At 68.5% G+C, this 57134-nt stretch carries 53 protein-coding genes and 4 tRNA genes (1 of these 57 running past the window's edge); 34 read left to right on the top strand and 23 right to left on the bottom strand.

Annotated features, from left to right (window positions below; genetic code table 11):
• Positions 1–63 carry the final stretch of a sensor histidine kinase gene (locus B7R22_RS15260; protein ID WP_116412555.1) on the top strand. The gene continues 1224 nt to the left of window position 1, outside the view, so only the last 63 of its 1287 coding nucleotides appear in the window; its start codon lies off the left edge, out of view; it ends in the stop codon at positions 61–63.
• A complete protein-coding gene (locus B7R22_RS15255) occupies positions 60–758 on the top strand; it encodes a response regulator (RefSeq protein WP_116412554.1) in 699 nt (232 codons plus the stop codon). Before B7R22_RS15260 ends, B7R22_RS15255 begins: the two co-directional genes overlap by 4 nt.
• Here B7R22_RS15255 and B7R22_RS15250 read toward each other — a convergent pair.
• A complete protein-coding gene (locus B7R22_RS15250; protein WP_116412553.1) occupies positions 731–1315 on the bottom strand; it encodes a hypothetical protein in 585 nt (194 codons plus the stop codon). The genes B7R22_RS15255 and B7R22_RS15250 overlap by 28 nt on opposite strands.
• A gap of 403 nt (positions 1316–1718) precedes the next feature.
• Here B7R22_RS15250 and B7R22_RS15245 point away from each other — a divergent pair, with 403 nt between their 5' ends.
• Complete coding sequence (locus tag B7R22_RS15245) at positions 1719–1991, top strand: DUF2277 domain-containing protein (RefSeq protein ID WP_116412663.1); 273 nt, start codon at positions 1719–1721, stop codon at positions 1989–1991.
• Between the two features lie 155 nt (positions 1992–2146).
• Here the strand turns inward: B7R22_RS15245 and B7R22_RS15240 are convergent.
• The 3 genes from B7R22_RS15240 to B7R22_RS15230 form a co-directional block, all read right to left on the bottom strand.
• Positions 2147–2219, bottom strand: a tRNA-Phe gene (locus tag B7R22_RS15240).
• A 63-nt stretch (positions 2220–2282) separates the two neighbouring features.
• Positions 2283–2356, bottom strand: a tRNA-Asp gene (locus B7R22_RS15235).
• Positions 2357–2465: 109 nt separating this feature from the next.
• Positions 2466–2538 (bottom strand) — tRNA-Glu (locus B7R22_RS15230).
• 238 nt (positions 2539–2776) lie between these two features.
• Between B7R22_RS15230 and B7R22_RS15225 the strand changes: the two genes are divergently transcribed.
• Positions 2777–4144, top strand: coding sequence for a peptidoglycan DD-metalloendopeptidase family protein (locus B7R22_RS15225; protein WP_147305414.1), 1368 nt, complete (start codon positions 2777–2779; stop codon positions 4142–4144).
• Positions 4145–4199: 55 nt separating this feature from the next.
• Here the strand turns inward: B7R22_RS15225 and B7R22_RS15220 are convergent, their stop codons facing one another.
• On the bottom strand, positions 4200–4688 hold the full coding sequence (locus B7R22_RS15220; protein ID WP_116412551.1) for a septum formation family protein: 489 nt from the start codon (positions 4686–4688) through the stop codon (positions 4200–4202).
• 136 nt (positions 4689–4824) lie between these two features.
• Positions 4825–5319, bottom strand: a complete 495-nt coding sequence (locus B7R22_RS15215) for an inorganic diphosphatase (protein ID WP_116412550.1) — start codon at positions 5317–5319, stop codon at positions 4825–4827.
• A 70-nt stretch (positions 5320–5389) separates the two neighbouring features.
• Here B7R22_RS15215 and tilS point away from each other — a divergent pair, with 70 nt between their 5' ends.
• Together tilS and hpt are read left to right on the top strand one after the other, a co-directional pair.
• On the top strand, positions 5390–6427 hold the full coding sequence (gene tilS / locus B7R22_RS15210; RefSeq protein ID WP_116412549.1) for a tRNA lysidine(34) synthetase TilS: 1038 nt from the start codon (positions 5390–5392) through the stop codon (positions 6425–6427).
• 209 nt (positions 6428–6636) lie between these two features.
• A complete protein-coding gene (hpt, locus tag B7R22_RS15205; protein WP_116412548.1) occupies positions 6637–7188 on the top strand; it encodes a hypoxanthine phosphoribosyltransferase in 552 nt (183 codons plus the stop codon).
• 177 nt (positions 7189–7365) lie between these two features.
• On the opposite strand, the gene B7R22_RS15200 is transcribed toward hpt, so the two are convergent.
• Positions 7366–8904: an MFS transporter gene (locus B7R22_RS15200; protein WP_116412547.1), complete on the bottom strand. Its 1539-nt coding sequence runs from the start codon at positions 8902–8904 to the stop codon at positions 7366–7368.
• 75 nt (positions 8905–8979) lie between these two features.
• Between B7R22_RS15200 and B7R22_RS15195 the strand changes: the two genes are divergently transcribed.
• From B7R22_RS15195 to B7R22_RS15155, 9 genes are all read left to right on the top strand, one after another.
• Entirely contained in the window at positions 8980–9657 is a 678-nt protein-coding gene (locus B7R22_RS15195; RefSeq protein ID WP_437184154.1) for a TetR/AcrR family transcriptional regulator, read from the top strand.
• Between the two features lie 105 nt (positions 9658–9762).
• The gene (gene ftsH, locus B7R22_RS15190; RefSeq protein ID WP_116412545.1) at positions 9763–11775 is read left to right on the top strand and encodes an ATP-dependent zinc metalloprotease FtsH; all 2013 of its coding nucleotides are present in this window, start codon (positions 9763–9765) and stop codon (positions 11773–11775) included.
• 15 nt (positions 11776–11790) lie between these two features.
• On the top strand, positions 11791–12504 hold the full coding sequence (folE, locus tag B7R22_RS15185) for a GTP cyclohydrolase I (RefSeq protein ID WP_116412544.1): 714 nt from the start codon (positions 11791–11793) through the stop codon (positions 12502–12504).
• A gap of 101 nt (positions 12505–12605) precedes the next feature.
• The gene (gene folP, locus B7R22_RS15180; protein ID WP_116412662.1) at positions 12606–13394 is read left to right on the top strand and encodes a dihydropteroate synthase; all 789 of its coding nucleotides are present in this window, start codon (positions 12606–12608) and stop codon (positions 13392–13394) included.
• Between the two features lie 35 nt (positions 13395–13429).
• The gene (folB, locus tag B7R22_RS15175; RefSeq protein WP_116412543.1) at positions 13430–13801 is read left to right on the top strand and encodes a dihydroneopterin aldolase; all 372 of its coding nucleotides are present in this window, start codon (positions 13430–13432) and stop codon (positions 13799–13801) included.
• Complete coding sequence (gene folK / locus B7R22_RS15170; protein ID WP_116412542.1) at positions 13798–14322, top strand: 2-amino-4-hydroxy-6-hydroxymethyldihydropteridine diphosphokinase; 525 nt, start codon at positions 13798–13800, stop codon at positions 14320–14322. Before folB ends, folK begins: the two co-directional genes overlap by 4 nt.
• On the top strand, positions 14319–14804 hold the full coding sequence (locus B7R22_RS15165; RefSeq protein WP_172582458.1) for a DUF3180 domain-containing protein: 486 nt from the start codon (positions 14319–14321) through the stop codon (positions 14802–14804). Before folK ends, B7R22_RS15165 begins: the two co-directional genes overlap by 4 nt.
• Complete coding sequence (locus B7R22_RS15160) at positions 14758–15363, top strand: PH domain-containing protein (protein ID WP_253259110.1); 606 nt, start codon at positions 14758–14760, stop codon at positions 15361–15363. Before B7R22_RS15165 ends, B7R22_RS15160 begins: the two co-directional genes overlap by 47 nt.
• A 30-nt stretch (positions 15364–15393) precedes the next feature.
• A complete protein-coding gene (locus tag B7R22_RS15155; RefSeq protein WP_116412540.1) occupies positions 15394–17115 on the top strand; it encodes a PH domain-containing protein in 1722 nt (573 codons plus the stop codon).
• A 362-nt stretch (positions 17116–17477) separates the two neighbouring features.
• On the opposite strand, the gene B7R22_RS15145 is transcribed toward B7R22_RS15155, so the two are convergent.
• Both B7R22_RS15145 and B7R22_RS15140 read right to left on the bottom strand, forming a co-directional pair.
• Positions 17478–18842: an MFS transporter gene (locus B7R22_RS15145; protein ID WP_116412538.1), complete on the bottom strand. Its 1365-nt coding sequence runs from the start codon at positions 18840–18842 to the stop codon at positions 17478–17480.
• A gap of 3 nt (positions 18843–18845) precedes the next feature.
• Entirely contained in the window at positions 18846–21809 is a 2964-nt protein-coding gene (locus B7R22_RS15140) for an alpha-mannosidase (RefSeq protein ID WP_116412537.1), read from the bottom strand.
• Positions 21810–21943: 134 nt separating this feature from the next.
• Between B7R22_RS15140 and B7R22_RS15135 the strand changes: the two genes are divergently transcribed.
• The 7 genes from B7R22_RS15135 (at position 21944) to B7R22_RS15115 (ending at position 29519) form a co-directional block, all read left to right on the top strand.
• Positions 21944–22672: a Rossmann-like and DUF2520 domain-containing protein gene (locus tag B7R22_RS15135; protein WP_116412536.1), complete on the top strand. Its 729-nt coding sequence runs from the start codon at positions 21944–21946 to the stop codon at positions 22670–22672.
• Between the two features lie 241 nt (positions 22673–22913).
• On the top strand, positions 22914–23795 hold the full coding sequence (gene panC / locus B7R22_RS15130) for a pantoate--beta-alanine ligase (protein ID WP_172582456.1): 882 nt from the start codon (positions 22914–22916) through the stop codon (positions 23793–23795).
• A gap of 316 nt (positions 23796–24111) precedes the next feature.
• Positions 24112–25749, top strand: coding sequence for a lysine--tRNA ligase (gene lysS, locus B7R22_RS15125; protein WP_172582454.1), 1638 nt, complete (start codon positions 24112–24114; stop codon positions 25747–25749).
• Positions 25750–25923, top strand: a complete 174-nt coding sequence (locus B7R22_RS19305) for a hypothetical protein (protein ID WP_172582452.1) — start codon at positions 25750–25752, stop codon at positions 25921–25923. It begins immediately after the preceding gene.
• A 45-nt stretch (positions 25924–25968) separates the two neighbouring features.
• Positions 25969–26127, top strand: a complete 159-nt coding sequence (locus B7R22_RS19300) for a hypothetical protein (RefSeq protein ID WP_172582450.1) — start codon at positions 25969–25971, stop codon at positions 26125–26127.
• Positions 26128–26236: 109 nt separating this feature from the next.
• Positions 26237–27694 carry a cardiolipin synthase gene (gene cls, locus B7R22_RS15120; protein ID WP_116412535.1) on the top strand — a complete coding sequence of 486 codons (1458 nt, stop codon included), beginning with the start codon at positions 26237–26239 and terminating at the stop codon, positions 27692–27694.
• A gap of 262 nt (positions 27695–27956) precedes the next feature.
• Positions 27957–29519 carry an Ig domain-containing protein gene (locus B7R22_RS15115; protein ID WP_147305413.1) on the top strand — a complete coding sequence of 521 codons (1563 nt, stop codon included), beginning with the start codon at positions 27957–27959 and terminating at the stop codon, positions 29517–29519.
• Positions 29520–29713: 194 nt separating this feature from the next.
• Here B7R22_RS15115 and B7R22_RS15110 read toward each other — a convergent pair whose 3' ends face one another.
• Positions 29714–30004: a nucleoside hydrolase gene (locus B7R22_RS15110; protein WP_116412533.1), complete on the bottom strand. Its 291-nt coding sequence runs from the start codon at positions 30002–30004 to the stop codon at positions 29714–29716.
• Between the two features lie 155 nt (positions 30005–30159).
• On the opposite strand from B7R22_RS15110, the gene B7R22_RS19295 reads away from it, so the two are divergent.
• Positions 30160–30540, top strand: coding sequence for a hypothetical protein (locus B7R22_RS19295; RefSeq protein WP_172582448.1), 381 nt, complete (start codon positions 30160–30162; stop codon positions 30538–30540).
• A 140-nt stretch (positions 30541–30680) separates the two neighbouring features.
• Here the strand turns inward: B7R22_RS19295 and B7R22_RS15100 are convergent, their stop codons facing one another.
• Positions 30681–31742: a pirin family protein gene (locus B7R22_RS15100; RefSeq protein ID WP_116412531.1), complete on the bottom strand. Its 1062-nt coding sequence runs from the start codon at positions 31740–31742 to the stop codon at positions 30681–30683.
• 121 nt (positions 31743–31863) lie between these two features.
• Here B7R22_RS15100 and B7R22_RS19290 point away from each other — a divergent pair, with 121 nt between their 5' ends.
• From B7R22_RS19290 to B7R22_RS15080, 5 genes are all read left to right on the top strand, one after another.
• Complete coding sequence (locus B7R22_RS19290) at positions 31864–32019, top strand: hypothetical protein (protein ID WP_172582446.1); 156 nt, start codon at positions 31864–31866, stop codon at positions 32017–32019.
• A gap of 85 nt (positions 32020–32104) precedes the next feature.
• Entirely contained in the window at positions 32105–33658 is a 1554-nt protein-coding gene (locus tag B7R22_RS15095) for a DUF4214 domain-containing protein (RefSeq protein WP_116412530.1), read from the top strand.
• Positions 33659–33947: 289 nt separating this feature from the next.
• Positions 33948–36437, top strand: coding sequence for an ATP-dependent Clp protease ATP-binding subunit (locus B7R22_RS15090; RefSeq protein ID WP_116412529.1), 2490 nt, complete (start codon positions 33948–33950; stop codon positions 36435–36437).
• A gap of 206 nt (positions 36438–36643) precedes the next feature.
• Positions 36644–37210, top strand: coding sequence for an amino-acid N-acetyltransferase (locus B7R22_RS15085; RefSeq protein ID WP_116412528.1), 567 nt, complete (start codon positions 36644–36646; stop codon positions 37208–37210).
• Between the two features lie 2 nt (positions 37211–37212).
• On the top strand, positions 37213–37737 hold the full coding sequence (locus B7R22_RS15080) for an 8-oxo-dGTP diphosphatase (protein WP_253259109.1): 525 nt from the start codon (positions 37213–37215) through the stop codon (positions 37735–37737).
• Positions 37738–37986: 249 nt separating this feature from the next.
• Here B7R22_RS15080 and B7R22_RS15075 read toward each other — a convergent pair whose 3' ends face one another.
• The 6 genes from B7R22_RS15075 to B7R22_RS15050 form a co-directional block, all read right to left on the bottom strand.
• Positions 37987–39042, bottom strand: coding sequence for an alpha/beta hydrolase (locus tag B7R22_RS15075; protein ID WP_116412527.1), 1056 nt, complete (start codon positions 39040–39042; stop codon positions 37987–37989).
• On the bottom strand, positions 39039–40364 hold the full coding sequence (locus B7R22_RS15070; RefSeq protein ID WP_116412526.1) for a hypothetical protein: 1326 nt from the start codon (positions 40362–40364) through the stop codon (positions 39039–39041). Before B7R22_RS15070 ends, B7R22_RS15075 begins: the two co-directional genes overlap by 4 nt.
• Positions 40361–41533: a hypothetical protein gene (locus B7R22_RS15065; protein ID WP_216363491.1), complete on the bottom strand. Its 1173-nt coding sequence runs from the start codon at positions 41531–41533 to the stop codon at positions 40361–40363. The genes B7R22_RS15070 and B7R22_RS15065 overlap by 4 nt, the downstream gene beginning before the upstream one ends.
• On the bottom strand, positions 41530–42639 hold the full coding sequence (locus B7R22_RS15060; protein ID WP_116412525.1) for a hypothetical protein: 1110 nt from the start codon (positions 42637–42639) through the stop codon (positions 41530–41532). The genes B7R22_RS15065 and B7R22_RS15060 overlap by 4 nt, the downstream gene beginning before the upstream one ends.
• Complete coding sequence (locus B7R22_RS15055; protein WP_253259108.1) at positions 42636–44393, bottom strand: phenylacetate--CoA ligase family protein; 1758 nt, start codon at positions 44391–44393, stop codon at positions 42636–42638. Before B7R22_RS15055 ends, B7R22_RS15060 begins: the two co-directional genes overlap by 4 nt.
• 111 nt (positions 44394–44504) lie before the next feature.
• A complete protein-coding gene (locus tag B7R22_RS15050) occupies positions 44505–44912 on the bottom strand; it encodes an ester cyclase (RefSeq protein ID WP_116412524.1) in 408 nt (135 codons plus the stop codon).
• Between the two features lie 194 nt (positions 44913–45106).
• Here B7R22_RS15050 and B7R22_RS15045 point away from each other — a divergent pair, with 194 nt between their 5' ends.
• Together B7R22_RS15045 and B7R22_RS15040 are read left to right on the top strand one after the other, a co-directional pair.
• On the top strand, positions 45107–46879 hold the full coding sequence (locus tag B7R22_RS15045; RefSeq protein WP_116412523.1) for a phosphoenolpyruvate--protein phosphotransferase: 1773 nt from the start codon (positions 45107–45109) through the stop codon (positions 46877–46879).
• Between the two features lie 65 nt (positions 46880–46944).
• Positions 46945–47637, top strand: a complete 693-nt coding sequence (locus B7R22_RS15040) for a hypothetical protein (RefSeq protein ID WP_116412522.1) — start codon at positions 46945–46947, stop codon at positions 47635–47637.
• A 29-nt stretch (positions 47638–47666) separates the two neighbouring features.
• Here the strand turns inward: B7R22_RS15040 and B7R22_RS15035 are convergent, their stop codons facing one another.
• Both B7R22_RS15035 and B7R22_RS18870 read right to left on the bottom strand, forming a co-directional pair.
• Entirely contained in the window at positions 47667–48041 is a 375-nt protein-coding gene (locus tag B7R22_RS15035; RefSeq protein WP_116412521.1) for a hypothetical protein, read from the bottom strand.
• Positions 48038–48232, bottom strand: coding sequence for a hypothetical protein (locus tag B7R22_RS18870; protein WP_147305412.1), 195 nt, complete (start codon positions 48230–48232; stop codon positions 48038–48040). The genes B7R22_RS15035 and B7R22_RS18870 overlap by 4 nt, the downstream gene beginning before the upstream one ends.
• Positions 48233–48460: 228 nt before the next feature.
• On the opposite strand from B7R22_RS18870, the gene B7R22_RS15030 reads away from it, so the two are divergent.
• The gene (locus B7R22_RS15030) at positions 48461–50320 is read left to right on the top strand and encodes a carboxylesterase/lipase family protein (protein ID WP_116412520.1); all 1860 of its coding nucleotides are present in this window, start codon (positions 48461–48463) and stop codon (positions 50318–50320) included.
• Positions 50321–50689: 369 nt separating this feature from the next.
• On the opposite strand, the gene radA is transcribed toward B7R22_RS15030, so the two are convergent.
• The 4 genes from radA to B7R22_RS15010 all read right to left on the bottom strand — a co-directional run bounded on the left by radA (position 50690) and on the right by B7R22_RS15010 (position 55228).
• Positions 50690–52018 (bottom strand): DNA repair protein RadA, encoded by a 1329-nt coding sequence (radA, locus tag B7R22_RS15025; protein WP_116412519.1) that lies wholly within the window; start codon positions 52016–52018, stop codon positions 50690–50692.
• Positions 52019–52140: 122 nt separating this feature from the next.
• Positions 52141–52917 carry a hypothetical protein gene (locus B7R22_RS15020; protein WP_116412657.1) on the bottom strand — a complete coding sequence of 259 codons (777 nt, stop codon included), beginning with the start codon at positions 52915–52917 and terminating at the stop codon, positions 52141–52143.
• Between the two features lie 94 nt (positions 52918–53011).
• Positions 53012–53905: a PIG-L family deacetylase gene (locus tag B7R22_RS15015; RefSeq protein WP_116412518.1), complete on the bottom strand. Its 894-nt coding sequence runs from the start codon at positions 53903–53905 to the stop codon at positions 53012–53014.
• Between the two features lie 138 nt (positions 53906–54043).
• A complete protein-coding gene (locus tag B7R22_RS15010) occupies positions 54044–55228 on the bottom strand; it encodes an RtcB family protein (protein ID WP_116412517.1) in 1185 nt (394 codons plus the stop codon).
• 455 nt (positions 55229–55683) lie between these two features.
• On the opposite strand from B7R22_RS15010, the gene B7R22_RS15005 reads away from it, so the two are divergent.
• The 3 genes from B7R22_RS15005 (at position 55684) to B7R22_RS20305 (ending at position 56980) form a co-directional block, all read left to right on the top strand.
• A complete protein-coding gene (locus B7R22_RS15005; RefSeq protein ID WP_116412516.1) occupies positions 55684–55884 on the top strand; it encodes a hypothetical protein in 201 nt (66 codons plus the stop codon).
• A 52-nt stretch (positions 55885–55936) separates the two neighbouring features.
• Positions 55937–56026, top strand: a tRNA-Ser gene (locus tag B7R22_RS15000).
• 447 nt (positions 56027–56473) lie between these two features.
• Positions 56474–56980: a DUF6789 family protein gene (locus tag B7R22_RS20305; RefSeq protein ID WP_367379199.1), complete on the top strand. Its 507-nt coding sequence runs from the start codon at positions 56474–56476 to the stop codon at positions 56978–56980.
• Positions 56981–57134: the final 154 nt, after the last annotated feature.

Raw genomic sequence — 57134 nt, 5'->3', positions numbered from 1 at the left:
GTGACCGCTTACATCCCCGCCGCGTCACAGGCGTCGCAGGCGCCGGGGGAGGAGGCCGCGTGAGCCCGATCCGCGTCCTGGTCGTCGACGACCAGCGACTGTTCGTCTACGGCATCCGGATGCTCATCGAATCCCAGCCCGACCTCGAACTCGTCGGCTCGGCCGGCGACGGTGCGGAAGCCGTGCGGCTGGTCGAGGAGTTCCGTCCCGATGTGGTGCTGATGGACATCCGGATGCCCGTGATGGGCGGCATCGAGGCGACCCACCGCATCACGCAGGGGCCGGGCGGCGCTTCGGATGGGGTCGCACCTCGCGTCATCGTGTTGACCACGTTCCAGCGGGAGGAGGCGGTATTCGAGGCGATGAAGCACGGGGCGAGCGCATTCCTCACCAAGGATGCGTCGCCGGAGTCGGTGCTGGAGACCATCCGCACCGTCCATGCGGGGAATGCCGTGGCCTCGCCCGCCGCGACGCTCGCGCTCGTGCGGGAGTTCGGGGCTGCGCCGCCGTCCGGGCCGGGCCGCCAACACGCGCCCGGCCCCGCCCCGTCGGACGCCCTGGCACCCCTCACACCGCGCGAACAGGAGATCTTCCTGCTCGCCGCCACCGGCCTCAGCAACGGTGACATCGCGGCGTCGGCGTTCATCAGCGAGACGACGGCCAAGACGCACATCCGCAGTATCCTGTCGAAGCTCGCCCTGCAGAGCCGCGTGCAGATCGTCGTCTTCGCCTACGAGAACGGGTTGCTGAGGCTCTGAGCCGGGCGGGGTGGGCCGGATGCCGGGTCAGAACCCCCGGGTGCGGCAGTGCGGCGGCGACCGGCCGTGAACGCGGCGACGGCGAAGGCGATCCCCGCGAGCAGGAGGCCCGCTGCACCCGGGTAGCCGATTCCGGGCGGTGAGTCGTAGGAGGAGTCGATCGGCTCCAGCAACACGTATTCGGCAAGCTCGTCGCCGCCGAGCGTCGCCAGCAGCAGCACGCTCCAGACGATGCGAGCACGCACTCCCGCCGACACGGCGATGAGCAGTGCTGACGCCGTGATCGGCAGCACAGTTGCGACGAACCAGACCGCGAGGCCCACCGTCGGGCCGACGACCCCGAGGACGCTTCCGCTCGCGGCAGCGATCAGCTGGCTTCCGCCCACGAGAGCGATGGCGGCCGCGGCCCCGACGCAGAAGATCCGGGCCACGGATGCGCTCCGGCTCCCCGGCACGGGAAGCGACCGCGCTGCGACGAGCCAGAAGACCACCAGGAGCAGCGACGAGATTCCGGCCAGCGGAACGGCGACGGGGATCGCCTCGAACGGTTGGCTCACGATCTTGTAGTCGAATGTGTGGTTCTGGATCTGCGCGCAGTCGAGAGTGCCGAGATCCCGGATGCACGGTGCCCACCTGATCGTCGCGGCGACCGCCTGCAGCGCCCCCGCGGCCCAGCAGCAGAACGGACAGTGTCGCGAGCGGCCTCCGTGCGAGCATCCGTGCAGCGGGGCTCGTCCGCACGCTGCCTCCGCCTCGCGCTTCGGCGCTGCTCCCGTCTCCGGTTCCGCCTGGCTGTGCCGATGCTGGTCGCCCCATGCCCCGATCCTCGTGCCGGAAGCCCGGGCGCCGCAACCGCGCCCTGGTGAACAGCACGGGGTCGGCGGCGCCCTTGATCAGGCCGAAAGCGATGTGTACGCTGTTCACAACCTGATCGCGATCATCCGACTCCCGGAGGTTCACATGTGCCGCAACATCCACACTCTCCACAACTTCGAGCCGGCCGCGACCGGCGACGAAGTGCATGCCGCAGCGCTGCAGTACGTGCGGAAGATCAGCGGAACAACGAAGCCCTCGAAGGCCAACGCGGAGGCGTTCGACCGCGCCGTCGCAGAGATCGCGCACATCACCGGGCACCTGCTCGAAGACCTGGTGAGCGTGGCCCCGCCGAAGGACCGCGACGTCGAGGCGGCCAAGGCGAAGGAGCGCTCGGCGCGCCGCTTCGCGCCCGCCTGAACGTTTTCGCCCGCTTGACCCGATCCGCCCGCCTAGCCCGATCGCCCGCTTGACCCGATCCGCCCGCCTGGCCCGATCGCCCGGCCGCAGCATGGAACGGCTGCCGGGGGCAAAGAAAAAGCCTCACCCTGCGTAGAAGCCGCAAGGCGAGGCAGTGGCTCCGACCGGCATCGATCCGGTGACCTTTCGATTTTCAGTCGAACGCTCTACCAACTGAGCTACAGAGCCGAAGAGGTGAACCCCTCCAGAGGCCGAAAAACCCTTCCCGAGGGAAGGGCATTCGAACCTTTGCGACCCTGACCGGACTTGAACCGGCGACCTCCGCCGTGACAGGGCGGCGCGCTAACCAACTGCGCTACAGGGCCAAACGTGTGAAATTGTGAACCGCCCCAACTATACCTGAATTGTGGCGTTCCGATTTCCTGCTGCTGGCTGACCCGATTTGCCGAAGCAAATCACATCGTTAGCTAGCAGTGACCCCAACGGGATTCGAACCCGTGCTACTGCCGTGAAAGGGCAGCGTCCTAGGCCGCTAAACGATGGGGCCGTTTTGACAACTCAACGAGTATGCCACACGCGAGGCCCTCCTCGCCAATCGTTTGCCGGGCGAGGCCGGCAGGGCAGGGTGGCTGGGCGAATGTCCGCGCGTGCCGGGCTGGGCGTGATCTGTGCATGTGGGGACGCTCGGCGTGGGGGTGGAGGCTCCCAGCAGGCCAGATTATTGTGGCCGAAAGCCCCGGTGGTCGACGGAAGCCCGCCGCCACCTCACCCGACAGGACGAGCTCGTGACCGATCATCCCGCCTCTTCGCTTACGAAAAGTCGCGCCGAAACACGCCCGCGCCGTCCGTTCCGCGCGCTCGTGCAGGCGGCCGCTGTCGCTTTTGCGTTGGTTCTCGGTGACGGGCTCGCGTCGGAGTCCGCCCGCGCCGTGGACTACCCGAGCTGGGAGGACGTTCTCGCAGCCCGCTCGAACGAGGCGTCGAAGCAGGGTGAGATCACACGCATCCGGGGCCTGATCGCCGGGCTCGAGGCCGAGACGGTCGCGGCGCAGGCTCTCTCTGAGCAGCGCGGGGCCGAGTATGAGACCGCTCAGATCGCGTTCGACGAGGGTATGCGGCGGAGTGACGAGCTCGAGGGCAAGGCAGGGGAGGCAACGGCGGAGGCGCAGGCATCCAGTCAGCGAGCGGGGGCCCTGGCGGCACAATTGGCGCGCTCCGGCGGGTCAGACCTGTCGGTTGCCCTGCTCGGGAGCTCCGGCGGCGGCGATGTGGATGCTCTGCTCTACCAGCTCGGAGCCCTCAGCAAACTCACCGAGCAGACCTCGCAGATCTACGAACTCGCGGCGCAGAGCCGCAACAGTGCAGCGGCTCTCGCCAGCCAGGCGGCTATGGCGAAATCCGCGCTCGACGTGCTCAGGGTGGCTGCCGAGCAGGCGCTCGCCGAGGCTGCGGCTGCGCAGGCGGCCGTCGAGACGATGCTCGCCGAAGAGCAGAGCCGCCGGGTGGAATTGGCGGTGCAGCTCGACGTGCTGGTGTCCAACAGGGCAGCGACAGAGGCTGACTACCAGGCCGGTGTGGTCGAGCGGGCCCGCATCGCGGAGGAGCAGGCCAGGGCAGAGCGCGAGGCGAGGGCCGCGGCTGAGCGTGAACGGGCGGCGCGGGGTGGCAGTGGGGGCAGCGGCGGCGGGGGCGGAAGCCCGGGCGGATCTCCCGCCCCCATCGTGAGCGGCCCCGGCGGGCAGGGCTGGAGCAACCCGCTCCCGAACGCGAGAGTGTCGAGCGAGTTCGGCAACCGTTTCCACCCGATCGATGCGGTCTGGCGACTGCACGCCGGCATCGACCTCGTGAGCCCTGGCGGCACCTGCGGCGCGAACGTCTATGCGGCCTCGGCCGGAACTGTGACGTTCGCGGGGTCGAACGGCGGGCTCGGAAACGCGGTCACGATCAACCACGGTGGCGGTCGCACCACGGTCTACGGCCACAACACGCCGCTCGTGGTGCGCTCGGGCTGGGCCGTCGCCGAGGGCCAGCTCATCGCGAAGGCGGGTACGACGGGTGCGTCCACCGGATGCCACGTGCACTTCGAGACCCGCCTGAACGGCACGGCGGAGAACCCCCGCCAGGTGCTGGCGCAGTACGGCACCGGCTTCTAGCCGCTCTCGGGCGCGCCCGCTGCTCCCGGTCGCGCCCGCCGCTCCCGCGGGCACCTCAGCGCATCGCGCCCTTGAGCGTTCCGACCGTCTTCACGCCACCGTCTTCGCCGACCGTGCACGTGATCAGTCGGTCACCGATCGCCCAGGACTTCTCGGTCGGCTTGTAGCTGATCTCGATGAGTGACGAATCGTCATAGGCGACCCCGATGAAGTCGGCGAACCGCGAGGTGCACTCGTCGTCGGCCTTCTGCCCGATGGCGGCCTCGTCGTAGGTGCTGTCGGCGAGGGTGTATTCGGCGAAGACCTCGAATTCGTGCGGGGCTGAGCAGTCGACCGTGGGAACCTCGCCGACAGTGTCGCTGGCTGCCTTGTTGAGGCAGTCTCCGACCTCGAGGCTGAACACATCGGACTGGTGCGCATCTGCCGAGGTGCCGGATGTCGGCGACGTCGTCGAGGAGGCAGCGCCGGAACCGGCAGAGGAGCAGCCACTGAGAAGGACCGCCGACACGGCAGCGACCAGAACGAGTCGAGAGTTAATGAGCATGTGTCGATTTTAAGCGATCTGTCCGGAAATCACAACCGAATTTATCTCAGAAATGGGACGGGAAGTCCCTCCTGCTGGAGACGCAGAAGGGGGGCGGCGAGCATCCGATGCCCGCCGCCCCCTCGTCGCAGAGAACCTAGTGTGCGCCCTCTTCGGCGAGCTTCGTGAGGCCGTTCTGGATGATCTGCTCGGCGTCTTCCGCCGAACCCCAGCCCTCGGTCTTGACCCATTTGCCGGGCTCGAGGTCTTTGTAGTGCTCGAAGAAGTGCTCGATCTCGCTGCGCAGCTGGGCGGGGATCGAGTCGACGTCGGTGATGTGGGCCCAGCGTGGATCCTTCGCGGGAACGGCGATCACCTTCGAGTCGATACCGGCCTCGTCGGACATGTTGAAGACCCCGACCGGGCGCACCTTGACGCCCACACCCGGGTAGACCGGGTACTCGAGCAGCACCAGCACGTCGACCGGGTCGCCGTCGAGCCCGAGGGTGTTCTCGAAGAACCCGTAGTCGGTCGGGTAGACGAAACTTGTAAAGAGCACGCGGTCGAGGTAGACGCGGCCGGTCACGTGGTCGACCTCGTACTTGTTGCGGCTCCCCTTGGGGATCTCGATGACGGCATCGTAACTTGCCATGGCGGCTGCTCCTTCTCTCGCCCCATGAGGAGGCGCGTGCGTGGTGGCGAAACTGCAATAACGTTACTGGATGCACCCTGCCGCTCGTCGCCCGCGCCTCACCCCGGCGATGGCCGATGTGCGAAGGGCGGTGCGCGAGACGCTCACGGCGCTGCCCGAGGCGATTGCGCCACTGCCGGCTCCGGATGCCGACTCGACCGCGCCGCTCGTACTCGTCGCCCTCAGCGGCGGCCCGGACTCCGTCGCCCTCGCCATCGCGATCGCGTTCCAGGCGCCGCGCGCTGGGTTCCGCGCTGGCGCCGTCGTTGTCGACCATGACCTGCAAGACGGGTCTGCTGCCGTCGCGGAGTCCGCCGCCGCGCAGGCGCGCTCGCTCGGCCTCGACCCCGTGACCGTGATCCGCGTGCGGGTCGACTCCGAGAGTCCTGACGGTCCGGAAGCCGCCGCCCGTGCCGCGCGCTACTCGGCTCTCGAGGAGGCGCGCGCCGCGACCGGCGCGAGCCGCATCCTCCTCGGCCACACCCTCGACGACCAGGCGGAGACCGTGCTGCTCGGCCTCGCGCGCGGCTCCGGCCCGTCGAGCTTGTCGGGCATGGCCGCTGTGAACGGCGTCTTCGTGCGGCCGCTGCTGGGCATCCGGAGGCAGACGGTGCACCAATCGGTGACGGATGCCGGACTCACGCCCTGGCACGACCCCCAGAACCTCGACCTGGCGTACAGCAGGGTGCGGGTGCGGCAGAGCGTGCTTCCGTTGCTCGAGAGCGAGCTCGGACCGGGCATCAGCGAGGCTCTCGCGCGCACGGCCGAGCAGTTGCGGGAAGACGATGAGGCTCTGGATGCCCTGGCCGCCGAATGGGCGGCTGAGATCGTCGAGCACGCCGAGGCCGGCATCGCGGTCGATGTGCACGGGCTCGCCTCGAACCCGCCCGCGCTGGCGCAGCGCATCGTTCGGTTCGTCGTCGCGAGCGAGTTCGGGGTGAGCCTCAGCCGCACCCAGACGCTCGGCGCCCTGCGGCTCGTGACCGACTGGCACGGGCAACACGGGGTTGATCTTCCGGGCATCCATGTCACCCGCGCCGGCCCGCAGCTCGTCTTCGCCCGCCGCTGACCCACCACCCACCACCCCCACCCCGCACACGTAAGGAGCCGTCCGTCGTCTCTTGCTGACCCGTCACCCCCACCCGGGAGGACCCCAGCCCAACCGACGCGGTATGGAGCCTGGATCGACTGAGCTCCTCCCGGTTGGGGGCGGGGAGGTCCGCTTTCGCGGCAGAGCCGGCCCAGCGCCCGCCCCGCCACCTTCGGTAGGCTCATCGCATGGATTCCAGCGACGTCTCAGGCGACCTCACCTCTGTTCTCATCACCGAAGCCGAGATCCGAGCGAAGATCGCCGAGCTCGCGCGCCGCATCGAGGCCGACTACGCCGGGCAGGACGTTTTGCTCGTGGGCGTGCTCAAGGGCGCGGTCATGGTGATGGCCGATCTCGCCCGCGAACTCCGCCTGCCCATCACGATGGACTGGATGGCCGTCAGCTCCTACGGCACCAGCACCCAGTCGAGCGGGGTGGTGCGCATCCTGAAGGATCTCGACAGCGAACTCGAGGGCCGCACCGTGCTGATCGTCGAGGACATCATCGACTCAGGCCTCACGCTCTCCTGGCTGCTCGGCAACCTGCGCTCGCGCGGGCCGGCATCCGTCGAGGTGTGCGCGCTGCTCCGAAAGCCCGATGCCGTGCGCATCGAGCTCGACGTGAAGTACGTGGGCTTCGACATCCCGAACGACTTCGTCATCGGCTACGGCCTCGACTACGCCGAGAAGTACCGGAACCTCAAGGACATCGCCGTCCTCGCCCCCCACGTCTACAGCTAGCAGAACGGGGAGTCGAAAACGGCCCCAAAACCGAGGTTTTGGGGCCGAAATCGACTCCCGACGGGCGAAAGCGCGGGAGTGGGACCGGGAGTGGGCAGTTTGGGCCCCAAAACCGGAGTCTTGGGGCCCAAACTGCCCACTCGATGGAGAAGCGCAGGGGTCGGGAGGCGCACCGGGTCAGTGGGCTACGACGGGCTCCGGGAGGTCGTCCGACGCCGAGGCCTTGGTTCCGGATACCGCCGGGGCGGCGGCCTCGGGGGCGCCGGGCGCGGCAGCGACCGGCTTCCGGCGGAACAGCAGCACCGCGAGGATGCCGCCGAACGCGAAGAACCCGGCACCCCACCAGTACGCCGTCGCATAACTCGCCACCGCGGCATCCGCAGCCACAGAAGCCGACGCCGGCAGGTGCGACGCCACGTATCCGGTCGCAGCCGACGCCGCGAGAGTGTTCAGTAGCGCCGTGCCGATCGAGCCACCGACCTGCTGGCTCGTGTTCACCATCGCCGAGGCGACTCCGGCGAACCGGCGGTCGACGCCGAGCGTCGCGGTCTGGATCGACGCGGGCATGATCGTGCCCATACCGAACCCGAGGATCATCAGCGGCGGCAGGATGTCGGCCGCATACGTGCTCGTCAGGTTGAGGTGCGTGAGGTAGACCATGCCGGTCGCCCCGAGGAGCATGCCGATGGGCACGAGAACTTTCGGGCCGAACCGCGGCAGGAAGATGTTGTTGCCGAGCTGCGCGGCGAGCACGAGCATCAGGATCATCGGCAGGAACGACAGCCCGGTCTGGATGGGGGAGTAGCCGAGCGACGCCTGCAGGTAGTAGGTCACGAACAGGAAGATGCCGAACATGCCGGCACCCGCGATCAGCACAGACGAGTAGGCGGCACCGCGGTTGCGGTCCAGGATGATCGTCAGGGGCAGCAGCGGATGCGCAGCGCGACGCTGCCAGAGCACGAACGCGACCAGAAGCACGGCGGCCGCAGCGAGGAAGCCCCACGTGAGCGGGGAGTCCCAGCCATCCGTCTCGGCGTTGGAGAAGCCGTAGACGAGGCTGAACAGCGCGCCGGAGACGAGGATCGTGCCGGGCACGTCGAGCTTCGGGCGCGGGCCCTCGCGCTTGGCGTTCACCACGAAGATGACGGCGCCGACGACGGCGATGACGGCGATGAAGACGTTGATGTAGAGGTTCCAGCGCCAGTCGAACTTCTCGGTCAGGAATCCGCCGAGCAGCAGGCCGATCGCGCCGCCGGCACCGGCGATCGCACCGAAGATCCCGAAGGCACGCGAGCGTTCCTTCGGGATGGTGAAGGTCGTGGTGAGCACGGCGAGGGCCGTGGGGGCGAGGAGGGCGCCGAAAGCACCCTGCAGCGCGCGGGCGAAGACGAGCATCCCGAAGCTGTCAGCAGCGCCGCCGAGCGCGGAGGCTGCTGCGAAGCCGATCAGGCCGATGATGAAGGTGCGCTTTCGGCCGATGAGGTCGGAGACGCGGCCGCCGAGCAGCAGGAGGCTGCCGAAGGCGAGGGAGTAGGCGGTGACGATCCACTGGCGGTCGCCGTTGGAGAACTGCAGGTCGGCCTGCGCGGCGGGGAGGGCGATGTTGACGACGGTCGAGTCGAGCACCACCATGAGCTGGGCGAGCGCGACGACAGTCAGCGTCCACCAGCGGCGGGAGGAGACCGCGACCGGCGCGGCTTGAGAAGTCTGGGACATGTTCTGAACTCTATACGGTACTGTCGAGTATCGGAACCAATCAGTTCCTGAATTAACACTCACGTAACCTAGACGATGCCCGAATCACAGAAAGGAGCTGCAATGACGCTGCTCAAACCTGAAACCGATCAGGTGCAGGCAAGATTCCCCCCGAAGCTCGGTCGCAAGCGAGACCACACGCGAGACCCCAAGATTCTGGATGCTGCGCTCGAGGTGCTCGCAGAGACCGGCTACGACGGTATGACCATCGACATGGTCGCTTCCCGGGCGAAAGCCGGCAAGGCAACGCTCTACCGCCGCTGGCCGTCGAAGGCCGAACTCGTGATAGACGCGGTCGCGTGCATGAAGAAGAACATGCACGGTGATGAACCGTTGCCTGACACCGGCACTTTGCGTGGTGACCTCGTCGCGATGATCAAGCCTCACTCGATTGAAGACAGCGAGCGCAAGATGCAGATCATGGCGGGGCTGATGTCGATGATCTCCCAGGCGCCCGAGCTGGCCGACGCGGCGAATGCGGCAATCATGGAACCGCGAGCGGCCCTGAACCGACAACTCATGTATCGGGCAGTGGAGCGGGGGGAGATCTCCAGCGCCTGCGACATCGAGAGCATCGCGATGATCAGCCCCTGCATGGTGACCTATCGCACGCTCATGCTGAGAAAGCCGGTCGACCGCGAATTCCTGGTCTCGCTCATCGACGGCGTCATCCTGCCGTCGCTCGGGCTCAGCGCCAAGCCCTCCGCAAGTTAAGCCCACGGGGAACACGCAGGCGCCGTCCAGCCCGGCACAGGTAGCCTTGCCGAGTACTTGGTGACCAGAAAGGTGCCGGCTTTGCCGCAAGAACCTAAAAAAGACATGAGCGTCAGACGCATTTTCCGGTCTCCGATTCCCTACATCATTCTCGGAGCGATCGCCCTCTGGATCGGCTTCGGGCTGATCACCGGGTCGGGGTTCCAGCAGGTCAGCACCCAGCAGGGCCTGCAGTTCCTGAAAGACGGCAAGGTCTCCGAGGCGCTGATCATCGATGGCGAGCAGCGCGTCGACCTGACGCTCGCGACCGCCGACTCGAAGTACGGCGGCAAGGTGCAGTTCTACTACGTGGCCCCGCGCGGCTCCGAAGTGGTCAACGCGGTGACCGCAGCCGCCCCCGCCGACGGGTTCAACGACCAGGTGCCGCAGACCAACTGGTTCCTGTCGCTTCTGGGCATCCTGCTGCCCGTACTGCTCATCGGTGCCTTCTTCTGGCTCATGCTGTCTGGCATGCAGGGCGGCGGCAACAAGGTCATGCAGTTCGGCAAGTCGAAGGCGAAGCTCGTCTCGAAGGACACCCCGAAGGTCACCTTCGCGGATGTCGCGGGCAACGATGAGGCGATCGAAGAGCTCGAAGAGATCAAGGACTTCCTGAAGGACCCGTCGAAGTTCCTCGCGGTCGGTGCGCGCATCCCCAAGGGTGTGCTGCTCTACGGCGCTCCCGGTACAGGCAAGACGCTGCTGGCCCGCGCTGTCGCGGGTGAGGCGGGCGTTCCGTTCTACTCGATCTCCGGATCCGACTTCGTGGAGATGTTCGTGGGTGTCGGCGCGAGCCGGGTGCGCGACCTCTTCGAGCAAGCCAAGCAAAACTCTCCGGCCATCATCTTCATCGACGAGATCGATGCGGTGGGCCGCCACCGCGGTGCCGGCATGGGCGGCGGGCACGACGAGCGCGAGCAGACCCTCAACCAGTTGCTGGTCGAGATGGACGGCTTCGACGTCAAGACGAACGTCATCCTCATTGCGGCGACGAACCGCCCCGACATCCTCGACCCCGCGCTCCTTCGCCCGGGCCGCTTCGACCGCCAGATCGGTGTCGATGCGCCCGACCTGAACGGTCGCAAGCAGATCCTCGAGGTGCACGGCCGCGGTAAGCCCCTGGCTGCCGGTGTCGATCTCGAGGTGCTCGCTCGCAAGACGCCCGGTTTCACGGGCGCCGACCTGGCGAATGTGCTCAACGAGGCAGCGCTCCTGACCGCCCGCTCGAACGCGCAGCTGATCGACAACCGCGCGCTCGACGAGGCCGTCGACCGTGTGATGGCTGGCCCGCAGCGCCGTACACGCATCATGCGCGACAAAGAGAAGCTGATCACCGCTTACCACGAAGGTGGTCACGCCCTCGTTGCGACGGCGATGAACAACACCGACCCCGTGACCAAAATCACGATTCTGCCCCGGGGCCGTGCGCTCGGCTACACGATGGTGCTCCCGCTTGAAGACCGCTACTCGGTCTCCCGCAACGAGCTCCTCGACCAACTGGCCTATGCCATGGGCGGGCGCGTCGCCGAGGAGGTCGTGTTCCACGATCCGACCACGGGCGCCTCGAACGACATCGAGAAGGCGACCGACACCGCTCGCAAGATGGTGACCGACTACGGCATGTCTGCCAACGTCGGCGCGGTCAAGCTCGGCAGTGCATCGGGTGAGATGTTCCTCGGCCGAAACATGGGGCACGAGCGCGACTACTCCGACCAGCTCGCCCAGCAGGTCGACGCAGAGGTGCGGCAGCTCATCGAGGCCGCGCACGACGAGGCGTGGAGCGTGCTGAACGACAACCGCGACATCCTCGACCGCCTGGCGACCGAACTCCTCGAGCACGAGACTCTCGACCAGCACCAGCTCGCCGAGATCTTCAAAGACGTCCGGCACCTCCCGCCCCGCCCGCAGTGGCTCTCCAGCCAGAAGCGTCCCGTGTCGACGATCCCCCCGATCGATTTCAGGGCGGCGAAGGCCCCGATCGATCTCGGCAAGACGGACGGCGCGATCACGAGTGAGCCGGAGCCCGAGCTCAAGCCCAAGCGCGCCCCGCAGGCTCCGCCCCGTCCGGCGACCGCCTAGTCCGGCCAGGGCCCGGTGGCGGTTGACAGGCGACGCGTCGAGGCTGCGGTGTACGAACTGATCGCAGCCATCGGCGAGGACCCGTCGCGGACCGAACTAGAGAGTACGCCCCGGCGGGTCGCCGAGGCGTACTCCGAGTTCTTCTCCGGGGTGGGTGTGGATGCCCGCGACCAGCTCGGTGAGACGTACCCGTTCGACGGCGGATCGGAGGGATCAGACGGCTCGGGCGCCGCTTCCGGCGCCTCGCCTGAGCCGGTGCTGATGAAGGGCCTGGCGTTCCGCTCCGTGTGCGAGCACCATCTGTTGCCGTTCCGCGGCACGGCTCACGTCGCCTACGTTCCACGGGACCGACTGGTTGGCCTCGGCCGCATCCCGGCGGTCATCGAGGTTCTCGCGAACCGGCCGCAACTGCAGGAGCGGCTCGGCGAGCAGATCGCCAGCACGCTCTTCGAGGGTCTGGATGCCCGGGGGGTGCTCGTGGTGCTCGAGGCCACGCACGGCTGTGTCACCATGCGCGGCCCGCAGCAGGTCGCCAGCACGACGGTCACGGTGGCTTCGCGGGGCTCGCTCTCGGAGCCCGCGGCCCGCGCGGAGCTGATGGGGCTGATCGGCGCGGCGCCCGGGTTCGCGGCCACGCCGGGACCGGCGGCCACGCCCGACCCTGCAGCCACAGCCGAACCCACGCCCGAACCCACGCCCCATCCGACACCCCACGAGGTGGCCCTGTGAGCGAGGTCGGCGCAGCGTTCTCCAGGCGGCGCCGCTCTGAGCGGAGCGAACCCGTCGTGCCCGCGACCTTCGCCGGATTGCCGACGGGCCGCACCCTGGTCATGGGCGTGGTCAACGTGACGAGCGACTCCTTCAGCGACGGCGGCCGGTGGCTCCGCACGGAGGCCGCCGTCGCCCACGGGCTCGAGCTGGCGGCTGCCGGTGCCGACATCGTCGACATCGGGGGAGAGTCGACCAGGCCCGGAGCGCACCGCGTCGCCCCGGCGGAGGAGCAGGCGCGGGTGCTGCCGGTCATCCGGAGCCTCGCCGAACAGGGCGTGGCGGTGAGCGCCGACACCATGAACGCCTCGACCGCCCGGCTGGCTGTGGAGGCGGGTGCCATCATCGTCAACGACGTGTCGGGTGCCTTGGCCGACCCGGACATGATCTCGACGATGATCGCGCTCGGTGTGCCTCTCCTGGTCTCGCACTGGCGTGGGCACAGCGACGTCATGAGCTCCCATGCGACCTACGACGACGTCGTGTCGGAGGTGGCCCACGAACTCGAGTACCGGGTCGCCGAGCTGATCGTGCGCGGTGTGGCCCCCTCGAACATCCTCGTCGACCCGGGCCTCGGTTTTGCGAAGAACTCCGAGCACAACTGGAAGGTGCTGGGGCACCTCGAACGTCTGGTCGCCTTCGGGCTGCCCGTCGTGGTGGGTGCATCGCGCAAGCGCTTCGTCGGCGAGCTCATCGAGAAGGGTGCGCCGATGGATGCCCGGGACTTCCCCTCCGCGGTGATCGCCGCCCTCGTCGCCCAGCACGGCGCCTGGGCCGTGCGGGTGCACGACGTCGCTCTCACGAAGTCCGCCCTTGTCGTGGCGGAAGCGTGGAAACGCGGTGCCGAGTGACGGCTGAGCCCGGGGCATCCAGTAACCTCGCCAGAGTGCCCGACGAACTCGACTCCCTCACCGTGACCGGTCTGACGGTGCAGGCGAACCACGGCGTCTACGAGCACGAGCGCCGTGACGGCCAGCCGTTCGTGATCGACCTGACGGTGTGGCTCGACACGACCTCGGCTGCGGCATCCGACGACCTCGACCAGACGCTCAACTACGGGGTGCTCGCGAAGCAGGTGCACGATGCCGTGGCGGCAGACCCTGTCGACCTGATCGAGACCCTCGCCGAGCGGGTGGCCGGCATCGCCCTCGCCTCGCCTGTGGCGAACCGGGTGCGGGTGACCGTGCACAAACCCGAGGCCCCCATCACCGTGCCATTCGCCGATGTGTCGATCACGATCACGAGGAGTCGCGCGTGAGACGCGAGAAGCTGCGCGTGACGCTGCCGGCCGTCATCGCGCTGGGCAGCAATCTCGGCGACCGCGACACGACGCTCCGCGAGGCGATCGCCGAGATCGGGCGGCTCGACGGGGTGTGGGTCGATGAGGTGTCGAGTTTCTACGAGACCGACGCGCTGAAGCCCGATGGCGTCGATCTGGATGCGCCAGCCTACATCAACGCCGTCATCCTGGTGCGGTCTGCCCTCACGCCGCACGAGCTCCTCATCGCCCTGCAGGCCATCGAGCAGGCCCACGACCGCGTGCGTCTCGAGCGGTGGGGGGATCGCACCCTCGACCTCGACATCGTGACCTTCGCGAGCCTGGTGCAGCAGGACGACACCCTGACGCTGCCGCATCCGCGTGCGTTCGAGCGGGCTTTCGTGCTCGCCCCGTGGTACGAGATCGAACCGGGTGCCGAGATCCCGGGCCGCGGGCCGATCGCAGCCCTCCTCGCAGCGACCTACGAGAGCCCGCGACTGCACGCTCGGTGGTCGTCGTGAGGCGCACCCGTCCGGTCACCCTGGTGCTGCTGGCTGTGGTCGGCGGATTCGCGGGGTTCATCGTCGAACTCGGGCTCGCCTCCTCGGGTCGGCCCATCATCGCGCTTCCCCTGACGCTGTCGATCACGCTCATCGCAGCGGGCGCCATCGTCGTCTCGCTGGCCGTGCCCATCGCCCGGGCGATCCGGGGAACCAACCAGAACCCGATCAACCCGTTCCGGGCGATGCGCGTCGCCGTGCTCGCGAAGGCATCGAGCATGGTCGGCTCGCTCATCGTCGGTGTCGGTGTCGGTGTCGTCGTCTACCTGCTGTCGCGAGCCGTGATCCCGACCGTCTCCACGCTCTGGCTGAGCATCCTGGCTGCTGTCGCGGGCGTGGTCTTCCTGGCCTGTGGGCTCGTCGCCGAGAAGCTCTGCACGCTGCCGCCGGACGACCGTGACCCCGACCATCCGGAAGCCGTCGCCGACCGCCGGCGGAGCTGAGCGGATGACCGACCACCGGCCCGACGCCGGGCAGCCCGTGACAGCCGTCGGTGAGGTGCGGGCAGGCGGATCGCCCGACGGGGGCCGGCTCGACTACGGCGGCCCGTGGCGGCGGGTCAGCCGCAAGTACGTGGGTGTCGTGGTGGCTGAATCGATCGTCACGGGCGTTGTTCTGGCGGGCATCAGCCTCTTCTTCGCGCTCGTCATCGGGGCCTGGTTCGGCTGGTGGATGCTCGGAGCCTCCGTTCTCGTCACCGTCGTGCTGCTCGTGGTGGCACCCCGGCGGGCGCGGGCGATCGGGTTCCAGCTGCGCGATGACGACCTGCTGTTCCGGCAGGGGATCATGTTCTTCCGCATCGTCGCGGTTCCCTACGGCCGGATGCAGCTCATCGACATCAATCGAGGACCGCTGGCACGTGTGCTCGGCCTCAGCGACCTGAAGTTCGTGACCGCCGCTGCTTCGACCGGGGTGTCGATTCCGGGCCTCCCGGCGGCTGAGGCCGACAAGCTGCGGGACCGCCTGGTGGCCCTCGCGGAGTCGCGCCGGTCGGGGCTGTGAGCGGGGCAGTGCAGTGAGCGAGGCGGTGCTGTGAGCGAGGCCGGGGGCGGCGGAGCGCAACGTCCTGTCGCCCCGGCGGCCGTGCGGCGGGCCGTCGAGCAGCTCACCGACGGGAAGTGGCACCGGCTGCACTGGGCGTCGCCGCTGCTGAAGGGGGGAATCGCGTTCATCGCGATCCTCGCTTTCGTGCTCGCGAACCTGAGGGAACGCCTCGTCGAACTCGTGATCGGCCAGACCGGCGGGCCGGCCGGTCCGGGCGGGGGAGGGCGGGGCGGCGGTGGCGGCGGGGACGCTGGCCGCACCTTCAACGGCGACCCGATCAGCGCCATCTACGAGACCGGCTTCACGGGTGTCGCGATCCTCATCGTGATCGGGGTGCTGCTGCTCGCGGTGGCGCTGTTCGCTGTGGCGTGGCGGATGCACTCCTTCCGTATCGGCGCAGATGCCGTCGAGGTGCGGAGCGGTGTGGTCTTCCGCCACAACCGCCAGGCCCGGCTCGACCGCATCCAGGGCATCCACATCACCCGGCCCCTCTTCGCGCGGCTGTTCGGCGCGGCCCGGATCGAGCTCAACGTGGCGGGACAGGACGCGAAGGTGGAGCTCTCCTACCTCGGCTCCCGGCAGGTCGACGAGCTCCGCCGCGAGCTGCTGCGCCGGGCGTCGGGCGTGCAGCGCGCCGAGGCGGCTGCGGCGGTCGTGGCTGCCACCACGAGGTCCAGCGCGCCTCTATCGGCCGCTGGCACGTCGGCGGGTGTCGTCGGCGCAGCTCCAGCCGCCACGACGTCGTCACCCGCCGAACAGAGCCGCGAGGCCGGCATCCTGAACCGGCGTGTGCAGGAACTTCTGGGTCCGGAGCTCGACCTCGACGCAGCTCCGCCCGAGTCGGTGGTGAAGATCAGCCCGCTCCGGCTCATCGGTTCGCTGGTGGTCAGCGAGTTCACCCTCGTGCTGCTGCTCGTCGTCGCGGCGCTCTTCTTCTCGACCTTCGTGCTGCACCGTTACTTCATCCTGTTCCTGCTGCTGCCCAGCGTTCTCGGCTCGCTCGGCTACTACGTGAGGCGATTCTCGAAGGCGGCCCGCTATTCGATCGCCGCGACATCCGATGGCGTGCGGGTGGGTTTCGGGTTGCTGAGCACGAGCAACGACACGTTGCCGCCGGGGCGGATCCACGCGATCGAGGTCACCCAGCCCATCCTGTGGCGGCCGATGGGGTGGTGGATGATCCGGATCAACCGTGCCGGGCACGCCTCCGGTCGCGGGGGTTCGTCGGCGCCGCACACGCTTCTGCTGCCCGTCGGGCGCCTCGCCGACGTCGAGAAGGTTCTCGCTCTGCTGCTGCCCGGGCTGGCCGGTGCCGACACCCAGGGCCTCGTGATGGAGGGCCTGGTCGCGCGGGGGCGTGCGGCTTCGGGATTCTCGCGTGCTCCGCGGCGCGCGCAGTGGCTCCGTCCGTTCTCGTGGGGTCGCACGGGTCTCGCCCGCACCGACGACGCCGTTCTGCTGCGGACGGGATTCTTCTGGCGGAGACTCACCGTGCTGCCGCTCGCGCGCCTGCAGAGTGTGCGCGTGTCGCAGGGTCCGGTGCGGCGGATGCTCGACATCGCCGAACTCCACTTCAACACGATCGCGGGGCCGGTGCGGGCCGAACTCGGGGTGATCGACCGCCGCGCGGCCGTGGCGGTGTTCACCGAGGTGTCGGCGGCGGCGGTCGAAGCGCTGCGCGCCGACGGCTCGCACCGCTGGGCGTCCTGACCCCCCCCTTGCCCCGCCCTTCCAGTCCCGCCCCCCGCCCCCACAGGTACTCCGCAGGCCGCGCCAAGGCACCCATATCGCTCCATCCCCGAGCGGTAGGAGCACTATGGGTCCCTTCGCCGTGGGCTGCCCCGGCGCGGAGTCCCCGAAGGGACCCATATCGCGGCACGACAAGCGCTTTGGGACGATATGCGTCCCTTCGCGCGTGGGGCGCCGCGTGCGGGGTGCGTGCTCAGGCCGCGGAGACTGCTCAGGCCGCGGAGACTGCTCAGGCCGCGGAGACTGCTCAGGCCGCGGAGACTGCTCAGGCCGCGGAGACTGCTCAGGCCGCGGAGACTGCTCAGGCCGTGCGCGGGCCGCGGTCAGGCCGCCGGCGCGCCGCGGAGGCGGTAGAACAGGAACGGCACCGCCGAGAGCAGGCAGCTGACCGCCGGCACGATCGTGATCGACAGGAAGATCGTGTTCTGCATGCCGGGCGTCACCGTCACCCCGGATTCGTAGCCGGCGATCACGACGAACATCCCGAACACCAGCACGGCCAGCGCGTTCATGATCTTCGACACGAATGTCAGGGATGCGAACGAGATCCCGTCGTTCCGAACGCCCGTGCGCACTTCGGCGTCATCGACCGCATCGGCGATCATCGTCGCCTGCACCACACCGAAGACTCCGAGGGTGAGCCCGGTGAGGAAGATGAAGACGGCCAGCGCGATGATGCTCTGGAATCCGACGAGGTACATGGCCAGATAGAACACGGCCCCGGCGACCGAACTCGCTACCATGAGGCGCCGGGCCGACATCCGGCGCAGCAGCATCGGTGTGAAGAACGAGGCCAGAACGAGTCCCAGGATGATCGCCGCCCCGATGAATGTGAAGAGCCCCGCGTTGCCGTACGCGATCACGACGAAGACCGCGCCGCCGGCCTGCACGACGAATCGTCCGAAACCGAGAACGGATCCGATCAGCACCATCAGCAGCGGTGTGTTGTGGAAGAGCTCTCCGAACAGTTGCCGGAACCGCAGCCGGGGCGCGCTGACCGCCTGCGGGCGCTCCCGCCCGAACACGAACGCGAACAGGTACAGCCCCATGCCGACCATCGCGACGAGGAACACCGCCCGCGACCATCCTGCACCCGTCGTCTGCTCAGCAGCAGACGCCGACGCAGGGGCGAAACTCAGCAGCTGGGCCAGCCACGGCATGCCGAGGGTCGCGAGTCCGAGCGAGATCGCCCCGAAGGCCCGCACCCGGGAGATGACCCGGTTGCGGGAGACGGGATCCGCGAAGGCCGAGCCGATGAGCCCCCAGAGCGGAACATCGCACACCGTGTACGCGAAACCCCAGAGCACGTACACGATGCCGAAGTAGACGAGCTGGGCGGGCTCGTCGATCGTGGGAACGCTGAAGAGCAGGCCGGTCAGCACCGCGACGGGCGCCGCCGAGAACAGGATGAACGGGCGCATCTTGCCCCAGCGGGTGCGGGTCATGTCGATGATGCTGCCCATCACCGGGTCGCTGACCGCATCGAGGATCTTCGCCACCGCGATGATCGTCGTGACCACCGCGATGCCCGCCGTCGTGATGTGCGCATACTGCAGCAGGTACACCAGCAGGAACGTCGTGACCGTCGTGAGGATGGCGTTCTGCCCGAACCCGGCCGTGACGATCGCGATGCCCTGCGTTCGGATGGACGGTGTTCGAGCAGCAGACGGCACTGTCTGCGTGGTCATGTCTCAGCCCTCCAGGAGGATCGTCTTGATCTCGAACGGTGTGAACTCGAGCCTGCCGAGGTCGGCGTCGCCGATGGTCCGCTCGATCAGGTCGGTCTCGCTCGCTCGCAAATGCTCGAGGGTTGTTCGGAGCGCAGCCGTCGTCGGTTCGCCCAGGCTCTCATAGAGGCGCACGATCACCCCGCGGCCCTCCTCAGCCGGCTTGATCGTCTCGATGACGATTCCTGGATGATCGACCGACGCCACGCTGTCGAACGCGGCACCCGGGGCGATCAGCAGCGGGTTGTTGAGCCGGTATCCGTCGCGGATCACCTCGGTGAGCGCATCCGGAGCGAACGGACGGAACGCGTACGTGAACGTGTGCGACCCGCGGTCGGCCGTCTTGTCGGGAAAGGTGGGGGAGCGCAGCAGGTTCAGGCTGATCAGCCCGGCTTTCGCCCGGTGCCCGTACTTGCCGTCGTTGAGCAGCGCGAAGCCGCCGTCGGCGTCGGATGTCGCCAGCCACTTGTGCGCGCACACCTCGAACTGGGCCGTCGATGGGGCGTCGAGCTCCGTGGTCGCCCGCTCGATGTGCCCGAACTGGATCTCGCACTTCGCCACGTCGCCGTAGTGCGTCGGCCAGAAGTCGGCGCGGAGCATCCGGTGCGTCTCGTGCCAGTCGACTCGCGTCTCAAAGCGCACCAGCTCGCTGCCGGACTCGAGCACGATGCGCTGTTCGACCCTGCCGCGCTTCCAGGTGTAGGTCTGGCTCCGGATGATCCGGGGGCCGTCGATCGTCGTGCTGACGCTCGACGGGCGGAGCGTCTGGGGCGTTCGCGCGGTGTACTTCTGGCCGATGTCCCAGGCGTCGAACGGCCACTGGTAGGGGTCGCGGTGAAGTGTCAGGCGGTTCAGGCCGCCGGCGGAGTGCTCGGCGCCCTGTGCGTCGAGGCAGGAGTCGATCGATCCGTCGGCGGCGAAGTGCAGGGTGAGGATGCCGTTGGCCATCGTGTCGGAGGTGTGGTGGAGTTCGGGGAAGGGTGTTGCGCTCGCGTCGAGACGCACGAGTGGTGCAGCCGCGTAGGGTGCAATGTCGGCCTGGTGCCAGAGCCTGTTGACCTTGACGAACTCACGGCGCGGAAACGAGGTGAGGTTGATTGCAGCGTCGGGGGTCGCGACATCCTGAGCGCCCGGCAGGCGCGCGATCAGCTCGGCGCTGTACGCGTCGGCAGCCGCCTCGATGCGCTCGTACGCCTCGACGGCCTCACGGTTGACGCGCTCGATCGACGAGCCGGGCAGGATGTCGTGGAAGTTGTTGAGCAGCAGCGCCCGCCAGTGCGGCTCGAGAACGACGGTGCTGTCGTCGCCCACCATCGCGGCCAGTGCCTCGGCCTCGTGGAGCTTGCGCCCGGCGAGGCGGTCATGCGTCTTGATGAGGGCCTGCGTCGTGTACGTGCCTTGGTGGGTCTCGAGGTAGAGCTCGCCGCTGTGGGTGTGCGGGAGGTCATCCACCTTCCGTTCGAGCCCCCTGAAAAAGTCACCCGCCGAGCGGTATTCGACCCGCGGCAGCCCGCGGAGGTCGTGCTCCCGCCCGGTAATTTCGAGGTGCACCTCGTTAGGTCCGCCGCCGCCGTCGCCCGAGCCGAAGACGAGGAGGGCGGTGTTGATCGCGCGCTCGGGGTACTGCTTGAGCCCGGTCAGGAGGCCGTCGGCGGCGCCCCGGCTGTTGTAGTCGCCCTCCGGGGGCATGTGCACGAGCACGCTCGACCCGTCGATGCCCTTCCAGACGAAGCTGCGATGGGGGAAGACGGTGACCTTGTTCCAGGCGAGTTTGATGGTCTGGAACCAGTCCATCCCGCTCTTCGAGATGATCTGCGGGAGATTTCCGCTGTAGCCGAACGTGTCGGGCAGCCAGCAGAGTCGCAGGTCGTCGTCGCCGAGGCCGAACTCCTGCTTCAGGAACCGGCGGCCGACCAGGGACTGGCGGATGAGCGCCTCGCCGCCCGCGAGGTTCGTGTCGGTCTCGACCCAGAACGAACCCTGGAGCTCGATCCGCTTGGCTTCGACGGCCTGCTTCACCCGGTCGTAGAGCGCGGGCTGTTCCTGCTTCATCCAGAGCAGCTGCTGCGGCTGGCTGGTGCCGTAGAGGTAGCCGTCGTGCTCCTCGATCGTGTTGACGGCGCGGATGTAGGTGCGGGCGGCCTTCCGGTGCGTCTCCCGCAGCGGCCAGAGCCACGCCATGTCGAGGTGGCCGTGACCGATCGCGCTGTAGACGAAGTCGCTCTCGGAGCGGGCCGCGAGCGAAGGTGCGAGGGCTCTTCGTGCGCCGCGTAGGTCTCCGGCGGCGAAGCGTTCGTAGGAGGTGTGCAGGGCGTCGCGGATGCTCGCTTCGAGGTCGGCGTCTTCGGTCGCATGGGCCAGCACCAGCAGCGTGAGGTAGTCGTAGTAGAGCGCGAAGGCCTCCTCGTCGCGCACCGCGATGTGGGCGCCGTGGTAGACGCCCCGACCGACCGCGTAGAGCAGGAGGCCGTTGTAGCTCACGTCGGCGAACAGCTCGACGCGGCCCTCCGCGTCGGGTTCGACGTGGTGCAGCGGCCGGTACCGGGCACCCGCATGCGGCAGGTCGCCCTGCAGGAACACGGTGCTCACCGAGTCGATCACCTGCCCGCCCGCGTCGTGCACGAGGGCTTCGCCGCGGATGCCGAGCATCACGACGGTTCGTGGATCGCCGCGCAGCTTCTCCGGAATGGTTCCCGTGAGGCGGATCCAGGCGCAGTCGTGGGTCTGGCCCCACGACGTTCCGGGGCGGGCCGCGGTGAAGGCGTCCGGGTCGAGGTCGCCGAACGGGATCGGCTCGGGTGAGCGGATGATCTCCGCCTCGAGCGGCGCGACGACGGTGTAGATGCGGCGGCGGATCCTCCGCAGCTTGAGGTAGTCGCCGGGCTCTGTGGCGGCGATTCCGAAAAGCCAGGTCACGAGGTTCGCCATGCGCGGTCGCTCTCCCTCACAGGTGGCCGCGGGCGGTCGCTGCGGTGCGGTTCGCGGGGTGGCCAGTTTAGCGCGGGTGCGTGCGCGCGGGTCTGCGGATCACGCGGGGTGCGGTTGGTGCGACACTGGAGCGCATGGCCTCACCGCACCAACGCTCCGGACGACTCGGCATCGGCATCATCGGCGCGGGCCGGGTGGGTCCGGTGCTCGGAGCCGCGCTCGCGGGCGCAGGGCATGCGATCGTGGGGGTGTCGGCCGTCTCCGACGCGAGCCGCGACCGGGCGGAGGCTATGCTGCCCGGGGCGCCGATCCTCGAGATCCCGCAGCTGATCGAGCGGAGCGAACTGGTGCTGCTGGCCGTGCCCTCGGCCGAGTTGGGGGCTCTCGTGGAGGGGCTCGCGACCGCCGGTGCCTGGCAGGCGGGGCAGCTGGTCATCCACACCGCGGCGCAGTTCGGGATCGGTGTGCTCGCGCCGGCGCTCGCCGCGGGGGCGATCCCGCTCGCGATCCATCCCGCGATGAGTTTCACCGGATCGAGCATCGACATCGCCCGCCTCGCTGGGGCGTACTTCGCCGTCACCGGGCCGGCCCCCGTGCTGCCCATCGGCCAGGCGCTCGTGGTCGAGATGGGCGGCGAGCCCGTCATCGTCGCGGAGCGCGACCGGGCGGCCTACGCCGACGCGATCGAAACGGCCACGACGTTCTCGAGCTCGATCGTCGACCAGGCCACGGGCATCCTCGGCGGAATCGGCTTCGGCTCGCCCGGCCGCTTCCTGGCGCCGCTGGTGCGTTCGAGCGTCGAGAACGCCCTGCAGCGGGCCGTCGGCCCCGAGGACTCGCTCGGCCTGCCGCTCGGCTCCTGACGCCGCGCCCCGCGTAGGAGGCGGGCGCGGGAGTGGAGGGCGGGCGCGCGGCGGCGGCGCCGACGTGGCCCGGAACCCGAGTAACATTCTGGGGGCGGAAGCCGGGCAGCGCGAGAACGCGATCACCCGGCGCCGCTTCACGGCCGGCGGTCGAACGACTGCCCCGGGCGCGGCGGGTGCACGAGCATCCGGAGTCCGGCCGGCCACGCGGAGAACACGTCCGCGCAGCAAAGGAGACCCAGTGCCGACACTCGCTGTCACGATCGCTGAGGTGCGCGCCCAGGTCGCCGCCCGGAAGACGGATGCCCGGGGCCGTGGTGTCGCAGAACCGACCGTCGCCCTCGTGCCCACGATGGGCGCCCTGCACAACGGACACCTCGCGCTGGTTCGTCGCGCCCGAGAGATCGCCGACGTCGTCGTCGTCTCAGTCTTCGTGAACCCCCTGCAGTTCAGCGAGGCTGAGGATCTCGACCGGTACCCGCGTGACCTCGACTCCGACATCCGCACCCTCGACGGCGACGCTGCCGGTGCAGGTGCGATCGTGTTCGCGCCGACCCCCGGCGAGATGTACCCCGACGGCAAGACGCAGACGAAGGTGACGTCGGGCAACGTCGGCAACCTGCTCGAGGGTCGCAGCCGTGCCGGACACTTCGACGGCGTGCTCGTCGTGGTGTCGAAGCTGCTGAACATCGTGCAGCCCGACTTCGTGCTGTTCGGGCAGAAGGATGCCCAGCAGGTGTTCGTCGTCAGCCGCATGGTGCGCGACCTGAACATCCCGGTGACCGTCGAGGTCGTCGAGACGGTGCGGGAGGATGACGGGCTTGCCCTCTCCAGCCGCAACCGTTTTCTCGACGAGCGTGAGCGTCTCGCGGCGCGGGTGCTCTCGCGCACGCTCGAGGCTGCCGACTCCGCGGCCGACGGCGGCATCGACTCGGTGATCGCAGCGGCGCAGGCGGCGGGCATGGGCGAACCTCTCGTCGACCTCGAGTACCTCAGCGTGGTGAACCCGACGACGTTCCTGCCCGTCGACGACGGCTACCACGGCAAGGCGATCGTGCTGGTCGCGGCCCGCGTCGGCGCCACCCGCCTCATCGACAACGAGACGGTCTACCTGGGCGGCTGAGCCCCCGCCCTCGCCCCCACCCCCAGTCTCCGTCCGCTCTCCCGCCTCCTCGCCCTCGCCCTCGCCCTCGCCCTCCCCGTCTGCTCACGGGCGTCCGCGCCATTTCGGCGCAACCGCCACAGTTCGAGTTGTAGCGGATGCGCCAAACTGGCGCCCATCCGGCTGCGTGAGACGCTGGGCGGCGCGCGCGGGGCTGGTGAGGCCGTCGGGGGGGACGGGAAGCGGGCGCGCGCGACGCGGCAGGCGACCGCCCGCGCGGGGCGGTGGGCGGCGGGCCGCGTAAACTGGGGGCGACTTTCGAGGAGCACGCGCCGTCATGACTGAACATCCCAAGCACGCCCAGCCCGAGCCCGCCGCCGACCGCGCGACCGCCGATAGCGCCGACAGCGCCGACAGCGCCGACGCGATCGACCTCGCCGCGCTGAAGGCCGCCGAAGAGCAGGACGCCGAGGCCGCCGCAGCGGATGCCGCCGCGAATGAGCAGCAGGTCATCCGCCTGGCAAAGCGCGAGCGGATGCTCGAAACAGGCCTCGACCCGTACCCCGTGGGCGTCGCCGTCACCACCACGATCCCCGCCGTGCGGGCCGAGTACGGCGAGCTCGCCGCCGACGAGACCACCGGCGTCATCGTCGGCCTCGCCGGCCGCATCGTGCACCTCCGCAACACCGGCAAGCTGTGCTTCGTGAGCCTGCAGTCCGGAGACGGCACGCGCATCCAGGCCATGGTGTCGCTCGGGGCCGTCGGCTACGAGTCGCTGGCCTCCTTCAAGGAGTTCGTCGACCTCGGCGACCACCTCTTCGTGAGCGGCGAGGTCATCTCCAGCCGCCGCGGCGAGCTGTCGATCATGGTCTCCGAGTGGGCGATCGCGTCGAAGTCGCTGCTGCCGCTGCCGAACCTGCACAGCGAACTCAACGAGGAGACGCGGATGCGCAGCCGCTACCTCGATCTCATCGTGCGCGACGACGCTCGCAAGATGGTGCGCACCCGCGCCGCGGCCGTTGCCAGCATGCGCAAAACCTTTGCCGACCGTGCGTTCATCGAGGTAGAGACCCCCATGCTGCAGACGATGCACGGGGGAGCCGCCGCCCGCCCCTTCTCCACGCACAGCAACGCCTTCGACACGGAACTTTACCTCCGCATCGCGCCCGAACTGTTCCTGAAGCGGGCCGTCGTCGGCGGAATCGACCGGGTCTTCGAGATCAACCGCAACTTCCGGAACGAGGGCGCCGACTCGACGCACAGCCCCGAGTTCGCGATGCTCGAAGCCTACGAAGCCTACGGCGACTACATCACCATGGCCGAGCTGACGCAGACGCTGATCCAGAACGCCGCGATCGCGGTGGCCAGCAGCACGACCGTCACGTGGGCCGACGGCACAGAGTACGACCTCGGCGGCGACTGGGACCGCATCAGCATGTACGAGTCGCTGAGCGAGGCCCTGACGGCTGCGGATGGCGGGGCGAACCCCATCCAGATCACCCCGGCCACCACCACCGACGATCTGAAGGCGCTCGCCGACCGTGAGGGCATCGAGATCCACCTCCCGAATCACGGCAAGTACGTCGAGGAACTGTGGGAGCACTTCGTCAAAGGATCCCTCGTGCGCCCCACCTTCGTCATGGACTTCCCGCTCGAGACCAGCCCCCTCACCCGCGCGCACCGCAGCATCCCGGGCGTCGTCGAGAAGTGGGACCTCTACATCCGCGGCTTCGAGCTCGCCACGGCGTATTCCGAGCTGGTCGACCCGGTCATCCAGCGCGAACGCTTCATCGAGCAGGCCCGTCTCGGCGCGGCCGGCGATGACGAAGCGATGCGATTGGACGAGGACTTCCTCCGCGCGCTCGAATTCGGGATGCCCCCCTCCGGAGGCCTCGGAATGGGCGTCGACCGCCTGCTGATGGCGCTGACCGGGCTCGGCATCCGCGAGACGATCCTGTTCCCGCTGGTGAAGTAGGTGGCCGACTTCGGCGAGAAGGCTCCGGATGCGGCGGGGGAGCCCGACCCCGAACACGGCGACGGCCCCACCGAGGCCCAGAAGCGCAAACGCCTGATCGCGTCGCGGGTGGTCGTCGCGGGCGTCGGACTCACCTTCCTCATCGTCGGATTCGTGCAGTTCATCACGAAATAGGCGCCCGGGGCAGCTGACAGGTTCGCCGCGTATCCTTGGAGCACAATGAATGATGTGTTCGCCGCCCTCGGCGCCCTCCTGCCGACCCTGGCCATCGGCCTGCTGTTCTGGTTCGTGATGCGCGCGATCATCCGCTCCGACAAGAGCGAACGCAAGGTGCTCGCCCGCATCGAGGCCGAAGAGCGGGCGAAGCGCGGCCTGTAACCGAATCGGACGCCCTTGCGCGGCCTGTAGCCAGCGCACCCCCGCCGAACCGATACGGTAAGGGGTGGCAGGTCGGCAGGCGAAGGGAGCCCCCATCAGCGGAGTCCAGATGACGGAGATCGTCATCGTCGTTCTCTTCCTCTTCGATTTCGGGGTTCGAGTCACCGCCATCATCGTGGTGCCCCGCAATCGGCGCCCGAGTTCGGCGATGGCATGGCTGCTCGCGATCTTCCTGATCCCCTACCTCGGCCTGGTCGTCTTCCTGCTGATCGGAAGCTACAAGCTGCCGAAGAAGCGGCGTGAGAAGCAGCAGGCCATCAATGACTTCATCATCGAGACGACGGAGGGCATCGAGCAGGTCTCGAACGATCATCCGTGGCCCGCGTGGCTCCGGTCGGTGGTCGAGCTCAACCGCAACCTCGGCGCCATGCCGCTCGTGGGTGGCAACAAAGCCCGTCTGATCGGGGACTACTCCCAGTCGATCGCAGAGATGACCGCCGACATCAACCAGGCCAAGAAGTTCGTGCACTGCGAGTTCTACATCATGTCGTACGACTCGGTGACGGCCGATTTCTTCCTCGCCCTCGAGAACGCGGTGAAGCGTGGCGTGATCGTGCGGGTGCTGCTCGACCACGTGGCATCCTTCCGCTCGCCTGGGCACCGCAAGACGTTCCGCAAGCTCCGGCAGATCGGCGTGACCTGGCATTTCATGCTTCCCGTACAGCCGCTCCGTGGCAAATGGCAGCGCCCTGACCTCCGCAACCACCGCAAGGTGCTGGTCGTGGATGGCCGGGTGGGCTACATGGGCTCGCAGAACCTCATCGACCGGAGCTACAACAAGCGCGTCAACCGCCGCCGGGGCCTGCAGTGGCAGGACCTGATGACGCGCGTGCAGGGCCCGGTCGTCAACGGAATCAACGCGATCTTCATCACGGACTGGTACAGCGAGACGAACGAGCTGCTCGTGCGCGAGACCGAGGCCATCACGCCGGGCGTCGTCTTCGAATCCGACGATGCGCTCGACTGCCAGATCGTGCCGAGCGGCCCCGGGTTCGACGGCGAAAACAACCTGCGACTCTTCCTCGCGCTGCTGTACTACGCGCAGAAGCAGATCATCATCACGTCGCCGTACTTCGTTCCCGACGACTCGATGCTCTACGCGATCACGACCGCGTCGCAGCGCGGGGTCGAAGTGCAGCTGTTCGTCTCGGAGATCGGCGACCAGGCCCTCGTCTATCACGCGCAGCGGTCCTACTACGAGGCGCTGCTCCGGGCGGGGGTGCAGATCTGGATGTACAAGGCCCCGTACATCCTGCACGCCAAGCACTTCACCATCGACGACGACGTGGCGGTGATGGGATCGAGCAACATGGACATCCGGTCGTTCCAGCTCAACATGGAGGTGTCGATGATGGTGCGCGGCACGGCATTCGTGCAGCAGATGAGAGCGATCGAAGACGGTTACCGGGCATCCAGTCGAGAGCTCACGCTCGCCGAGTGGGAGCGCCAGCCACTCCGCTCCACCGTGCTCGACAACCTGGCCCGCCTCACCTCCGGCCTGCAATAAGTGTGCGTGGCGGGCGCCCGGGATGGCATTCGCCACCCCGTTGCGATCACGGGCGCCAGTTTGGCGCACTCGCCACAATTCGAACGGTAGCGGATGCGCCCAGCTGGCGCCGATCCACCGGAGAGGTTGCGCTGGACGCGAGTGGGGGGCAGGAAGGGCCGGTCGGGAGCGGGCGACGGGGGGCGGGCCCCAGACTTTGGGGCTTGAGTGTTTGGGCACTAACCGCTAAAGTGAGGTTTAATCACTCAGGTCAGGAGCGCTCATGCCCGTTGTCTCGAAGTCCCGACCAGGCCTCCGCGCGGTGGTGGGTGGAGGCCTGCTCGTGCTGCTGTTGGGTGCCGGCGGGCTCAGCGCCACGGCCGATGAAGGGGTCGGGTCTGCGCCTGCAGAAGCGGACGGAGCCGTGCTGGCGGCTGCGCCGTCACCTGTGGCATCGGAAACGACGGATGTCGCGGAGATGCCGGGTGGTGCGCCGTCGCCCATTCCAGACGTTTCACGAGCGCCGCAGGAGGCGCCGGTGGTGGCGGAAGCGCCGGAGGCCGTGGCGGCTACGCCGGACCCGCTGCCCGCCGTAGCAGAGGCGCCGGAAGAGGCAGGGGTACCGGTAGTGACAGAGGCCCCGAGAGCGGCAGAGGTCCCGGTGGTGGTGGCGGATGCGCCGGAGGCTGAGCTGGTGCCCGTTCCCGTCGTGACCTCTCCCGGCCTTCCGGCGGGCACGGTGGGAGTCGATTACGCCTACCAGCTCACCGCCAACGTGTCGCCGGCCACCTTCTCGGTGACCGGCCTGCCGGCGGGGTTGCGCTACGACCCCTCGACAGCACGGATCACCGGCAGACCCACCGTGGCGGGTACCTTCTCGGTGAGGCTGGAAGCGTTCGGATCCATGGTCGCCGACACCAGCCTCGTTCGCTACGACGCCCTCGTGATCGACGAGCCGACGGTCACTCCTGCGGCCATCACCTCCCCTCCGTTCGGCCCCGCCACAGTCGGTTCGCCCTACTCCTTCCAGCTCACGTCGAACGTGTCTCCCGTTACCTATTCCGTGACGGGGCTGCCGGCGGGGCTCTGGGCCGACCCGCGCACCGGTCTCATCTCGGGAACCCCGACCGCTGCGGGTTCGTTCACCGTTCGACTCGAGGCAGTGGGAGAGCACGTCGGCGACACCTCCCTGGTCGTCTTCCAGACGCTCGTGGTGAACGCCGTTCCGGTGGTCGTGCCCGTCATCACCTCACCTGCGCCGCCGGCGGGTGTCGTGGGCGCACCGTACGCCTTCCAGCTCACGTCGAATGTGCCGAAGGCGAGCTTCGTCGTGACGGGCCTGCCGTCAGGGCTGGTCGTGGATGCCGCGACCGGGCTGATCCGGGGAACACCCCTCACGGCGGGCACCTTCACCCTCAGCCTGACCGCTCTCTCGACGAAATCCCCCGATTCACGTTTCACTGTCTACGTTCCGCTCGTGATCGGCCAGGCGGTCGACGTGGGTGACACTGCGCCGCCGGTGCCAGGAGGGTCTGCCGAAGGTGGTGGCGTGCCCGGCGCCCCCGCCTCCCCGGGAGGTGTCGCAACGTCAGCTGCAGCTGCAGCTGTCGCTCCCACGCCCGTCGCAGCTGCAGTCGTGAGCCGTGGCGTCACGGATATCCCTGGGGCGTCAGCCCGGTTCGCGCCAGCGCCCAGACTGGTCTCGACGCTCACTCGCCCCTCCTTCGGGATGCTCGCCGAGACCGGCCAGCCGGCGATCGGACTCCTCCCTGCCGGGGTGGCCGGGCTGTCCCTGTTCCTGTTCGGGGCAGGTGCGCTCGTTCTCCGCCGGTTCAGGGTGCGGTGAGCCCGAATCTGCCAGGCGAGGGTGTGATCCCTCGCCTCCGGCCTGCGGTGAGGCCATCGATCCCCCGAAAGTTGTCGCTTTCCGCACGGTGAGACGACAGATTTCGGGGGATCGATTGAAGACGGACAGGGAAGGGAGGAGCGGGGAGTGGGGGCGGGCGGCGCAGGGCGGATGGCGCGGGCGGGGGCCGGGCGTCAGGGGAGGCGGGCGATGAGGGCGAGGAGCGCGGCGTAGAAGGCGGGGGCGTCCACGGTGCGGGCGTAGAAGATGTTGCGGGGCAGGTCGGTGATCTGCCACCAGTCCGCCGCGAGCATCCCCATCGTCAGCTCGAAAGAGATCTCGACGCGGGCGTTGATCTGCCGCCCGCCGAAGAGTTCCGGGTAGAGGCAGTAGCGCGGCACGAAGGGTCCGTGCAGGGGCGCGCCGTCGTTGCCGTACTTCGCCGGGTCGAAGTCTTGCGAGAAGGTGAGCAGGGCATCCCCCACCCGTCCGCAGCCGAGGCGGCATCGGGCGGGCCGCGGTGATGGGGTAGGTCTCGAGGGTCCAGAGTTCGAGGGGAAGGCGCTCGCTCGTTCCGCGGAGCAGCGACTCCCAGGAGTGCATATGCGCGTTGATCAGGCCGGGTGTGATGAGGAGGCCGGTGGCGTCGACGATGACGCAGTCGGTGCCGGTGCCGGTGCCGGTGATGGTGGTGGTGGTGCCGGTGTCGGCGGTGGTGCGGGGGTCGACCGCACAGGCAGGGCCGACCGCGACGATCGTGTCGCCGTCGACGAGCAGGTCGCCGCGGAAGACGGCGCTCGAGCGCGTGTCGTCCATGGTCATCAGCAGGGCGTTCCGCCAGAGGGTCTTCATATGTTTACTGCGCTTTCAGGCGCGGTTGAGCGACCCGGGTGATGGGGTCGACGAATACGGGTGGGTGTGGTGGGGCGTGGTGACGGCGTCAGAGGATGACGGGGTGAGGCCGCCCGACAGATGGAGCCGAATCGGTCGTCACACCGGCAAAACTAGCGCGCGAATGTGACGCGCAGATTTCGGTGCGGCTTCATATCGGTTTCGCCTCGGCAGCCGCCTCCCGGGAGCCCAGCACGCATCGACTGGGGAGTTCCAGTCGGTTCGCGGCGCGAATACCGACCGGAACTCCCCAGTCGATTGGCGGCGGGGTCAGTCGCGGGGTCGCAGGCGCACCGAGGGGAGTTCGGGCGCAGGCAGGGGCGCGCCTTCGTGCTCCAGAGTGGCGCCCGCGACGCGCGCGGTGAAGAGGTCTTCGGTGCCGGGTGGCGGCGGACCGCCGACCCCGATCGCCTGTGACTGCCACGCGGCACGGTAGCCGACCACTTCGTCATGGCTCCGTCCGACGAAGTTCCACCACATCAGGATCTTCTCACGCAGCGGCTCCCCGCCGATGAGCAGCAGCCGCACTGCGGTGTCGCCCGCGACGATACGGATGCCCGTGCATCCGGTGGGCAGGTAGGCCAGCTCGTGCGCCTGAACGGAGGTGGCGGCATCCGGAGCAGTCGCGTCGTCACCCGGCAGCGACCCGCGGATGCTCACCTCGCCCGAATCGACCAGGATGCCGTGCTCGAAACCGGCCTCGACGCCGAGCTCCACCACCCCGCCTGCGGGCAGGTCGAGCTGGGCGGCCACCAGCGCGCTGAAGAGGGTGGCGTCGGCCGAGACGCCGGCGAGCGAACCCATGAAGACCTGCACCTCAGCGTCGCCGACCCGAACGCGCCGGGCGGACTGGCTCTCGAAGGCGGGTGGCACGTGCCGCGAGGCCTCGGGCAGCGCGACCCAGAGCTGGGCGCCGTGCAGTACATTCGTGGTCGGCATCGACACCTCTGAGTGGCTGATCCCGCGCCCCGCCGTCATCAGGTTGAGTTCGCCAGGCCGCACGATCGCGTGGCTGCCCACACTGTCGCGGTGCTCGATCTCCCCTTCGAACAGCCACGACACGGTCTGGAGCCCGGTGTGCGGATGCGGCGGCACCCGCATCCCGCCCGATGAGGCGACCGGCTCCGGCCCGTAGTGGTCGAGGAAGCACCACGCGCCGATCAGGCTCCGCTGTTTGCTGGGCAGGGTTCGCCTGACGGTCATCGCGCGCGGCCCCCCGAGCGGAACCACGCGAGGCGTGAGGATCTGAAGCCGGACCGAGGACGCACCTGCATCCCCGGTGTCGCCGGAGCACTCCAGGATCTCGCTCGGGTGCCGTTCGAGGTTGCTCACCCTTCCAGCCTAACCGGCGGGTGGGCGGCGGCCGTGTGATCAGATCACCCGGCACGGTCGTGCATGGGTCATCGAACAGTTCTGGGACTCCACCGAGACGATCGGGGGCCGCGTCAGCGCGATGTACAACACCTACCTTGGGCGGATTCCGGATCCTGCGGGACTGGCCTCCCGGGTCGGTCTGGCGCTCGCCATCGGCGACTCGGGACTCCGGGCGGGGCTGACCTCGTCGGCCGAGTATCTCGCGCGGGCACACCTGCGTTATATGAACCGGTAGCGCGCTTCACTCTGAATGCCCGAGGTGTCTGATAGGTTCGGGCCAACTGCCGGGGGCCGGCACACAGAATTGTGAGTAGGGGAACGTGAAGATTTTCACCGCGGCTGTGGCCGCTCTTGTCGTCGTCGGATCGGTGTTCGCGGCGACGCCGGCGATCGCATCGAATGCGTCGGGTTCGCTGCCCGCCGTTTCGGATGTGACGAACGTGTCGCCCGTCTCGGCGGATGCTCTGCCGTTCGCAGCGGATGCTCTGCCGACGCTCGACCCCGCGCATCCTGCCGCACCTCCCGCTCCGGCCACGGCCGCCGTTCCCGCGGCCGGACGACAGGCGTCGACCGACCAGTCGCAGGTCTCGCGCGCCACCGGATCCGTCACCATCTCCGGCACCGTCACGGTGGGGGGAAGTGCACCCGGAAAGCCCGTCGCCGGCGTGATCGTCACGGCGACGCAGGTCGACGCGAACGACAAGACGATCGCAACCACCGAGGTGCTGTCGACCGGGACGGGCGCGTTCTCGATCGCCGGTCTCCCCGACGGTCTCTACTACGTCTCCTTCTACTACGACGGCGACCCGGCCGGCGCCACCGCGATGTGGTGGGGAGCCACGGCGATCAACCCGTTCGGGAACAAGGCGGTGAGCCTCACCGGCAGCCAGAAGCTCACGGTGACGCAGCTCCTGCAGCCGACCGGCACGCTGGGTGGTCGCGTCTCCACCGGCGACCGGCAGACGGCGCCCGAATCATCCGACATCGACCTGTTCCTCGCCGTGCGGCTCGACTCCGACAACAAGTACCACCCGGTTCTGCAGCTCGATTGGGACACCGCGGGCCAGTACGGCGCGGCATTCGTGCTGCCCTACTCGGACTACGCCGTCTTCGCGATCAATGCCGCGAACCCGTCGTACGAGGCCGTGTCGAGTTCCGATTCCTTCAGCATCGGCCCGAACCAGAGCATCCGCCGGGACACCATCGTGACCAGGCTGATCGCAGCGGTCGGTGGCGTCTCCAACGGCACGAACGCCTTCGTCAACGCGCTCTACTGGGACTTCCTCTCGCGTTCACCCGCTGAGGCGGACATCGTGTTCTGGAACCGCCAGTTCGCCGGGGGCGCCGGGCTCGGCGCGGTCTCCACCGGTTTCGTGACGAGTGACGAATACCGCCTGATCCGGATCGACGCCGCGTACTCGAAGATCCTCGGCCGCGGACCCGACGCCGGCGGGCGTGCCGACTGGCTGCGCTGGATGCAGCAGGGCCTCATCACGACCGACGACATCGAGACCTCGTTCTACGCCTCACAGGAGTACTTCGACAAGCAGGGCGGCTCGAACACCTCGTTCGTGCAGGCGATCTACACCACCCTGCTGCACCGCGACGCATCCTCAGCCGATGTCACGTTCTGGAACAAGCTGATCGTGCAGCAGGGCCGCGCCTGGGTGATCGCCCAGTTCTGGGACTCGACCGAGACCATCTCGGAGCGCGTCAGCCTCATGTACGCCTCGTACCTCGGCCGCACTCCCGACCCGGCGGGCCTCGCGAACTGGGTCGGAACGGCGCTGCAGCTCGGCGACTCGGGCCTCCGCTCCGGTCTCTCGGGCAACGCCGAGTACGTCAACCGGGCGCAGTACCGCTTCGGCGTCTGACCCGCGGGCGCTCCCGTCGCGGGCCGCGTCACCGTTTGATCCGCAACGCGGGCCCGGCATGAGCCGTGGCCCGCGTTGCTCTGTCAGCGCCGGCTCTGTTCAGCGGCGGTTCCCGGATGCTCGGCGGCGCCGGCCCGGCATGTCCTAAGACGCGGTGCCGAGGGCGACTCCCGCTATGCCGGGATCGACTCCCGCTATGCCGAGGGCGAACAGAGCCCCGAGGCCGGAGACTCGTCGTTAGCATTTATCTACCGGTTACCGTCACTGCCCCGGTGCCTGAGGAGTCAGCATGTTTGAGAGATTTACCGACCGTGCCCGTCGCGTCGTTGTTTTGGCCCAAGAAGAGGCCAAGATGCTCAACCACAACTACATCGGCACCGAGCACATCCTGCTCGGGCTGATCCACGAGGGTGAGGGCGTCGCTGCCAAGGCGCTCGAGTCCCTCGGCATCTCGCTTGACGCCGTGCGCGAGCAGGTTCAGGACATCATCGGCCAGGGCCAGCAGCAGCCCACCGGCCACATCCCCTTCACGCCGCGTGCGAAGAAGGTGCTCGAACTGTCGCTTCGCGAGGCGCTGCAGCTGGGCCACAACTACATCGGCACCGAGCACATCCTGCTCGGGCTCATCCGCGAGGGCGAGGGCGTCGCTGCGCAGGTGCTCGTCAAGCTCGGCGCCGACCTCAACCGGGTACGCCAGCAGGTCATCCAGTTGCTCTCGGGCTACCAGGGCAAAGAGGCGGTCGCCGTCGGCGGCAACGACGCAGCCCCCGACAAGGGCTCGCAGATCCTCGACCAGTTCGGCCGCAACCTCACGCAGGCGGCGCGCGACAACAAGCTCGACCCGGTCATCGGGCGCGAGAAGGAGATCGAGCGGGTCATGCAGATCCTGTCGCGCCGCTCGAAGAACAACCCCGTGCTGATCGGTGAGCCCGGCGTCGGCAAGACCGCCGTCGTCGAGGGCCTCGCCCAGGCGATCGTGCGCGGCGACGTTCCGGAGACCCTGAAGGACAAGCAGCTCTACACGCTCGACCTCGGTTCACTGATCGCAGGAAGCCGGTACCGCGGTGACTTCGAGGAGCGCCTGAAGAAGGTCACGAAGGAGATCCGCACCCGCGGCGACATCATCACCTTCATCGACGAGATCCACACGCTCGTCGGCGCCGGTGCTGCCGAGGGCGCGATCGATGCGGCGAGCATCCTCAAGCCGCTACTCGCCCGCGGCGAGCTGCAGACCATCGGCGCGACCACGCTCGACGAGTACCGCAAGCATTTCGAGAAGGATGCGGCGCTCGAGCGCCGGTTCCAGCCCATCCAGGTGGCGGAGCCGAACCTGCCCCACACGATCAACATCCTGAAGGGGCTCCGCGACAAGTACGAGGCATTCCACAAGGTGTCGATCACCGACGGTGCGATCGTTGCTGCGGCGAACCTGGCCGACCGCTACGTCGCCGACCGCTTCCTGCCCGACAAGGCCATCGACCTGATTGACGAGGCCGGAGCGCGTCTCCGTCTCTCGATCCTGTCTGCCCCGCCCGAGCTCCGCGAGTTCGACGAGCGCATCGCGACCGTTCGCGGCCGCAAGGAGGCCGCGATCGAGGAGCAGGACTTCGAGAAGGCCGCATCGCTCCGCGACGAGGAGAAGAACCTCCTCGGCGAACGTCTGCGCCTCGAGAAGAAGTGGAAGTCGGGTGACGTCAAGGCGTCGGGAATCGTCGACGAGGGGCTGATCGCCGAGGTGCTGGCCCAGGCCACGGGCATCCCGGTCTTCAAGCTCACCGAAGAGGAGTCCTCGCGGCTCATGTTCATGGAGAAGGCGCTGCACGAGCGTGTCATCGGGCAGGAGGAGGCCATTGCGGCTCTCTCCCGCACGATCCGCCGTACGCGGTCGGGCCTGAAAGACCCGAAGCGCCCCTCGGGCTCGTTCATCTTTGCCGGCCCCACGGGTGTCGGTAAGACCGAGCTCGCCAAGGCGCTCGCCGAGTTCCTGTTCGACGACGAGAACGCCCTGATCTCGCTCGACATGAGTGAGTACGGCGAGAAGCACACGGTCTCGCGGCTGTTCGGTGCCCCTCCCGGGTTCGTCGGCTTCGAAGAGGGCGGCCAGCTCACCGAGAAGGTGCGCCGCAAGCCCTTCTCCGTGGTGCTTTTCGACGAGATCGAGAAGGCGCACCCCGACATCTTCAACTCCCTCCTCCAGATCTTGGAAGAGGGCCGGTTGACCGATGGCCAGGGCCGCGTGGTCGACTTCAAGAACACCGTGATCATCATGACCACGAACCTCGGCACGAAGGACATCACTGGTTCGCCGATCGGCTTCCAGTCGCAGACGAACGTCTCCACGTCGTACGACCGCATGAAGGGCAAGGTCAACGAGGAGCTGAAGAAGCACTTCAAGCCCGAGTTCCTCAACCGCGTCGATGACACGATCGTGTTCCCGCAGCTGTCGAAAGAAGAACTGCTCCAGATTGTCGACCTGTTCATCGGGCGCCTTCGCGACCGTCTGCTCGACCGCGACCTCACGATCGAGCTGTCGGTTCCGGCCAAGGAGCGCCTCATCGAGGTCGGGTTCGACCCGTCGCTCGGTGCGCGTCCGCTCCGACGTGCGATGCAGAACGAGGTCGAGGACCGTCTCTCCGAGCGCATCCTGCAGGGCGAATTGAACGCTGGCGACCACATCTCGGTGGACTTCGTCGACGGTGAGTTCACCTTCGCGACGCGCTCGCCCGAGCCGCTCGCGGAGATCACCGCCGACGACGCGATCTCGATCGACAAGGTCTAGCGCGCGCTAGTTCCGTCCGAAGGGCCGTCCACTCCGGTGGGCGGCCCTTTCGCGTCCTCCTTCCCGTCCCCCGCCCCCGCCACACCTTTCGTGAGACGCGGGCGCGCACGTGAGACGCGCGTGCCGGTCTCACGTGCGCGCCCGAGTCTCACAAAGCCTGTTGCGGCGCGTTTTCGGGTTCGGGGGCGGGTGCGGGAGGATGGGGCATGACCGAAACGACGCCCGCTCCCGCCAGCACCGCCCCAGCCGCGGCAGGCGTGCCGGCGAAGCGCGGCGGCGTCACGGTGCGACGCGCGCGCACGAGCGACATCCCGTGGATCCAGAAGCTCACCGAACCGCTGGTGCAGGAGCGCGTGCTGCTCGGCAAGGATTCGGTGGTGCTCTACGAGGCGGTGCAGGAGTTCCGCATCGCCGTCGACGAGAACGGCACGCCCGTCGGCTGCGGCGCGCTGCACGTGTTCTGGGAAGACCTCGGCGAGGTGCGCACCCTCGCCGTCGACCGTGAGTACCTCGGCAGGGGCGTCGGCCATGCGCTGCTCGAACGCATCGAGGCGGATGCCCGCGAGCTCGGCCTCAGCCGACTGTTCTGCCTCACGTTCGAGGTCTCGTTCTTCGAGCGGCACGAGTTCGTCGCCTCGCCGCTCTCGCTGGTCGCGCCCGAGGTCTACGCCGAGCTCGTGCGCTCACCCGACGAGGGTGTCGCTGAATTCCTGGACCTGGCCCGCGTCAAGCCGAACACGCTCGGCAACACGCGCATGCTGAAGCACCTCTGACGGTGACCGGCGTGGCTGGCGAGGCGGCCGACCCCGGGCATCCGGAACCGTACCAGGTGTGCGTCTGCTACCTGCTGCGGCAGACTCCGGATGGTCGAACCGAGCTTCTGCTCGGCCGGAAGCTCACCGGGCTGGGCGTCGGCAAGCTCGTCGGGCCGGGCGGAAAGGTCGAGCCGGGGGAGAGCGCCGTCGAGGCCATCGCCCGGGAGGTCGAGGAGGAGACGGGCATCCGGGTCGCCGCCGCAGACCTTCGCGAGGTCGGATTTCTCGATTACGAGTTTCCGCACAGGCGTTCGTGGAGCCAGCAGTCGACCGTCTTCACGGCCATGCAATGGGAGGGTGAGCCGGTGGCGTCGGACGAGCTGGCGCCGGAGTGGTTCGCCGTCGACGAGATCCCGTTCGAACTGATGTGGGACGACGCGAAGCACTGGCTGCCCGGGGTGCTCGCGGGCGGCGCCGTGCGGGCGTGGTTCTCGTTCGCGGCAGACAACGCAACGGTCGCCGCGAGCGACCTGCCGCTCGGCTGACGCCCCTCCCACTCGCCTGACGCGCCTCCCGCCCGGCTTGGTGGCCGGCCCGACGGGCCTGCTCGCACGTCCGAACGGACACCGATTCGAGCCTCCAGCGCATTATTCGCGGATCATGCCCGAATCCGTGTCCGAACTGACGAGGCCGCGCCGCAGCGAGGGCGGGACTCAGGCGTTAACCGCCGCGGTCTCCGCCGCGTAGTCCTCTTCGATTGCTTTGTTCGTTTTGCCCCCGACTATGTCCCCGTGTCACGTATGTGTGCGCAGAAACCTCACGAGGTCATTCGATGCCCGCCGGGAGACGGCCATGATTCCGGGGTACGTGACCCAGCCGTGTGTCGCCTCGGGGTAGATCAGCACCTCGGTCAGCACCCCCGCATCCACCAGTCGCTCTGCGTAACGAATACCCTGATCACGCAGCACATCGTGCGCGGCGAGCTGCAGCAGCGCAGGCGGGAGTCCGCTCAGGTCTTCGGTGAGCAACGGGGCTGCACGGGCATCCGACCGCACCGGATCGGCGGGGCCGTCGCCCAGATAGAGATCGAAGAATCGTCGCATGTCCGTTTGGTGCAGAACGGGCTTCCGCGCGTTCTGGCGCATCGACCGGTCGTCGAGATCCGTGTCGGTGACGGGGTAGATGAGGCCCTGTGCGGCGATCGGTGGGCCGCCGCGATCGCGCGAAAGCTGCGTCAGCACAGCGGCGAGGTTGCCCCCCGCGCTGTCGCCGAACACCGCGAGGCGGTCGGGGTCACCGCCGAGCGCGACAGCATTCGCGGCGGCCCACTCGAGTGCGCTGTACGCGTCGTCGACGGCGGCGGGGAACGGATGCTCCGGGGCGAGCCGATAGTCGACCGCGATCACGATAGCGCCGAGCTCGACGGCGACCCGGCTCGGGAGCCAGTCGCACATGTCGAGGGCGCCGAACAGGGTCCAGCCGCCGCCGTGGAAGTAGAGCGCGATCGGGAGGGCCGCAGCCGGCGGCGTGCCGGGGCGGGGTGCGGCCGGGGTGGCCAGGGTGTCGGGAGCTGCGATGGCGCGGCGGGCCCGTGCGCCCGCGAGGGGCATGCCCGGGGCGGGCCGGTAGATGCGCACGGGCAGGTCTCCGGCCGGGGTCGGGAGGGAACGATCATCCACAAGCACCCCACGGTGCCTCGTGCCGAACAGAAGCCGGCGGGCGAACGCCGGCACATGCTGCATGGTCTGGTTGTGGGCGATCTCGGCCGGGCTCATGGTGGCGATGTGCATCGAGGGGAAGCGGTCCATGACCCAGCCCCAGGCGCGCACCCGGCGGGGGATCGCGGTCATCGGGTGGCACTGCCGGCGCTGGTGGCGTAGGTGCCGTTGTCGGCGCTGGCCGCACCGTGCCCACGATCGTCCGACAGTCGCGGCGACCGCGGAACCTTGGCCGACGCCACTCCCGCGCTGAAGACCGACAGGGCAACGTCGCTCCGCCCGAGCGACAGGCGCTTGCGGAGAAGCCCGTGCGCCAATGGGGAATCGATGAGCTCGGAGTGCGGCGAGACGACCAGCCCGAGCCGGTGCGCGTGCAGCCAGAGACGTTGGAGCACGCGTCCCGCTTCGAGGGCGTCGGGTTCCGAGACGCCGATGCGGCTGTCCATCGCGGCCGTCACGCGCGGACCGTCGTCGAGCGCGGCCAGTCGGGCATTCGCCACGAGCACGAGGTGCGTCGCAGACCCCGACGCGCTTTCGCCGAGCGACAGGGAGAGCGGGCGGAGGGTGCGGGCCCGTTCGAGCGACTCGGCAGCGCGCCCCACGATGCCGGCGGCGCCCAGAAGAGGGTCCCGGATGCGTCGCCACCGGGTCGCCGGGGCCGCGAGCCGTGCCAGCGGGCCCGGGATGCCGAGCATCACGTCGGTCATGCCGTCTTCGGTGTACCGCGGGTGTGCGGGGTCGAGGCGCAGCCAGTGCAGCAGCTCCCTCGCCACGCTCGGGCGCGATGCGGTGAACGCGATCCCGAGCCGGCTGAGGTACGCCATCGCCCTGTCGTCGAGCCTCCGGAGGCTGAGCCACGGGGGCAGGTCGACGTCGCTGAGGTTGTCCCAGGTCGCCGGATGCCCTACCAGGCGTCCGCGGAACACCGCCCTGTCGCGAACGTCGGCCGAGGTGAAGGGGTGCCGGACGGTGGCCGGGTCGCCCGGCGTCGGCGGGGTGGCGGGCGGGAGGGATGTGCCGCCCCGAGGCTCGGGATCGCCCGGCCCGGGCGCCGAGGCCGGCCCGGACATCCTCGTCGGCGTGGCCGGTTCGAGGCTGACGCGCAGCACCGGGCGTGCGTGGTCGGCGGGCCCGGTGAGCGGCAGCTCCTCGAGTCGTTCCAGGAGTGCGAGGGTCTGCACGCGCGTGTCGAAGCCCGCCTCGGCGGCGCCGATCGCGAAACTCTCGACCCAGGCCCCCAGCGACAGCACGACGTCGCGAAAGCTCGGGTCGCCGGCCGGCAGCGTGCGGCTCGGCACCACACACACTTCGACGGCCGTGCCCCCGGTGTCGGCCTCGCCGCCTCCGCCGCCGACGATGTGCGGCGACCACGGCTGGGTGTTGTGCGGCGACGGCGCCCGCCCCGCCAGCGCGAGGAGGCTCTCGAGCAGACGTGTTGTACTCGGGTCGGTCACAGGTGGTCTCCCTCTGGGTCTTTCGTGCGATCTGCGGCCAACCCGGCATCCGGCGGCAGCCTTGCCTGCACCGGGCGCCGATAGAACGTGTAACCGTGCAGCGGACGGCCGCCGAACCGGGTGAACTGCGCCGTCGACGCGGGATTGTCGCGCCCCACATACGTGCTGCGGAGCGCGCCGTACCCGCCGGCGGCCAGGTTGGCCTGCAGCTGGCGGCTCAGCAGGCTCAGGATGCCCTGCCCCTGTCTGCCCGGATCCGTGCCCTGGATGACGAGGATCGCGTCCCGCCGGTAGTTTCCCCGGGTCGCCAGCAGCTGCAGCTGCCGAATGAGCGTCAACCGCCCGCCCACCCGTTGCACGAACGCGGTGATGTCGGGAACGACCAGCACAAACGCCACCGCCCGGCCCGAGACAGCATCGCGGGCCAGCAGCAGCAAGTTCTCGTCGAGCAGGAACGCGAGGCCGTCGGTTGCCGCATCCATCTCAGCGGCGGAGATCTCGGTGTAGTACGGCAGCTGGGCGAACGAGGCGTTCAGGAGCGTGAGCAACTCCGGGATCAGCCGTTTCATCTCACGCTTCGAGCCGTGCTCAAGGTGCAAGCCAGCGGCCGTCCACTCCTCGGGCTCGGGTGCGGTCACTGGCGCCCGGCCCATCTCTACGATCCAGGTGTCGGCCTCGCCCCAGCGTTCGAACCCTTCCGCCTCGTAGACGATCGGGGTGAGGGCGTCGTTCCACGCGGAGTCCACGAAGCCGCGTTCCTCGAAGCCGGAAGTAATGACGCCGCCGGCCTGGTTCGGCAGCAGCGACACCGGGCCGAACAACGTCTCACCGCCGGAGGCGAGGGCTCGCCGATCAAGTTCTGCGAAGAGGGCTGCGGCCGCCTCGCCGTCGCGGAACTCGGTTGCGCCGAACAGCTGCAACCGCTCGCCGAGCTTCGCGTCGAGCCGGCGGTCGGTGTGGGCTGTCGTGCGGCCGACCGCGGTTCCGCTGCTGTCGCGGGCGAGCAGCAGCGCGATGGGTTCCGGATGCGGGCTCCGCCCGGTGAACCATGAGCGGATGCTCGCCTCGAGCAGCGGCACGGCCAGGTTCCGGGGCTGGAGTCGGAGCGGAAGGGCGATGAACTCGTCGAGCGCGGCGCGGGTGGTGACCTGCTCGACGGTGACGCTCATCGGGCGTCCCCGTCGGCGCGGGGCGCGGGTGGCTGCGGGTTTGTCTGTGTCGGGGGCGCGGGTGGCTGCGGGTTTGTCGGTGGCCGGGGCGCGGGTGGCTGCGGGGTGGTCGGTGTCGGGGGTGCGGGTGGCCCCGGGGTGGTCGGGTGCGCCGCGCTGTCGGCAGGGGCCTCATCGGGGGCGAGGTGCAGGCGGATGTAGCCACCCGTGCCGTTCCTGGTGCCGCGGGTGATCCACTGCATGAGCGTGCGATGGGCCGGAAGCCTGGCGAACGACAGCAGATCGTCGCGCGTGGCGAAGAAGGCGAGGGTTCCGAGGGTGAAGGGCGGTTCCCAGTACACGGTGTGCCAGACGTAGCCGCGGAGCGTCTGCATGCGCGCCACCATCGGATACCAGGTGCGCGACAACTGAACCAGTGCCCGCGGCCCGCGATACTTGGTCGCCCCGATGAACATGGCACGGGCATCCGTCACCGGGCGCGCCGCCTCCGCAGTCCCCGCCGCCTGCGCCTGCTCCGCCGCCCCCGCTGGCCGCCCTCCCGCTCGCACCGTCGCCTCCCCCCGCCGCTTCCCCATCGAGATACCGAAAATTGTCGGTTTGGAGCGAGGATACCGACCATTTTCGGTATGTCGATCGCCCGCCGACGTGGCTGCGATGGGTGCGGTGGGGCGGGCGACGGGCGGGCCAGGGGTTCCGCGCCCGGCCTCGACGGAGGTGGGGGTGAAGGTCGGGATGTGCGCCATCACGTTGCCTTCGGCGCGCCAGACCCCGTTGCTGTACCCGTTCGGGTCGGCGACCAGCACGGTCATGGATGTCGCGGCCCCCAATACCGCTCGGCGGAGTGCGTCGGTGGCGGCAACGGCGTCGCCGGGGGTGGCGAAGCAGGCGACGACCCCCGCCGAGATCCCCCGCCGCGTGAACCGTTTCGACCAGATGTGGCCGGGCGCTCGCCGCAGCTCCGCTGCAATCTCGGCCGGCGACGCGGCGATGGCCTTCGAGGCCCGGGCAGCGCCGTGCGGCGCATGTGGCCTGAGGGCGGTCTCCACAACGACCATCGCCTGGGCCCGCCCCTGTTTCGGTGCCCGCGAGAAGTCGGTCGTCCTCATCCGCCCCCGCTGCCACCCGCGCCACTCGCACCCGTGCCACCTACGCCCGCGCCGGCGCCGAGTGCGCCGCTCGCGCTCGCGCCACCCGCACTACCGCCGCTTGCGCCCGCGCCCGCGCCCGCACCACCACCCACCCCACCGCGGTCCGCGGCGTCCACGAGGTACACGTTCTTGATCTTCGACGACCCGTGCACGAACACGCCCGTGCCGTGGTCGTGCACCTCGATGCGCACGTCGGCGGCGGTCGGATCCTCTTCGAGCGACTGCGCGATATCGCGCGAGACGCTTGCGAGGTGCCGCAGCACGCCCGACGCCGATGCCTCGCGAAGCCTCTGCCGGTCATCCGGAGCAAGCGTTGCGCCGGACCGCAGCTGCAGGTGGATGACGGGCCGCTGCTCGAGCCCCCCGATGTCGAGCAGGCTGAGCTTGAACGACTCGATGTTGGAGGCGAACGGATTGTCGAGGTAGAGCCCGTTCTCCACGTCGATCGGGTAGATGTTCGCGCCCATGTACGAAATCGTGGAATCTTTCCGCCCGAAGAGCAGCACGAACGGCAACTTCATGCGCTGGGATGCGAACGCCCGCTCGAAGGCGAGCGCGAGCCGCGGGAACTGCCCGACCAACGCCAGCATCTCGGGGAACGTCACGATGGCCGCCTCGTCACCGATGTTGTAGCGCACTTTGGGGCTCATGATCGCGGTCGAGTTGAGCGTCACCAGCAGTTCGCCCTCGGCGGTCGTCTCGAGGTACGTCTCGAGCGGGTTGTACTGGAACACCATCGGCGTGCGGTCCTCATCCGGCCCGAGCACGAGCGCCCGCAGGTCGCTGTTGGCCACGAGGCTGCGCCGCAGCCACACCGAGAGGTCGCTCTCACCGGCCATTCCGATGGTCAGGTCGGATGCCCCGTAGCCCGAGTACACCCGCACAAAGCGTTTCTCGATGTAGTCCCTGAGGCCCTCGGTGAGAGCTTCACCGCCCACGAAACCGTTGAGCTCATAGGCGTCCCAGTCGAACCCCTCCGCGTCGAGCCGGTCGCGCAGGTGCTTCAGGAACGGGGGATAGGCGCTGATCAGGTAGGTGTACCCGGGGCCGAAGTGGGCGAGTGTGTCGACGATCTTGTCGATGTCCGGCCCGGTGTTCTTCACCATCGCGATCTTCGACATCGCCTGGCCGGTGTTCGTGCCGGTCGCCCAGGCCCCCATCGAGAACGCGTTGATGCAGAAGAGTCTGCGGCTGCCGAACAGGAGGGTGATGTAGCCGGCGACGTTCTTGTGCACGGTGTCGAGCTCGTCTTTGGAGCGCATCCAGTTGTAGGGCTTGCCGCTGGATCCACTCGACTCGTCGACGACGGTTCCGACGGTGACGATCTCACCGTTCCAGCAGCGTTCCTCCTCGGAGTAGCGGTCGACGTACTCCTTCTTCGACGTCGGCTGGTACGACGACAGATTCCACCAGTCGAAGACGAAGTCGTGCTCGTCGAGGTACCGGCGATAGGCGGGAACGTCGAGGTAGGCCTGCTGGCAGATGGCCCACGCGTTCCAGCGGGCGAACCGCTCGAACGACGGGTGGTAGTGCCGGGCGGTGAAGCGCCAGAGCACGGGATGCAGCCGGTAGACGCCGTAGAACGCCGTGACGATCGCCGTCGAGAGGCGCAGCACCGCCTGGCGAAGCAGCCGCCCCGGCCGCGAGTAGTGCGGGCGCGATGGGCCAGATGCCGATCCGGTTCTGGATGCCCGGGGGTTCTGCCTGGACAAGCGATCTCCTCCCGGGAATGCCGCATCGATCATCCCCGGGAACAGTCTAGATGCTCCCGACCTCGTAAGCTGAGAATTTGTCAGGCACGCGCTCTGAGGGGCGGAGCAGCTCTACGCGAGACCGAGCTGTTGCAGCAGCCCAAGCTGGTCGCTGCTTCCCCAGCGTTCGACCATCTTGCCGCCCTCGAACCGGCTGATCTGCAGCCCCCGGAACGTCACCTTCCGTCCGGTCGCCTCGTGACCCATCAGCGGCCCCTGGTGGGTGCCCGTCGCTGTGTAGGCGAATGACACATCGGTGTCGTTTGCGACGAGCCGCTCGACCTCCAGCGCGAAGTCGGGGAAAGCCGTGGCGAGTTCGCCGAAGAACGTCTTGTAGCCTTCGGGGCCGGCGACCTGGCCGGGTGCCGGATCGTTGTCGACGCAATCCGCCGCGACGAGTTCGTCGAAGGCGGCGAAGTCGCGGCTGTTCACCGCTTCGCCGAACTTCTGCTGGGCTTCGATGTTGGATTCCTGTGACATGGGTCCGCCTTTCGAGTTCACGTTCACGTTCGTGTTGTGTCGTGTTCGAGCCTAGGTTCGGATATTCACGGAGCCGAGAGGGTTGCGGATGGGCGCCGGAACGTGCAGAGGTGCGGAGCGGGCCGCCAGATCATCCACAGCACTACTCTGGAGACGACGGACGCAGCACTGCCTGCCGGTCGAAGGAGATCACGATGGTGTTGAACGGTGTCGGAGTCGGTCGGTCGGTTGCTGTGGGCCCGACACTGCGGATGCCCGAACCTCTCGCCGAGCCGATCGACGAGGTCGCCACAGAGCCGCAGCCCGAGGCTTCCGCGCGAGTGCAGGCCGCCTTGGCCGCTGTCTCAGCCGACCTCGAGGCGCGTGGCGAGAAGGCCGGTGGCCAGGCGCAGGACGTTCTGAACGCCCAGGCCCTGATGGCCGCCGACCCCACCATCGTCGAGGACATTGAGGCCCGGCTCGGCGACGGCAGGACCGCCGAGCGCGCGGTGTTCGAGGCGTACGCCGGGTTTCGCGACCTGCTCGTTCAGATGGGCGGTTACATGGCCGAGCGCGCGACCGACCTCGACGATGTCTCCCGCCGCGTGATCGCGCATCTCCGTGGGGTGCCGGCGCCGGGCATCCCCGAGTCCGACGCGCCGTTCATCCTCGTCGCCCACGACCTCGCCCCCGCCGACACGGCGCTGCTCGACCTCGGGAAGGTTCTCGGGCTGATCACGCGCGAGGGCGGGCCGACCTCGCACACTGCGATCCTGGCTAGGTCGAAGTCGATTCCTGCCATCGTGGGGGTCGAGGGAGCCGAGAACATCGTCGACGGCACGTTCGTGGTTCTGGATGCTGCGGCCGGCACCGTCGACACGTCACCCTCCGACGGCGACGTCCAGGATGCCCGCCAGCGCCTCGCCGAACGCGCGAGCCTCGCCGCGGCCCCCCTGACACCCGGCGCGCTCGCCGACGGCACGGCCATCCCGCTGCTCGCGAACCTCGGCTCGGCCGACGGCGCTGCCGAGGCGCTGGCCGCCGGCGCGGAGGGCGTCGGGCTGTTCCGCACGGAGTTCCTCTTTCTCGACGCGAGCGTCGCGCCGACGGTCGACGAACAGTTCGTCGAATACCAGCGGATGCTTCGCGCTTTCGTCGGCAAGAAGGTGGTCGTACGCGTGCTCGATGCGGGCGCCGACAAGCCGCTCAGCTTCCTGAACGACGCACCGGAGGAGAACCCGGCGCTCGGGCTCCGGGGGATTCGTGCGCTGCGGGCGAGCGAACAGATCCTGATCGACCAGCTGACGGCGCTCGCGCGTGCTGAGGAGGCGGTGAACGGTGCCGGGGTGCTCGGCGCGGGGCGCCACGGGAGCGGCGCGGCGGACGGTGGCGCTGGTCGCGCGGCGGGTGCCGGCGCGGCCGCGGGTGCGCCCGGCGCCGGTCGCGTCGACCTCTGGGTGATGGCGCCGATGGTCGCCGATGCCGACGACTCCGAGTACTTCACCACCGTCGCCCGGGAGCTCGGCATCCAGGTCGCCGGCGTGATGGCCGAGGTTCCCTCGTCTGCGCTCGTCGCCGACCAGATCTTCGAGACGGCCGACTTCGTCAGCATCGGAACGAACGACCTCACCCAGTACACCCTCGCCGCCGACCGCCTGCTCGGCTCCGTCGCGAACCTGCAGGATCCGTGGCATCCGGCGGTGCTCCGCCTCGTCGGGATGCTCGGGCGGGCCGGTCTGGACGCCGGAAAGCCGGTCGGCGTGTGCGGCGAGGCCGCCGCGGATCCCCTGCTCGCCGTCGTGCTCGTCGGGCTCGGCGTCACCTCCCTCTCGATGACGCCGGCGGCCATCGCCGACGTGCGGGCCGAACTCGCCCGGCACACCACAGCGGAGGCCGAGGCGCTCGCGCGCGCAGCGCTGAAGGCGACCTCTGCCTCGCGGGCCCGCATCGCGGTGACGAGGCTCGCCGCCGCGAACGCGGTCGGGTAGGGCTCTTTCGCGGGCACGCCAGCGATGTCGCGGAGCCTGTCAGACGTGGCAGGTACCCTTTCCCCATGACCACACCGCCGCCCCGTCGACACTCGCCGAAGGTCTACCGCAGACGGCGGGCCGTTCTGCTGCTGGGGATTCTCGTCGTGGTCGTCGTGGTCGTGGTCGTGCTGCTGGTCATCCTGAAGCCGGGTTCCGGTGGAGGTACGACGCCGGTGGGCAACCAGCAGTCTGCCGTTCCGAACGGCGCTGCGGCCGCAACGGGCACCGCGGGGGCTCCGGATGTCGCGTCCACAGGATCACCTGCCGATCCGTCATCGACCGGCGCTGCAGCGGGCGCCGCCGCCGACGGTTCGGCCGCCTGCGCCGCCGGAAACATCACGGTCACCGCTATCACCGACGCGAGCAACTATGCCGCTGGCTCAGGGCCCCAGCTCTCGTTCAGCATCGTCAACACCGGATCCACGGCCTGCACAATAAACGCCGGCACGTCGAAGCAGGTCTACACGATCACCAGCGGCACCGAGACGTACTGGGTGTCGACCGACTGCCAGAGCGCCCCCTCCGACACCCCCGCCATGCTCGAGCCGGGCGTGGTCGTGACGTCGACGCCCTTCGCCTGGAACAGGGTGCGCTCGTCGCCGTCGACGTGTGCGGGCACCCAGGCAGCGGTTCCCGCAGGCGGCGCCTCGTACCACCTCACCGTCTCGGTGGACGGCATCGCCTCGGCGGCGACGGCGCAGTTCATCCTCTACTGACGTTAGGCAAGCCCGGCTCTGGTCGTGAGTCAGGCCGAGAGCAGCTGGTGCGCGCGCTGGTGAGAGACGCCCATGAGACTGCCGACCTCCCGCGTTGTCAGCCCGGATGCCTTCAGTTCTCGGGCGGCACTCCGGGACTCCTCGGCCGCCTCCGTCTGGGCGCGTGCCGATTCCCGTCGCAGGGCTGCCATTCGGTCGAGGTGGGCCTGGGCGCCCGCGGGGAGCTGGATATGCGTTGCGAGCATGATCTCTGACTCAGGAAGGCCCAGCATGATCGAGATGTAGTCGCGCGCCATGGGCTCGATCTCGCGAACGGTTCGGGCCTGCGTTGCGCCGTCGACGCCATCGACGGTGATGAACCAGAATTTGCCGTCGCGCACCACACGCGCCGTGAAGTCGGTCATTTCGCTGCCTCCATTACTTGCTTGATGATGGTGCGAGCGAGCATCTCGCCGATCTCACTGTGTCTCGGGACGACGACCAGGGTTCCGTTGACCGTGAACACGTCGTGCTTTCCTCCATTGTCGAACAGCACACTCGCGCCAGCGGTCTTGGCGAGCTGTCTGATTCTTTTGTCAAGATCGCGACTTTTCACAGTAGGAGACTAGATCGCCCTAGGCAAGTCACGCAAGAGCGCACTAGACATGAAAGGAAGGGGAGGATCGCGCCAGTCGAAGGGCTGTATTGGATGCTCGAATCCTGCCGTTCGTGTCCGGTCCTGACGTTCGGCCGATGTCGGTATGGCGTTCCCTGCGATCCGCAGCGGAACGGACCCGTCCGGCGGCTGCAGCAGGCGTTCACCTCGCCGGGTTAGCATCGCAGCATGCCCACACTGCGCCAGCCGAGATCGCGCCCCGGCCGCGAACGCGAGGGTTCGGGTGCCCGCACTCCGGGCGCGCTCGAGGTCACGACTGCGCAGGGTGTCGCCCGCGGCATCCGGGAGCACGGGGTCGAGACGTGGCGCGGGCTGCCTTATGCACGGGCACCGGTGGGGGAGCTGCGATTTCGGGCACCGCGCGCGCCTGAGCCCTGGTTCGGGGTGCGCGATGCGCGCGGTTTCGGGGCGGTCGCCCCGCAGTCCCGCGAGGGCAACTTCATCGGTGCCGCGAAGAATGCGGCGATGAGCGAGGACTGCCTGACCCTGAACGTGGTGAGGCCGGTCGGGCGGGGAACACGAATGGCACCGCAGGGTGGGGCGGATGGCGTGCGGATGCCCGAGGCCGGCGGATCCGGGCATCCGGAACCCCTGCTGCCGGTGATGATGTTCATCCACGGCGGCGCGTACAGCGTGGGATCGTCGGCGGAGGTGCCGCACAACGGCGACACTCTCGTGCGGCAGGGAAACGTCGTCTACGTGAGCTTCAACTACCGTCTCGGTGCCTTGGGATTCCTCGACTTCACCGAGTACTCCACGCCAGAGCGCACGATCGAGAACAACCTGGGGCTCAAGGACTGCGTCGCTGCGCTCGAATGGGTGGCGGCGAACATCCGTGCCTTCGGAGGCGACCCGGGCCGAGTCACGCTGTTCGGGGAGTCGGCCGGCGCCAATGCAGTGACGACACTGATGACGGTGCCCCGGGCATCCGGACTCTTCGCGCGCGCCATCGCGCAGAGCTCACCCACGAACGCTGTATATCCGCCGTCCCAGACGCGGCTGTGGGCCTCGGAGTTCGTGGAGCTGCTGAGCGCGCGGGTCGCGAACGACAGTGTCGAGAACACCAGCGCCGAGGATGCCGGCGAGCTGTTGGTGACGGCCGACTGGCGGGACCTCGTTCGGGCCTCGGATGCCCTGACGACGACTGCGCCCGACCTGCACCCGGGCACGATCGCGCTGTGCCCGGTGATCGACGGCGACTTCCTGCCCGAGCGCCCGCTCGACGCGTTCAAGGCAGGGCGCGCGCATCCGGTGCCGCTGATCATCGGCACCAACGACCGCGAGGGATCGCTGTTCAGCGGCAGGCTCGACATTCTGGCGACGACGCCCAAGCGCATCCGGGCGATCTTCGCGAACACGAAGAAGAAGGCGCGGAAGGCGATCAAGGCCGAGTATCCGGGCCTGCCGGTGCGGCGGGCTGCCGCGGACTTCGGTGGGGATTTCGCGTTCTGGTATCCGACGGTGAAGGTGGCGGAGCGGCATGCGCGGTACGCCCCGGTGTACTTCTACCGGTTCGACATTGCGCCGCGGCTGGTGCGGCTGGCGGGATTCGATGCGACCCACGGGCTCGAACTGTTTGCGCTGTTCGACCGGATGGGCGGGGCGTTCGGGCGCACGATGACGCTGCTCGGCGGGCGTCGGTCGTTCCTGGCTGCGGGGGCACGGATGCGTGAGTACTGGGTGCGCTTCGCGTACACGGGGTCGGTCGGAGGGGTTCGTGGGCCGGCCGGGGAGGCAGGGGTTCGGGGTGGTGCACCTCTGGGAGGTGTGGATGTTCGGGGTGCTGTGCGGGCCTCGGATGTGGATGATCGGGGTGCTGTGCTGGCATCGGACGGGGGCGGTGCGCGGGCGGGGTTCGGCGCGTGGTTGCCGGGCGCGAGCCGAGGTGTGGCGACCAACGTGATCGAGTGGCCGCTCTACGATGAACGGTCGCGGCGGACCCTCGTGATCGACGCTTCGGATCGGGTCGAGCGCGATCCGCGGGCCTCGCGGCGGGTTGCGTGGCAGGCGTTCGTGCCGCACGTGTGACTGGCAGGCGCGTGGCGCGCTCGGGGCCCCGAAAAGGACGCAAAGTGCTCCAAACCTGCAGCTGTGGAGCATTTTGCGTCCTTCGAAGTTCTCAGGGCTGCTGCGGGGTGGTCTCCGCGACTCTGCCCATGCCGAAGGGCCCCAAAACGTAGGACCGCGCTGCTTTTGGAACGATTTGCGTCCCTTCGCGATGCCGTGGGAGGCGCGGGGCGCGGAATGCGCGGGGTGGGTGGCGCGGGGTGCGGAATGTACCGAGGAGGGGTGGGGCGTGGCGAGCGCGGTCTGCGGGGGCGGTGAGGGCAGCGCGCGCGTGCGCGGGCGGTCTGCGGGGGAAGTGGGGGCAGTGCGCGTGCGCGAAGTGGCGAGCCCCTAAGCCGTCTCGAAGGCCGAGACGAAGGCCTGGCGGATGCCCGTCTGGCCGGGCCCGAGGATCTTCGTGAAACCGAGGCGACGCGCCTCCGTGGCCCGCAGGTCGCTGGATGTCACGGGGCGCACTTCACCGGCGAGGCTGATCTCGCCGAAGGCCACGAAGTTGTGGGGGAGCGCCCTGTCGTTGTTCGCCGACGCGATGGCGAGGGCGATCGCGAGGTCGGCCGACGGCTCGGTAAGCTTCACCCCGCCGACGGTCGAGACGTACACGTCTTTGTCGGAGAGCTTCACCTTCAGCCGTCGCTCCAGCACCGCCAGCAGCATCGAGACACGCGAGGAGTCGACCCCGTTCGTCACCCGCCTCGGGTTCGGCGCGGTCGTGGCGACCACGAGCGCCTGCACCTCGACGGGCAGGGCGCGGCGCCCCTCGAGCGCCACGGTGACGCAGGTGCCGCTCACTGCCTCGGCGCCCCGGCTGAGAAACAGCCCGCTCGGATCCGGCACCTCGCGGATGCCCTCCCCGGTCATCTCGAAGCAGCCCACCTCGTCGGTCGGCCCGAACCGGTTCTTCAGGGTGCGCACGAAACGCAGCGACGTCTGGCGGTCTCCCTCGAACTGGCAGACGACGTCGACGAGGTGTTCGAGCACGCGGGGCCCGGCAATGGAGCCGTCTTTCGTGACGTGCCCGACGAGCAGCACCGGCAGCGATCGCTCCTTCGCCACGCGGATGAGCGCCGACGCCACGGCCCGTACCTGTGTCGGCCCGCCGGCGGCGCCTTCGATCTGTGAGCTGCTCACCGTCTGCACGGAGTCGACGATCACGAGGTGCGGCATCACGGCGTCGATCTGCCCGAGGATCGTTGCGAGGTCGGTCTCGGCGGCGAGCATGAGGGTGGGGGAGAGGGATCGGGTTCGCTCGGCCCGCATCTTGATCTGCCCGACGGACTCCTCGGCGCTGACATAGAGCACCCGCAGGTGTTCCTGCGCTGCCCGCGCCGCGACCTCCAAAAGCAGCGTCGACTTGCCGACCCCCGGCTCGCCGGAGAGCAGAATCGCCACCCCCGGCACCAGGCCGCCGCCGAGCACGCGGTCGAACTCGGTGATGCCCGTCGCCCAGTGCATCGCGGCGTCGGTCTCGATCTCGGTGATCGGCCGGGCGATGCTCGCCTCGTCGATGTTGGCGGCCCGCACCTGGCCCTGGAGTCCCGTGGACTCGGCCGCAGAGACGACCGTGCCCCACGCCTGGCATTCACCGCAGCGGCCGGCCCAGCGCAGGGTCGTCCACCCGCACTCGGTGCACTTGAAGTTGCTGAGGGGCTTGGTGGGCATGCTTCCACCCTAGGCTCGGCCACCGACACCCGCGGGAGCCGCGGCGAAAGCTGTGGAGAAACACGGATGCTCGCCCCCTGTGGAGGAGGCGAGCATCCAGAACCGTTTCAGACAGGGACGAGCTACGCCTCGGGGTCGACCGGGTCGGCGAGCTTCTTGCCCTGGGAGGCCAGGGTGGCGGAGCGTTCCGCGAGGCGGCGGCGCACTTCGGCCTGGGCATCCTCGATGACGTGCGCATCCAGCGGAGGGTTCACGTTGTTCGAGGCACCGTGGTACTTCTCGATGTAGGCGTCGAGCTCAGGGCCCGACTCCCACGAGGTGATCAGGCAGTAACGCGGCTCGGGGCCGACCTGCCAGACGGCGTGCCAGAACCGCTGGGTGTCGACGATGACCTGCGCGCCGGCGGGGAGCGGGATGCGCACCTCGGTATCGGGATTGAAACGGTCTTCGCGCAGGATCAGCACCGATGACGGATCATCCGACAGGTTGAAGAAGCCACGCACGATCCAACCAGTGCCCTCGGGGTTCAGCCGGTTGTTGTCGTCCTGATGCAGGTTGTAGATGGCATTCGTGTAGTCGTTCGGCTGCAGTTCGATGACGCGGCAGCGGCCGATGTTCGCTCCGGGCTCCTCTGCGCGGGCCTTCAGAATGGGCGCGACATCCACGTTCGCCTGCACCCAGACGCCGTCTTTGTCGGTGCGGGGCGGCGTGTGGTTCCAGAATCCGTTGCACTCCATCTCGCCGAACGCGCTTGCGAGGGGGGCGAAACGGGTGACGCCCGACGATTTCCAGTCCACGAATTCGAGGTCGAGCCACTCTTTCGGGTCGCCGACCTGGTCGTAGGAGTCGAGGATGACGTAACCCTTTTCCGCAAAGGCGGGTGAGGTGATGAAGCTCATGTGGGTGAATGTGCCTTTCTTCTGAAGACCGAGCACGTTTCTACGAGTCCTGGTAAGGCGAGCCTAACACTCGACCCCTTGTGATCGACGGAAATCAGGGTGCCGTGACCCGATCGGAATCGACCGGGCCGACGCCATCGAAACGCCTGAACACCTCGACGTCGGCAACGGTATGACGCTGCCCACCGGAGAGGATGATGTCGCCGCCGTCGACAGTGAGCTGGGTGGCGTGGGCGGCCAGTGCGGCGAATGTGGCGGCGCGATGTTCGCCGAGTGGCACGACCACGTCGCCCGGGGCCGCGGGTGCGTCACCCTTCCAATCAGCGACGACGGTATAGAGAGGGATGCCCGTCAACCTCGATACGGTGACGGCCGCGTCGTGCATCCGCACGTGGTCCGGATGCCCGTACCCGCCACGCTCGTCGTAACTGACCAAGAGGCGCGGGGCGACATCCCGCACGACCACAAGGGCGTCTTCGACGATCTCGTCGAGTGGTGCCAGGCCCAGCGCGTCAACCGGAGCGTCGTCGGCCGCGATGGCCGTGCCGTCGGGCCCCCACTGCATGCCCGAATCGGCATATACGCGCGGGTCCAGTCCGGCAGCCCGTGCGCCGGATGCCTCGGCAGATGCTCCCGCTTTCGCTCTTGCTCCTGCCCGGGCATCGGCTCCCGCTCCGGCACCGGCCTCCGCTCTTGCACCGGCGACGGCGCCGAGGAAACGGTGGTCGTCGACCCCGAGCGCGCGCATCGCGGCGGCGAGTTCCGCGACGCGCACCGCCGCAAGCTCCCGCGTGCCCTCCAGCGGCTTGAGCGGCCCGGGCACGACCTCGCCCTGCTCGCCTCGGGTTCCGGTGAGGAGCACCACGCGATATCCATCCGCCGCGAGGCGTGCCATGAGACCCCCGGTTGCGAGAGTCTCGTCGTCGGGGTGGGCGTGCAGCAGCACCACGGATGCCCCGGGGTGCCCTTCGAGTTCGGTGAACGGCATCCACCCAGCGTATTGCTACCCGTTCGGGAGGAGCTCAGCGAGTATGCCGCGCTCTTCGGCGCACATCGTCTGAGCTCCTCCCGATCGGGAATGAAGCGGCGCCGGCCGGTCCAGGCCACCCCGGCACCGGGGCGCGCCTCAGTCGCCCTTCACGTTCAGGATCTGCCGCAGCATGTGACGCACCTCGACCAGGTCGGCGGCATCGGCCATCACCTGGTCGATCGGCTTGTACGCCGCCGGGATCTCGTCGATGAACGCCGCCGTGTCGCGGAACTCGATCCCGACCATCGCCTCCCGCGACTGCTCGTGCGTGAACTCGCGCCGCGCCGCACTCCGGGAGTGCGACCGCCCCGCGCCGTGCGGCGACGACTCGAGCGCAAGCACATTGCCGCGCCCGGCGACCACGTACGACGCCGTGCCCATCGACCCCGGGATGAGTCCCGCCTGCCCGGCCCGCGCCGAGATCGCGCCCTTCCGCGACAGCCACACGCTCTTTCCGAAGTGAGTCTCCTTCTGCGTGAAGTTGTGGTGGCAGTTGATGCGTTCCACGTCTTCGACCGCAGCGCCCATGAAGTCGCCGAGCTGGCGGATGACCCTGTCCATCATCTCCTCACGGTTCAGCAGGGCGAAGTGCTGGGCCCAGCGGAGCTCGGCGATGTAACGGTCGAACTCCGGCGTTCCCTCCACCAGGTAGGCGAGGTCGCGGTCGGCGAGCGGGATCCACCATTTTGTCATGAGCGCCTGCGCGACCTTGATGTGGTGCTGGGCGATGCGGTTGCCGACCCCGCGGCTGCCCGAGTGCAGGAACAGCCAGACCTGATCGTTCTCGTCGAGCGACACCTCGATGAAGTGGTTGCCGCTGCCGAGCGTGCCGAGCTGCAGCGCCCACGCCTTCGCGCGCGTCGCCGGGTCGAAACCGGCCTCGACGGCCAGGGCCTCGAGCTCGGCGACGCGGGGCGCAGCCGTCGCGACGATCTTGTTGTTCCGGCCTCCGGCCGAGAGCGGGATGGCGCGCTCGATCTGTTCGCGCAGGTCGCTGAGCGGGGTGCCGCCGGCGACGCGGGCCGCGACATCCAGAGCCGTGAACTGCGTCTTCACCGCGATCATGCCGCAACCGATGTCGACGCCGACCGCCGCGGGCATGACCGCGCCGAGCGTCGGGATGACCGAACCGACCGTGGCGCCCAGCCCGAGGTGGGCGTCGGGCATCAGGGCGAGGTGCGGGTAGATGAAGGGCATGCGCGATGAGGTGCGGGCCTGCTCGAGAGTGTTCTCCTCGAGGATGCTCGCCCACGACAGCAGGCGTTCGGTGATCTTCTTCATGACCTTTCTTTCTTTCGTTTCTTCAGGTTTCGACGCGCCGGCGCTACGGAAAGGCCCGCAACGCAGAAAAGGGCCCCGACCTCGATGGTCGGAGCCCTGTGCAGAGTGTTTCTCTACGGAGCGTCGAGGGGATCGAGGGAGCGGGGATCGAGGGGGAGGGGCCGCCCGTTTGCGGGCAGGTCGGAGCGAAGCGTGGACTGCTGCTGGTAGCCGCGCATGGCCTGCTCCGTTCCGATGGTTCTCGCTCGATGTGTGCCCGTCCGACACAGCCTTGCGACGATACCCGCGCGCTCATTCCGTGTCAACAGAGCGTGTGGTTTAGCCTGAGACAAGGCATCCCGCACCCAGGTCGAGGTCAGTCGTGTCTCCACGCCAGACTGCGACACGTACGCCCGCGTCAACACGCCGAGCAGGCGACCAGCGACACGCCGCTGAAGGACTCGAACAGCATCCGTGTGTACGACACGTCGGTCGACGGCATCGCGGATGCACTGACTCCGGTGTCGATTCCGGATGCTGTCGCCGCCGTCAACGGCCGGCTGACCGAAGCGGTCGGGGTCGCGCGCGGCCACGACGAGCTGATCGCCGAGGGCAAGACCCGGCACGCGGAGGCGATGGAGCAGGCGGGCGATGCCCGGAAGGCTGGCGAGGAGTAGCGCATGGCGCCCGGATTGGCGCCCTGCTGCGGGGTGCCGTAAGGTATTCCCCGGTACCGTGTCCGAGCGGCCGAAGGTACATGTCTCGAAAACATGTGTGCTTGAAAGAGCACCGTGGGTTCAAATCCCACCGGTACCGCCATCGGAAAGCCCTCCAGTTCCCCGTGCTTACGAGGATCTGGGGGGCTCTTCCAATTCAGGACCTCTCCAGACCCCACAAAACCCCACATTCGCTTTTTCGCGGTCACGCCGAGTGCTTCTGCGACCGCAGTGAAGTGCACACCGGTCCGGGTAGTGCGGATAGTTGAGAGTTCACCCTTGAGAGGAATTCGCATATCTGAACGCAACACATTTGTTCGTAGCCTGCACGATGTGGGCCTCGCCGCCTGGTTCAGAGGTACCCTGATGGGCGCCGTTGGACTGAACGGTGCTACCAGTGGGTCACCCCTGCGCTGACGACGGTCCTGATCGTTCTCGCCGCGCAGCAGGGCGAACAGCAGCGGCCGGTGGCAGGCTTCCTCAGCAAGCTCGGCAGATCTGACTGATTCGGAACAGAGTCGCGCCGAGCGACTTCTGACACACTAGGCGCATGTGCCAACACGTCTTCGTGCGTCGCGTCCTGGTGGGGGGAACAACAGCTGGTGTTTTAGCCACGGCGGCGATGAGCACGGTGTTCATCGCTGCCGACAGGATGCGGCTCATCGATCGAAAACCACCACAGATCATTGTGGACCATTTTTTCCCAACCTCGAGAACGAATACTGCTGACCGGACGGCTCTGCTCGGCCACTTCGCGTACGGAGCTGCGGGAGGTGCAGGGTACGCAGCTTTTGCTTACGCACTCCGGCGCTCTGGCCGAGTAAATGCCTGCAGTGGGTTCGGCTACGGTCTTCTCGTGTGGGCGGTGAGCTACGAAGGCTGGTTGCCGCTCGTCGGCGTTCTACCACCAGCGCATCGCGACCGTCCAGGTCGCGCCTGGACGATAGTCGCGGCTCATATAATCTACGGCATCAGCCTGGGGCTGCTGTGTCAGCCGGCCGACGCCTCTCGTAAAGTTCCAGCACGCGCCCTCGGGTCGAAACGAAGCGCTCCGTAGTGAAGCAGCGATGGTGGGACAATCCGTGGTGACGTCCCCTCGAGTGGTGTGCTTTCGCTTTGCCGGTTGAGGTCAGTGGTTGAAGCTTAGGCGGCGATGAGTTCGGGCAGTGTTGTCACCTCCTCGATCGCGGTGGTTGGGTCGTTCATGGTCT

The organism is Subtercola boreus (genome assembly GCF_003399635.1).
Taxonomy (GTDB): domain Bacteria; phylum Actinomycetota; class Actinomycetes; order Actinomycetales; family Microbacteriaceae; genus Subtercola; species Subtercola boreus_B.
Note: the sequence above shows the minus strand (reverse complement) of the source record. Positions and strands in the feature narration are given on the sequence as shown.

Coding starts and splice junctions, on each gene's coding strand:
- B7R22_RS15245 (WP_116412663.1), top strand. CDS start 1,719: ATGTGCCGCAACATCCACACTCTCCACAACTTCGAGCCGGCCGCGACC.
- B7R22_RS15220 (WP_116412551.1), bottom strand. CDS start 4,688: ATGCTCATTAACTCTCGACTCGTTCTGGTCGCTGCCGTGTCGGCGGTC.
- B7R22_RS15215 (WP_116412550.1), bottom strand. CDS start 5,319: ATGGCAAGTTACGATGCCGTCATCGAGATCCCCAAGGGGAGCCGCAAC.
- tilS (WP_116412549.1), top strand. CDS start 5,390: ATGCACCCTGCCGCTCGTCGCCCGCGCCTCACCCCGGCGATGGCCGAT.
- hpt (WP_116412548.1), top strand. CDS start 6,637: ATGGATTCCAGCGACGTCTCAGGCGACCTCACCTCTGTTCTCATCACC.
- B7R22_RS15200 (WP_116412547.1), bottom strand. CDS start 8,904: ATGTCCCAGACTTCTCAAGCCGCGCCGGTCGCGGTCTCCTCCCGCCGC.
- B7R22_RS15195 (WP_437184154.1), top strand. CDS start 8,980: ATGCCCGAATCACAGAAAGGAGCTGCAATGACGCTGCTCAAACCTGAA.
- ftsH (WP_116412545.1), top strand. CDS start 9,763: ATGAGCGTCAGACGCATTTTCCGGTCTCCGATTCCCTACATCATTCTC.
- folP (WP_116412662.1), top strand. CDS start 12,606: ATGGGCGTGGTCAACGTGACGAGCGACTCCTTCAGCGACGGCGGCCGG.
- B7R22_RS15145 (WP_116412538.1), bottom strand. CDS start 18,842: ATGACCACGCAGACAGTGCCGTCTGCTGCTCGAACACCGTCCATCCGA.
- B7R22_RS15140 (WP_116412537.1), bottom strand. CDS start 21,809: ATGGCGAACCTCGTGACCTGGCTTTTCGGAATCGCCGCCACAGAGCCC.
- B7R22_RS15135 (WP_116412536.1), top strand. CDS start 21,944: ATGGCCTCACCGCACCAACGCTCCGGACGACTCGGCATCGGCATCATC.
- lysS (WP_172582454.1), top strand. CDS start 24,112: ATGACTGAACATCCCAAGCACGCCCAGCCCGAGCCCGCCGCCGACCGC.
- B7R22_RS19300 (WP_172582450.1), top strand. CDS start 25,969: ATGAATGATGTGTTCGCCGCCCTCGGCGCCCTCCTGCCGACCCTGGCC.
- cls (WP_116412535.1), top strand. CDS start 26,237: ATGACGGAGATCGTCATCGTCGTTCTCTTCCTCTTCGATTTCGGGGTT.
- B7R22_RS15115 (WP_147305413.1), top strand. CDS start 27,957: ATGCCCGTTGTCTCGAAGTCCCGACCAGGCCTCCGCGCGGTGGTGGGT.
- B7R22_RS19290 (WP_172582446.1), top strand. CDS start 31,864: ATGTACAACACCTACCTTGGGCGGATTCCGGATCCTGCGGGACTGGCC.
- B7R22_RS15090 (WP_116412529.1), top strand. CDS start 33,948: ATGTTTGAGAGATTTACCGACCGTGCCCGTCGCGTCGTTGTTTTGGCC.
- B7R22_RS15085 (WP_116412528.1), top strand. CDS start 36,644: ATGACCGAAACGACGCCCGCTCCCGCCAGCACCGCCCCAGCCGCGGCA.
- B7R22_RS15075 (WP_116412527.1), bottom strand. CDS start 39,042: ATGACCGCGATCCCCCGCCGGGTGCGCGCCTGGGGCTGGGTCATGGAC.
- B7R22_RS15065 (WP_216363491.1), bottom strand. CDS start 41,533: ATGAGCGTCACCGTCGAGCAGGTCACCACCCGCGCCGCGCTCGACGAG.
- B7R22_RS15060 (WP_116412525.1), bottom strand. CDS start 42,639: ATGAGGACGACCGACTTCTCGCGGGCACCGAAACAGGGGCGGGCCCAG.
- B7R22_RS15050 (WP_116412524.1), bottom strand. CDS start 44,912: ATGTCACAGGAATCCAACATCGAAGCCCAGCAGAAGTTCGGCGAAGCG.
- B7R22_RS15045 (WP_116412523.1), top strand. CDS start 45,107: ATGGTGTTGAACGGTGTCGGAGTCGGTCGGTCGGTTGCTGTGGGCCCG.
- B7R22_RS15040 (WP_116412522.1), top strand. CDS start 46,945: ATGACCACACCGCCGCCCCGTCGACACTCGCCGAAGGTCTACCGCAGA.
- B7R22_RS15035 (WP_116412521.1), bottom strand. CDS start 48,041: ATGACCGACTTCACGGCGCGTGTGGTGCGCGACGGCAAATTCTGGTTC.
- B7R22_RS15030 (WP_116412520.1), top strand. CDS start 48,461: ATGCCCACACTGCGCCAGCCGAGATCGCGCCCCGGCCGCGAACGCGAG.
- radA (WP_116412519.1), bottom strand. CDS start 52,018: ATGCCCACCAAGCCCCTCAGCAACTTCAAGTGCACCGAGTGCGGGTGG.
- B7R22_RS15020 (WP_116412657.1), bottom strand. CDS start 52,917: ATGAGCTTCATCACCTCACCCGCCTTTGCGGAAAAGGGTTACGTCATC.
- B7R22_RS15015 (WP_116412518.1), bottom strand. CDS start 53,905: ATGCCGTTCACCGAACTCGAAGGGCACCCCGGGGCATCCGTGGTGCTG.
- B7R22_RS15010 (WP_116412517.1), bottom strand. CDS start 55,228: ATGAAGAAGATCACCGAACGCCTGCTGTCGTGGGCGAGCATCCTCGAG.
- B7R22_RS20305 (WP_367379199.1), top strand. CDS start 56,474: ATGTGCCAACACGTCTTCGTGCGTCGCGTCCTGGTGGGGGGAACAACA.